The following is a 57,671-nucleotide window of genomic DNA, read 5'->3' on the forward strand; positions in this document are numbered from 1 at the left end:
GGTTACAACAACCCCGATGCTGACGGATACATCGAGCGATTCTTCCGGTCGCTGAAGGAGGAGGAGGTCTGGCTGCAAGAATACAGCAGCTTTACCGAGGCGAAAGCGGCGATCGAGTCATACATTCACTTTTACAACACGGACCGACCTCATTCCGCACTAGGTTATCGGTCACCGTCGGAATTCAGAAACTGGAAAATGCAACAGAACGCAGCGTGAGACGGTTTTTATCTGAATTGTAAATCTATCATCTCTTTCTTAAAAGCCATCCCATCTGTCTTGACAATGTGGGGTTCAATACGCTGGCCGTGCGGTCCTCCACTCCAGTCGTGGCCTCCAAGCGGTCTCCGTGTCCCTTCCCGACGCAAGCGGTTGGCGATTGCCGCGATAACCGGCTGACCAACGGCCGGCCGGTTGCACCCGTTCCTCCAACCACCGACACTCTCCTCAGAACGCAGCGTGAGACGTTTTTATCTGAATTGAAAGTCTATTATCTCTCTCTTAAAAGCCATCCCATCTGTCTTGACAAAGTCGGGCTCAATACGCCGTGTACCAACGCCAGCGGTGGACTGGCGTAACAACGACACTCCGCAAACACCCCGTGGTGGATACTCTCCACTGATGCCAGTGTAGCAGGATATGTCGCCTAGCGAGTCCGGTCTCTTTCCGGTGATTTTCCGGTTGCTGGATACGACCAGCGTGCTATAGTATGGATAGTCATCCTGGTTGTTTAGTTTCATAAAACGATTCCCATAATGGTGATTAAAAAGTGTGATGTAGCTACATTTTTATAAAACGAAGGGAGTCTATTCGGGATGTCCAAAATCACGCCGTTTTTAATGTTTGATGGTAAGGCTGAAGAAGCCATGAATTTTTACGTCTCTTTATTTGACCAATCAGAAATAAATAGTGTTTTTCATCATGAAGATGGAACAGTGCTTCATGCTACATTCAAATTAAAGGGCGTTTATGTGCATAGATAGTAGAGTTAAGCATGAGTTTGCATTTACTCCTTCGATCTCGCTATTTGTAACGTGCGACACGGAGACAGAAATTGATGAACTCTTTGATAAGTTATCTCAAGATGGACAAGTTCTCATGCCATTAGCTTCTTCTCCAGTTAGTAAAAAATTTGGGTGGGTCACAGATAGATACGGTGTTTCTTGGCAACTGAACCTTGCAAACAATCAATTAAAATAGCTGTAACAACCAAGGCATGGTGATGCATTGTTACAGGCGGCTGCCATACCCTGGCCGCATGGCCGTTTCACTGTCGAACAGCACCATACCTTCGTCGATTACGATGAACAGGTGTGGGAACTGCGGCGGGGTTGACGGTTTAGCTTAGCTTCGCGAATCTGGTTCAACCGTTCCCACATGACTGCTTTCGCTTCTTCCAGCTCCTGTTCTGCCTGTTCCAGTGTGTACTTAACGTCAGACCCGTAACGGAGTTATAGCGTGTATGTAAACTGACTTCTATCCTCTGAACAAGACAGAAAACCAACAAACCTTGTGGTTACGGCATATTTGGAACCCTGACTTAATCCCGTTCCAAATTTACGTAAATTCCACGACGGGGTGCCCATGGGACAAACAGGAACCACGATATACCCCATTGGGGTACCACTGTCAAATACAACGAAAAACCGCACCATCATGGACATGTCGTCAACATGATGATGCGGTGAATCAAAAGGGTATGTACCTTGCAGGGAAGCAAGCCTGTAAGCCGAGTTCTGTACTCCGCGTGCTGCAAACGGCAGACTGACGCCCGTATCCAGAATGGACGCGGCGCCCCGCTGCCTCGCACGCATATGGAGTGGCAACCATCTATCTAGGCCGACTGTTGCCAGCCGGCTCAAGCGACCAACCCGAGCGCGTGGCGGGCCACCACATGTGCGCTCCTATCCGGTCTTGCTCCAGGTGGGGTTTACCTAGCCAGCCTGTCTCCAGGCTGCTGGTGCGCTCTTACCGCACCGTTGCATCCTTGCCTGTGACGCGCGACCGCAGCCGCAGCCGCACAATCCATCGGCGGTCTCCATTTCTGTGGCACTTTCCCTAGGATTGCTCCCGCCGGACGTTATCCGGCACCCTGCCCTGTGGAGCTCGGACTTTCCTCCCGTGCGGCCTTTCGGCACTGCACCGGCGGTTGCCCAGCTTACTCCCCTGTTCAAGTCAGCAAGTATGAGTATATCGCATCCGCGAATGAATGTTCAAGTGCAAATGTCTGGAAAACGTATGCATACGCAGACAAACGGCGGAACGCATCTGGCTGGGCCCTTGTGCACGGCTCATAACCAACGAAACGGATCTTCTTCCACATCCGCAATGTGAACCTGCACCGCTGCACCGAACGCTTCATTGAACCACGTTTGGACCGCCTGCAGCACGGGACGCTCCATCGCAGCATGGGTGGCGTCAATCATGGCGAGTCCATCGTCCCAGGCATCCGCGACCACGTGGTGGCTACAATCAGCGGTCACGAGGACATCGGCCCCTTTGGCCAATGCCTTGGCCGCCCAACCACCGCCGGATCCACCGAGCACGGCGACACGCTGGACGGGCATACCGGGATCTCCGGAAAATCGAATATGCGCGAGTCCAAGTCGGGTTCGAACCTGTTCGGAGAACGCGGACAACGGCATCGGCTCGGCCAGCGTACCGATGCGGCCAATACCGAATGATTTCCCTGGAAGTTCTAGAGGATACAGGTCGTACGCCACTTCCTCGTAGGGGTGCGCGGCCAACATCGCGCGGACCACCGACGGGACCAGAGGTTCCGGAACCACCGTCTCCAGCCGCACTTCCGCCACGCGTTCCAACCGCCCGACCTCGCCGATGAATGGTTGTGCGCCCGCCTGCGGAAGAAACGTTCCCTGTCCCTCGACGCTGAACGTACAGTGGCTGTACTGTCCGATGTGGCCCGCCCCCGCCGCGCACACGGCCTGCAACACCTGTTCGTGATGCGTTTCCGGAACAAAAACCACCAGCTTCTGCAATCGTTCGCGGCGCAAGGGGTCGAGCACCTCCACCTGCTGTAATCCCAACAGATTGGCCAGAACATCGTTGACGCCGCCTTCCGCCACATCGAGGTTGGTGTGCGCATTGCAGATGGCGAGGTCCGCGGCCAGTGCCGCCTGCAGGGCGCGGCCGCGCGCCGTACTGGTGTCAATGACCTTTAGCGGTCGATAGATCAACGCATGATGTGTGAACAATAGATCCGACTGTGCCGAGATGGCGGCGTGGATGGCGGAGGGAGACGGATCGAGCGCCAAACAGATCCGACGCACGGGCTTGTCCAGACGCCCCACCTGCAGACCTATCACGTCACCGTCCATCGCCAGTTCCGGTGGTGCATGACGGTGAACCACGTCCATCACGTCGCGGACGGTTACCTTGCTCACGAGCAAACCTCCTATCCTACTGGATGCCACCGAGCGATGAATGCCATGTGGGCTTCCAGATCTTCGGCGCGCCGCAGGGCGGACGCCGAGGTACCCTGGCGTACTTGCTGCAGCTGTTCCCGCAGTTTCTTCCAAAGTTGCTGGAAATACGCGCGCGTCACCGCATCGTCCGCAGTCAACAGAAACGGACCGTAGTGCACCGCGAAGCGCATTTCCTCGGGATGACCGCGATATCTTTCGTACGCGGCATCGGGAGCAGTTCCCCGCTCGGCAGACAAGACTTCGTAAAAGCGTCCCTCTTCTGTTACGACGGCTTCTTCCTTCAACGTGAAGCCAGCGTCCAGCAGCCATTGTCGCACGGCGCCGGACGCGTTCATGGGTTGTATCAACACGCGCCCGAGGGTATCGACCACCTCTGGGCATGCTCGCAGGATCTCGCTGGCAGTGGCGCCGCCCATGCCCGCAATCACCACGGTGTCGACTTCGCCGGGCCGAATGGTCGCCAGGCCGTTGCCCTGGCGCACGGAAATGACCCGCCGGAGACCATACCGCTGCACATTCTCCGCCGCGCTGCGGCAGGGCCCGGCCGCCACGTCCGACGCAATGGCCGAGGTGCAACGCCCCGACTGAATGAGGTAAATGGGCAACAGGGCGTGGTCGGTTCCGATATCGGCCACCGAGGGCCCATGCACTCGATCCGCGAGCCACTGTAACCGATGAGACAGTACGATGGTCAAGTGATTCTTCCTTTCCGAACCCACACGGCTTTTCCCCGGAGAACGTACAACACCCGCGCCAGCACTTCGCGCCGAGCGACGCGAAGGTCGCGCATGTTCGACCACGCCGCATAGCCGGATGCGTCCATTCCGAGCACTTTGGCGACGGCCAGTGCGCGCGGCAGATGGTAGTCGCTGGTCACAATCACGGCGGATTTCAAGCCATGCTCCTGCATGACGCGCAGGCTGTTTCCGAGATTTTCCCACGTATCCGTGGAGTGCCGGTCTTCGAGAATCGCGTGCGGAGGGACTCCGTTCATCATCAGAAACCGTTTCATCGAACGAGATTCGCTGACGGTTTCATCTTCTCCTCGTCCGCCACTCACAATAAAATACGACACATACCCCAGACGATACAAATGGAGCCCCGCTCGCAGTCGATTTCTCAAGGTTGCGCTGGGGCGGTACCCATTCGTGTACGCCCCCAAGATCACGGCACAGTGCGCGGGCCGCGGCTTCTCCCGCCGGCCCCGCCGCCGCACATCGATGGCCATCCAAGTCCATATGGCCCACATCCCTGCCAGCCACACCAAACCGACCAGAATTCCTCTGAAGCTCCATCGAAAGACCACCATGACACCCCTTTGCCGCACACCCGCCCCTGAGCCCGACCCGTCCTTGACGGTAAAGTATATGGTGGTCGTCCTTGAAATTAGAAGGGACCGGCCCGGCGGATGTCGCCCGCCTTCCGGTCCCGTGCCCCCATCCGCAGCTCGTCAGCATCCCAACTGTCGGGCAATCACCAAACGTTGAATTTCTGAAGTGCCTTCGCCAATCTCAATCAACTTGGCGTCCCGCAAGTTCCGCTCCACAGGGTACTCTTTCATGTAACCGTTTCCACCCAGAATCTGAATCGCTTGAGTGCACGTCTCCGTGCATATCTCCGACGCGAACAGCTTCGCGTAGGACGCTTCGAGCGTGTACGGCAAGCCCTGGTCCTTGCGCCAGGCCGCTTTGAGCACGGCGGTGCGGGCGAGGTCAATGTGCATCGCCATATCGGCCAGCTTGTGCTGAATGGCCTGAAACTTGGAGATGGACTGCCCGAATTGTGTGCGCTGTTTCGCATAGGAGAGCGCTGTCTCGAACGCCGATTGGGCAATGCCGACCGCGAGCGCCGCAATGGCCACGCGCCCTCCGTCGAGCGTCGACAGAAACTGCTTGAACCCCGCGTTCAACGGGCCCAGCAAGTTTTCCTCCGGAATCCGTACGTTTTCAAGGATGAGCTCCACCGTGTTCGATGCGCGCATCCCCATCTTTTCATAGGGTTTTGACGTCGAGAAGCCCGGTGTGTCTGTGGGCACGATGAACGCGCTGATGCCGCGCGTCGCCGGATCGGTGACTGCGGTCAACACCACCGTTTTCGCGTAGCCGCCATTGGTGATGAAAATCTTGTTCCCGTTGATCACCCAGGAATCTCCGTCAAGCACGGCGGTGGTGCGCGTTCCACCCGCATCCGATCCCGCTCCGGGCTCGGTCAACCCAAACGATCCGATGCCTTCGCCGGACGCGAGAGGTACGAGATACTTCTGCTTCTGTTCCTCCGTGCCGTAGAGCAACAATGGAACGCAGGCGAGTGAAACATGGGCTTCGTAGCTGAGCCCGGTGCCCGCACAGGCTCTGCCGATTTCTTCGAGCGCGAGGCAATAGCTGATCATATCTGCTCCCGCTCCGCCGTACGCCTCCGGAATGGGCAACCCCATCAGCCCTAGTTTTCCCATTTTATCAAAGATTTCGATAGGGAACCGAGCGTTCCGGTCCAGTTCCGCCGCCTTCGGTGCGATTTCCGCTTCCGCAAACTCACGAACCATGTTACGAATCATCTGTTGTTCCGAACTAAATTCGAAATTCATGTCCGCCATCCCTCCCCGTGACGCATCCATTATACCCGTAACCCCGCCCGAAAAGAAAGCGCTTGCACAAGCGTACACAGACAGGACCGTCGCATTTGCGGCGGTCCCGTCTTCTCCGTTTTCACGCAACTGTACCGGTTCACTCGAGGAAATCCTTCAGCCGCTTGCTGCGGCTCGGATGGCGAAGTTTCCGCAAAGCCTTCGCCTCAATCTGGCGAATCCGTTCACGGGTTACGCCAAAGACCTTGCCGACTTCCTCCAGCGTGCGCGTCCGGCCGTCGTCCAGCCCAAACCGGAGACGGAGCACGTTTTCTTCGCGCTCGGTCAGGGTGTCAAGCACGTCTTCGAGCTGCTCTTTGAGCAATTCGTACGCGGCCGCGTCGGCAGGCGCCAGCGCATCGTCGTCCGGAATGAAGTCTCCCAGGTGCGAATCGTCCTCTTCGCCAATCGGAGTTTCCAGAGAGACCGGTTCCTGGGCAATTTTCTGGATTTCCCGCACTTTTTCGGGACTCAGGTCCATTTCCGCAGCGATTTCCTCCGCAGTCGGTTCACGGCCGAGTTCCTGCAGCAGCTGCCGCGAAATCCGGATCAACTTGTTGATGGTTTCAACCATGTGCACCGGAATTCGAATCGTCCGCGCCTGATCCGCAATGGCGCGCGTGATGGCCTGGCGAATCCACCACGTGGCGTACGTACTGAATTTATATCCTTTGCGGTAGTCAAACTTCTCCACGGCCTTGATCAAGCCGAGATTCCCTTCCTGAATCAGGTCAAGAAACAGCATGCCGCGCCCCACATAGCGCTTCGCAATGCTCACGACCAAGCGAAGGTTGGCCTCTGCCAGGCGACGCTTGGCTTCTTCGTCGCCTTCCTCGATGCGCTTTGCGAGCTCGATTTCCTCTGTGGCGGACAGCAGCGGCACACGCCCGATTTCCTTCAGATACATGCGAACCGGATCACTGATTTTGACTCCGGGCGGCATCGTCAAGTCGTTTAGGTCGATGCGCTCCTCGTCCAAATCTTCGCCGTCTGCCGGCTCAGTCGCCTCGTCGTCGGCGTCGTCCAAGTCTTCCAAATCGTCGTCTTCATCGTCGTCGCGGCCGTTCACCACGTCGATGCCAAGCTCGGACAAATGCTCGAAGAATTCGTCCATCGCGTCGGGATCGACATCGAACGGAGCGAGTCGGTTCGCGATTTCGTGGTACGTGAGCGTCCCACGCTTTTTGCCAAGCGCGACCAGGGCATCCTTGGTTTGTTGAAGGGTGAGTCCACGTTCTCCATCGCGGGCTTCTTCTCTGTTGTCTTTCATTTCATTCCCGCCTCCTTTACCCTGTGACCATGCTGCCGGCAAGTTGCTGTCGCAACGCAGCACACGTTTCCTGGAGTTCCTCCACTGTGTGCTTGAGCGCCGTCACATTGTCACAGCCATCGACCTGTGCCTGAACCAATTCCTTCATGGCTTCGCGAAGTTTCCGCTCCGCTCGGTGCAGTTTGAAAATCCGCAGACAGTCGTCAATGACCGCCTCTGAACACTCCGGTGGATCCTCCATAAGTAATGATGAAGCCAATCGAATTAAGAGAGGATCCTCGAGAGAGTCCAAAAACGCGCTGGGACTGCCGTCCTGATGCACGCTGCGAAAATGATACAATCTGGCCAACAGCGCGGTCTGTTCCACCGTGGCCAATTCATCCACGCCGCGGGACAATAACCATTCATACGCCCGCGGCTCCACCAACAAGGCCTGCAGTATCCGCTGACTGGCGGAGACATCCTTTTCCTGCACCGGCACAGACGCACGATGCACTTCTTCAGGTGCCGCCATCCGAGACTGTCGGTTCCGCTTGGGGCGTCGCTTTGCGACCATCGCCAGCTCTTGGCGCAACGCCTCCGGAGATACCTGAAATTCACTGCTCAGGCGCCGCAATTCGGCATCCTGTTCAATGGGGCTCGCCCGTTCCGCCAAAAGGGCGAGCGCCCGGCGCAGAAAGTCGGTCCGGCCCGCCATGCTGTCCAAGGCGGCCTCTGACCGCAGGTCCTCCAGCAGAAACTCCAGTTCTGTCACCGCCAAATTGTGCACCTGTCGCTGAAAGGCTGCGGCACCGCGTTCACGGACGAACTCGTCCGGATCCATCTCATCTGGAAACAGAGCGACCCGCACCGTGAGCCCGTAATTCGCGGCAATCTCCAGCGCGCGCTTGGTGGCCTTGCGACCGGCTGCATCGCCATCGTAGGCAATGACCAGCACGTCGGCATACCGTTTCAGCCGCCGTGCATGCTCTTCGGTCAACGCGGTGCCCATGGTCGCCACCGCATGCCGGACGCCCGCCTGCCACGCTGAAATCACGTCCATGTATCCTTCAAATAGGACGGCGGTTCGCGATTTCCGAACGTTCTTGCGCGCTGCGTGGAAATGGAACAGAACTTCGCTCTTGTGGAACAGCTCCGTTTCGGGAGAGTTCAGGTACTTCGGCTTCGCGTCGGCGGTCAACGCGCGTCCGCCGAACGAAATCACCCGCCCCTCTGCATCTCGGATGGGCACCATGACTCGGTTTCGAAACCGATCCACAACCTTGGCGCCCATCGCAACCCCGAGCCCTGACTCCACAATCAGCGACGGGGAATATCCGCGTTTTCGCAGAAATCGAACCAGGGCGTCGGGTGCGTCCGGTGCAGCGCCCAATTCAAAATCCATAATGGTTTGCCGCGAAATTCCTCTGCCTTCCAAATACGTTAGGGCTTGCACACCTGCGGCGGTATTCATTAGAATGTAGTTGTAGTATTTCGCGGCCAGTTGGTGTGCGTCCAGCATCTGCTGGCGGCGGCTGTCCTGCGGCGGTGTCTCGCCCTGTCGGTGAAAGCCCGCTGGCAATTGCAAATCTACCCGATGCGCCAATTTCTCAACCGCTTCGGGAAACGTAAGGCCTTCTATATCCATGACGAAACGAATCACTGTACCGCCCGCGCCGCAACCGAAGCAGTGAAACAATTGTCGATCCGGGGATACCGAAAACGACGGCGACTTCTCGTTGTGAAACGGACAGAGACCAACGAAGGAGCGACCCGCACGACGTAACGGAACATACTCGGAAACGACATCCACGATGTCCACGCGCTGGCGCAATTCCTCGACCCATTCGTCGGGAACTTTTGTCACCCCATCACCTTCTTTGGGATACACGGGGCGAAAGCAAAACGAGTGCCGATGCCTTCTGCCGAATGCATCCATTCACTGTGTTGCTTTTCACTGTAATGTGTTTTATTCTACAACAAAACGTCTATTTCCTCCCTTTGTACAAAAAATCATGTGACGTTTTTCGCCGCCAATCGACATCGCCAAAGGGCGAACGACGGCGGGACATACGTCGCCTGGTGAAACAACCTCTAGTATCGACGCACACAGTTAAATTTATCCTCATCCACGTTCCTGCATTCAAGTCTATGGCGCATTTAAACAGGTTATGTTCGCGACCTGCACAGAAAAGTCAAGCCCACCGCACGGGCTGCTTGACCAACGGTGCGCCTGGGCATCTGGGGATTATTTACGGCGGGCGGCGTATTCCAAGATGATGGCCGCCGTTTCCTCGACCGCCTTGTCACTGACATCAATCACGCGACACCCCAATTGGGCCAGAATCCCGTTCGCGTATTCCAATTCTTGCGCGATGCGTTCTGGACTGGCGTAACTCGCGTCCGGTGTCAAACCGAGACTCTTCAGCCGCTCCTGGCGGATGAGATTCAACTTGTCCGGGCGAATGGTCAGCCCGACAATTTTCCGGCGTTCCAGTTGAAACAGTTCATCCGGTGGCGCGACTTCCGGAACCAGCGGAACATTCGCCACCCGCAGCCGCCGGTGCGCCAGATACATGCTGAGCGGCGTTTTCGAAGTCCGGGAGACTCCCACGAGCACGATATCGGCGCGTTCGAGTCCGCGCGGATCCCGGCCATCATCATATTTTACCGCAAACTCAATCGCCTCGACGCGGCGAAAGTATTCGTCATCCAGTTGATGCACCAACCCGGCCTTGTGATGGGGTCGTTCACCGAGCACCTGTTCAAACGCTGCCAACATGGGCCCCATGATGTCCACCAACGGTACATCGGCGGCCGCCGCGGCGGTGGCGAGGTGTTCGCGCAGTTCCGGAACCACCACGGTGTACGCGATGATGGCACTCTCCTCCCGGGCGCTCGCCACCACTTCGTCCAGCACGGACACGTCATTCACGTGCGAAACCCGGCGCAGGTCGACGTTCCCGCCGTCAAACTGGCTGGCCGCCGCCCGCACCACAAACTCCGCCGTTTCTCCTACGGAATCGGAGACGATGTAGACAATCGGTGTTTTCGAAGGCATCATTGTTCCCCCCAAGGTATCCACTACACCTCGCGATACTGTCCGAGTTCCACGAACGCGCGTGTAATCGTCGTTTTGGAGACACGTCCCACGACTTCCAAACCGCTTGACTCCGGATGCGGACGCACCACGGGCAAGGAATCCACTTCGTGGCGAACCATCAGGCTCGCTGCTTCGTACAGGGACTCCTCAATATCCACGGTCACCACATGCGGCATCCTCGTCATGGCCATATTGATGGGAAATTGCCGAATGTCTCCGCCACCGATGGCCACCTTCAGCAGATCCTTGCGGGATACCACCCCTTGCAACAGGCTGTCGCGAACCACAATCAACGTTCCGACATCCTCCATGAACATGGTCACTATCCCGTCATACACGGACGCTTTTTCACCGATAACCACGGGAACGGACTTGTAGTCCTTCACCTTCAGTTTCCGCAATGCCTCACCGTATATATCGCCGTTCCGTTTGCCACTGTAATAATAGCCAACGCGCGGACGCGCTTCGAGGTAGCCAGCCATCGTGAGAATGGACAGGTCCGGACGCAGTGTGGCCCTGGTCAACGACAACAACTCGGCGATCCGCTCCCCGGTGATGGGTCCCTGCCGCTTCACAATCTCCAATATCTGTTGCTGACGCTTTGTCAGGTCGATAATCGCACCCCCCGCTCCTGCTGGCAGGCAGCACAGACCGTTACGCTGTCCCTGCGTGGGTTATCCCTAGTATATCGGACCGGCCCTGAGGATGCACAACCGTCTATCCGTCGCTCTCCGGTCCTTCCTCTTCCGTCGATGGAAACACCGCATCAATGCTTTCCAACATCGCTCGAGATTTGGGAGACAAACCAGCAAAATCTCGCAACTGCACCTCGAGGATTCGCCGAACCGTCCGGTGAGTTGCAGGCCGCAGTTGAACCGACCCGAGCTTCGTCCAAGGTACGCTTTCAAAACTCTTCAAGATTCTCGGAACCACGGCGGGCACTGTCCACATCGTATCAGCCGCCGTGCCGGGAATCAGACAGCGCCGACAGACAAAGCCACCCTCACCGGGCAGATATGCCACCGGCGCCGGTCCCTCCCCGAGTGGCTGACCGCATCGCACGCATGTGGTCCAGTCGGGACTCGCCCCTGCCATACGCAGAATTTTGGTTTCCCAAACGCGGGCCATCAGCGGTGGTTGCGCCGCTGCCTCGAGCTTATCAAGCGCCCTCACCAGCAGACGGTACAGCGTTTCACTGCCATGCGGCGCCTCTTCGGCAACCGCCGTCGCCAACTCACAAAAATAGGCGGCATACGCCGCCCGTTGCAGGTCTTCCCGCAAGTGCCGCCTTGCGTTGACAATTTCCACTTGGGACAGGGTGCCCATTCCCGACCTCCGGTATAGTGTGAACACGCCCTGAACACACAGTTGGACTCCGGCCGCGTACCGGCTCTGCGGTTTTTTGGCACCCTTGGCCAGAACGGCGAGTCGACCGGAAGGCGTCAACAGCGTGACGATGGCATCCGATTCACCGTACGCAATATTCCGTACCACGATGGCTTCTGTGTTGTAAAGCAACCGACGTTCCCACTCCCGTAAGGATTGGACAACCCTGGACTCAATCCATGGATGGCTCTCCGGCGGCCGCCGGTTCTTCGTGCCCGTCCGCTGAATCTTCCACCAGTTCCTGATGTCTTTTGTACAGCAAATAGGCGTCGATGTCACCCGTCAATGTGAAGTATCTCCATGAAAACTCCCGCAACCAAACCATCCCCTTTTAGAATGTTCCTTCAGCTGCGTGGTGTCTCAGGGTGCCTCACACTTAGAGTGCCGCGGCCCAACATCAATATACTATGAACAAACTGCCAGCCCGGTCCATCACACGTCGTCAAACCCGAATCGGCGGAGCATGCTCGGCTCGTTGCGCCAATCCTTTTTCACCTTCACCCAAAGTTCGAGGTACACTTTGTTTCCAAACAGCGCCTCCAACTCCTGGCGCGCCAATTGGCCGACCTTGCGGAGCATCGCCCCTCGTTTGCCAATCAGGATGCCCTTTTGGCTGTCGCGCTCCGTGTAGATCACCGCGTGAATGTAAAGGACGTCGCTCGCCTCCCGTCGTTCGAGCTGTTCAATCCCGACAGCGACCGAATGAGGGACTTCCTCGCGCGTGAGGTGCAGCACCTTTTCACGGATGATCTCAGAGATGATGAACTGCTCCGGATGATCCGTCACCATATCCGCCGGGTAAAACTGCGGTCCTTCCGGCAACACGCGTGCAAGCGCCGCAGTGAGCACATCCAATTGCTCCTGATGCTTCGCGGACACCGGAATGATTTCCGCGAACGAATGCTTGTCTCGATACGTCGCAATCATCTCGAGAATCTTCGGCTTCTCCACCGCGTCCACCTTGTTCAACACGAGGAACACCGGCGTTTGAACGTTTTTCAGCTTCTCCAAAACATGATCGTCCCCAGGGTGATTCGGTTGGGTCACGTCACACACAAACAGAATGACATCGACCTCGCGGAACGTGGCCTCGGCCGCTTCCACCATGTATTCCCCCAACCGGTGATGCGGTTTGTGAATCCCCGGCGTATCGATGAACACAATCTGCATCTCCGGCGTGGTCAACACCCCGCGAATTCGGTTCCGCGTGGTCTGCGGCCGGTTCGACATGATGGCGACCTTCTGACCCACCAACGCGTTGAGCAGCGTCGATTTCCCCACATTCGGGCGTCCCACCAAAGCAGCGAACCCGGACCTGTACTGTGCTTCCGATGTCTTCGTCATCATTTCACCTCCTGCTTCCCGTCCTGGCAGCCGCGCCAATATCGAACGCACAGACCCCAGATCCACAACATGACGAGCCCGACCAGCGCCAACACGGCCGAGCCCATATGTACCTCCGACAAGCCGCGCCAATGCCACGGCCAGGTTTCCGCCATGGCGAAACCTCCGACGGCAATCGCTCCCGCACTGACCATCAACGCCGCACCGGCCGCCGTATCCTTCGCCGCTTTTGCGATGGCGCTGTGCTTGCCTTCAGAGGCCAAATCGACTACCCGTTCCACCGCCGTGTTCACCAATTCGGCAGCCATGACCAAGCACGAAACCACCACCAGGGTGGTGGTTACCGCCAACGGCGGTCGCACACACAGCGCCCAGACCAACACGACGTTCGCAGCGGTGTAGTGAATCTTCATATTCCGCTCGGCGACCAACGCGTGACACATGCCGGCGAACGCCGCTGCAAACGACCTCGGCAATGATTGCCTCGGCCGACCGAACGTCTTGCCAATCACGATGAAAAGGGGCCCCTCGTCAGGCCCAGCGACTGCAGAACCTCTTCCTGCAGCCCGAACATTTCCCGTTCCGCAGTCTCGTCCTGGTGGTCATAGCCAATCAAATGCAGAAAACCGTGCACCAGCAGAAAGCCCACTTCCCGGGCCATGCTGTGACCGTATTCCAACGCTTGCTCCTCAGCGCGCGGAATACTGATGACAATGTCGCCCAACCACTCCGGTTCCCCCGGGCCGACCGGCATCTCGTCTCCTTCCCGCAACGCGAAGGAGAGGACATCCGTGGGCCTGTCCACCCCTCGATAGTCGCGATTCAAGGCGTGGATCTCGTCATCGTCGACGAACGATACAGACACCTCGCCTGAGGTTTGGACGCGTTCACCTGCCGCCTGCAGCACGCGTTGCACAAATGACTCGTCCAGGGCGGGATACGCAGACATATCCACCCGAACGTCCAAATGACTCTGCACCACAACGCTCACCTGGATACTTCCTTTCGGATTTTTTCCGGATCTGGATATTCAATTCTCGAATGATAGATTCCCTTCAACGTCTTCATGAATGCGCCGACCATCACGTCCAAATCCTGCAGCGTCAAGTCGCACTCGTCCAATTGGCCGTCCTGCAGACGGTCTCGAATAATTTTTCGAATCACGCCCTCTACGCGGTTCGGCGTCGGACGCTGCATGCTTCGGACCGCAGCTTCCACCGCATCGCAGATCATGACAATCGCGCACTCGCGCGTCTTCGGTTTCGGGCCTGGATAGCGGTAGTCGTCCACATGCACGGTACCGTTCTTGTCAGCTTCCCGAGCCTTGTTGTAGAAATACCACAAAATGGTCGTTCCGTGGTGCGTGGCGCAGATGTCGCGAATGGGCTTCGGCAATCCCGCCTTCTCCAACATCTCCAGGCCATCCGCCACGTGTGACGTGATGATGAGGTGACTTAGGCTCGGTGCAATGCGATCGTGCGGATTGTCCTTCGTCATCTGATTCTCAACGAAGAACAGCGGTCGTTTGGTCTTGCCGACATCGTGATAATAGGCGCCGACTCTGCAGATGAGCGGATCTGCACCCACAATCTCCGCCGCCGCTTCCGCCAGGTTTCCCACAATCAAACTGTGATGATACGTGCCCGGTGCTTCCATCAACAGTTTCTTCAACAGCGGGTTGTTTGGATTGGACAGTTCCAACAACCGAATCGACGTCAGCAGGCCGAAGGCCGTCTCAAAAAACGGCAAAATCCCAATGGTCAGGACGGCGCTGATCACCCCGTTCAGAATGCCCAATCCGACATGGAGCGAGAACGTGTGAAAATCCATTCGGTTGTCCGACTGCATCAGATACATGGCGGTGATGGCCAGCACGTTCACACCCGCCACCAAAAAGCCCGCGCGCATGAATGTGCCGCGGTGCGTGACCTTGGCGACGCTGTACGCTCCGACCAGACAGCCGAGAAACGCGATGCACGCATACCAAAAATCCGCGCCAAGGGCGGCCCCGAACAACAGAGAGACATAAAATGAGACCACCACCGCCAGCGACGCGTCCGCCAAGACCGTCACCAGCATGGCTCCCACCGAGAGGGGGACCGCGTAGGCCACCGACGTGGGACCACCACTGTTCAGAATGCCCTTGGTGCAGGCGATGAGTATGGACATCAACAGCAGCACCAGACCGAGGATGATGAGCATCAGGTTGTCCATGCGCCGCCGCGACGATCTCCGCTCAATATAGGTTGCCACCAAGCCGATGGACAACGCGATGAACAGGGCAAAGCCGAGAAAAATTTTGTAATTCGGCTGATTGCTGTACAGACCCACGTCACGAAGCCGACTTTGCACACTCTGGGTGATGATCCCGTTCTTCGAGACGATAACGTCCCCCTGGTGAATGTACACGTCGGGCACTGCCTTCGCGGCGGCTTCCCGCGCCGCTTTGGTCGCGTCCGGCTTGTACACCATATTCGGCTTCAACACGCTCTGCACCACGTCCTGTACAATCAGGCGCGACACGCGGTCCAGGTCAAACGTCTGCATCTGACGTTCCACGAGCAAGCCCGCCTGCTGTACGGAATCCTCGTAGAATGGTGCGCCGAGCAAATCTTGAACGATTCGTACCGAAACGCTCTCCAGCACGCCCAGCTCGTGTGAATTCATGGCCAGCATGGCCTGCAATGTCGAGGAAGAAACTTTCTGCGGCGCCACCGCCGTCAACTCCTGCAAGCGCTCCGCAGGCGACAGCGATTTGTCCGAATTCACCTGCGCGGCCGTGCTGAACACCTTTTGAACGGTGTTCACGGCGTCTTCCTCGACGGCGGTGGACTGTTCGTACTGCTTCGGAACCTTGTCCATCGCCTCCTGCTTGGCCTGTTGCGTCGCCAGGGTGTCCACCGCCGTGATGGGCGCTCGTATGGTCACAGGGCTCGTCTGCCCCACCTGGAAATGGTAGCGCGGCGGCAGAATGCTCCCAATCAGGACCAAGTACAGAACCAGCCCCATGACCAAATATATGATCACGCGAAGCCGGCGACTTTCTCGAAATGTCGGGTCATCCAGGAACTTTTGTACCGTGTGGTTCCAGTTCGACCATTTCAATGGAATTTCCCCTTACCAGACGCGTCTTCGCTCGTGCTGTGTGAAGCGGGCAGCGCCGCCGTTGCCCACCGTCAATCGGCAGCCGCAGTGCTGTTGCCTTCGTACGCCTCGATGATCTTCTGCACCAGGTGGTGTCTGACGACGTCCTGACCGCTGAAGTGGTGAAACGCGATGCCAGGAATGTTGGTCAACAGGCGGCTCGCCTCCACCAGGCCGGACAGCCGTCCGCGCGGCAGGTCGATTTGCGTGACATCGCCGGTGATGACCATTTTCGATCCGAATCCCAACCGGGTCAAAAACATCTTCATCTGCTCTGAAGTCGTGTTCTGTGCCTCGTCGAGAATCACAAAAGAATCGTCCAACGTGCGTCCGCGCATGTACGCCAGCGGCGCCACTTCGATATTGCCTCGTTCAAAGGCCCGCTGCACCTGTTCGACGCCGTAGACATCGTACAGCGCATCGTAAATCGGGCGCAGGTACGGATCGACCTTCTCCTGCAGGTCACCGGGCAAGAAACCGAGGTTTTCTCCCGCTTCCACAGCGGGACGCGTGAGTACGAGCCGTTTCACATCTCCACGCTTGAGGGCCATGACCGCCAATGCCACCGCCAGGTACGTCTTGCCCGTCCCGGCCGGACCCACGCCGAACACGATGTCGTTTTTCCGAATGGCGTCCACATACCGGCGCTGACCCAGCGTCTTCACGCGGATGACCTTGCCGCGGTACGTGGTGGCCACCTCCGCCGTGTAGAGCGGGACCAGTTCGTCAATCTCGCCCTCTTTCGCCAACTCAATGGCATACCTGTAGTCGCCCTCAGACAAATGTACGCCCAACTGCGCCAATTGCGTCACTGCGCGCAGCACGGCGTACATCGACTCCACCGCAGATTCTGCCCCGGTCAGGCTGACCTCGGTTCCCCGCGTGGTCACCCTGGCCTCCGCATAGGCGTCGTCCAACAATTGCAGCAATGCATCGTTCGGCCCCAACACGGATACGGCCTCGTCGTTGTTTGCGAACGCCCATTTGCGAACGATGATTTCTTGCGCCAACAGGCACCCCACTCCTTTATCACAGTTGCCCATGCGGCCGATGTCGCCTCAGGATGAGGGCGATGCAGCTGACCCCGGCGCATGATTTGCGGGCTGTTGCAGCGAGGAGACAACCCCGATGTCTTCTTCCGTCTTGGTCACAATCGTTTCATATAGCTTACCATGCTCGACTTCGCGATGTAAAACGGTCTGCCCGAGAACCACTCCGTCTCCGTGCATCTGCGCCTGAACATCCTGGGCCGCCAAGCGCAGTGCCGCCGCCTCCGCCTGCTGCTCCGATTGCTGCAATGGCGTGGCCGACACCTCAAACAGCGTCCGTGTTGTCCACTGCACGGGAAGCCGCCAGCCGCCGAGTTTCCAGTCGGTCTCCACCTCTCGCTCAAACCCCGGCGTAAAGTCGGGCTGTTCAAATCCCCACAGGCGGATTCGAAATGATCCCAAGGTCAGATATCCGCGCTCCACACGCCGACCGGTGAGCGCCGCCTGCTCGACCTGCAGGGGCACGCTGATACGGGAATTATACCAGACCTCGGCGAACACCTGACCATCGGCGGGCACCCGTTTGATCCCATTTCCCAGATTCCCTGAAATCACAACCTGCCCTGGATGGACCACCTGACCGGGCTGGACGAGGACCGTGCCCCGATTGGCGTACACTTTGCGAATCACCCCCGGCTTCCCCGCCAGGATGTCATGCGGAGCGCTCGGTGGAGGAGCCACATCGGGAACCTTTGGAACGACTTCGATGGTCACCCGGCTGCCGTCAATCTGTACGCCGGCCCACATCAGGGACGGGAGCTTCTGGAGGAGTCGACTTTGAATCTCGTCATTGGCCGGCAAACGGTTGGACCACGCTCCGCGGTGTACTCCCATTTCTCGCACCGTCTGCAGGACCATCTGCTGGGTATCCTCCTCCGCGCCGACCACGGTGACCTGCCATACCACGTGGCTCAGTCCGTAGAGAACGGCGAAAAACGCCACAAACCCCAACAGGAAAACTTTACGGCGCCACAGCTTTCGACGCCAGAACGGAAACCCCGCCTTTGCCACGAAGCGAAGCTTTACGCCGTGACGCCGACAGACCTCGTAAACTTCAGGAAAATCCCGCAGTCCGACGGTTACAGTACCGGAATCCCCGTGCAGGCGAACATCAAACAGGGGCACGCCGCGGTGCTGCAGATCTTTCAGCCAAAGCGCCGAATTCTTGCCCCGAATTTCAAGCAACAGGCTTCCCAACAGGAGGTGTTCCAGGTGGGGACGTCTCACTGCGCGTCCTCCTTCGTCCGCAGGTATGTCAACGATTCAACCGTTCCTTGCACATGTACCTCTTTCTCCGTGACCAGCGTGACCACGAACTGATGTCCGGTCAGCCGCAGCCTGGAATCTCCGAGGTTGATGTCCACGACCGTGTCCGACACATGCAAGAGGGAACGGATGTTTTCAACAATCACTTCCCGGCCATCCAGACACGTCAGGCGGGAGATGTCCAGCAGCGCATCAGGCGGCAAGGACAACCAATTCGTCGCAGCACGGCGTACTTTTTGTTTCCAGGTGCGCATGATTGTCCCTCCTTCTCAGTTCATCGTATGAAGGACGCCCCGGGGCTAGTACTGCCGCCTGAACACCTGCGCCCATGCGGATAGCATAAAAAACCCGCCGAAGTTCGGCGGGTTTCCCAGAACAATCGCTGCCAGCGCACAACCACGCCGCAGCGATCTGTGTATGAAGATTTGTTCCCTTAGGACAAGGAAGCTTTTAGGAGAGCAATGACTGGACCACTGCTTGCACCTGACGTCCGTCCGCTCTACCCCTCACCTTCGGCATAACCGCGGACATCACTTTCCCCATGTCAGACTTTCCAGATGCACCAAGTTCCGCTATGACACCTTGAACGATTTCTCTCAGTTCATCTTCCGTGAATGGCTTGGGAAGATACGACATCAAGACATCGATTTCTCCCTGAACTTCTTCCATCAGGTCGACACGTCCGGCACTCTCGAACGCCTGGAGGGAGTCGCGGCGTTGCTTGAGTTCCTTCTGGATGACTGCGAGGATGTCATCGTCCGAGAGGGGCGATCCGGATTCGATTTCCCGGTTTTTCACAGCGGCCTTGACCATCCTGACCACGGACAAGCGGACTTTGTCTTTGGCTTTCATCGCCTGCTTCAAGTCTTCGGAGAGTTGTTCGGTCAAGCTCACTGGAAATCCCCCTGTTCACCGGAATCAATAAGACCGCCGTTTCTTGCGTGCGGCTTCGGACTTCTTTTTGCGAGCAACACTCGGCTTCTCGTAGTGTTTACGCTTGCGAACTTCGGCAAGGATACCGTCGCGCGCGGTCGCTTTCTTGAAACGGCGTAACGCACTGTCCAAAGATTCGTTCTTGCGAACCTTGATTTCGGACATCTCTCTCCCTCCCTCCAAGCAACACGAATCGTTAATCAGACGTATTATAGTACAGCGAAAAAAGTAGTGTCAAACACACCGGCCCGGGCGCCGCCTTCACAGATTGGCATGGACCTCCCCATCACCGCATAGCAATCTCACAGGTGAGGTGTTGTCCATGTGGATTCACTTGCTGATGGCAGGACTGTCCCTGTTTACATTTCTTGGAGGCCTGCGAGTCATGCGACAGGGCCTGGAAGGGCTCGGAGAAGGTCGATTGCCCCTCCTGTTGCAACGGTTCGCGCGGACGCCGACCCGCGGCATTCTCACAGGAACCATTGTGACTGCCCTAATGCAGAGCAGCGCCGCCGTCACCGCCATCTCGGTCGGGCTGGTGGCCAGCGGCAGCCTGTTATTTCGAGATGCCCTCGGCATTGTCCTGGGCGCCAACGTGGGATCCACTGTTACCCCCCAAATGCTGACCTTTGACCTCTGGCTCGCAGTGATCCCATGCCTCGGCCTCGGTTTCATCGGAATTGCCAGCCGTCGCCCACGGTTGTACTTCCCGAGCGTCGCGCTGCTCGGTTTCAGCGCCCTCGTCATCGGCCTCGAAATGTTGACCACGGCCCTTCAACCGTTGGCCGCATCCGCTTGGTTTCACCACTTGCTGCAAACCGCCGGAATGAATCCACTGCTCGCTGCGGGCGCGGGATGTCTGCTGAGCGCCGCCATCCAATCGAGCACGGCCACCACCGTGATCACCATGGCATTGGCGACGCAGGCCCTGATTCCCATGTCCGGTGCCATCTCCATCGTCCTCGGAGCCAATGTGGGCACATGCCTCACGTCTGTCCTGGCCGCCGTCGGCCAAACGCGCCCCGCACAGCAGGTGGCGCTGGCTCACGTTCTTCTCAACATCGGAGGTGTCGCACTCTTCCTGCCGTGCATCGCCCCGTTCACAGAATGGATGACCCATTTGGCCACGTCGCCCGCCCAGCAGATTGCCAACGCCCACACGCTGTTCAACATCGTCTGCACGCTGCTCGTATGGCCAGTGACCGGATGGTTCGCCAGGTTGGTGGAACGCTTACTGCCGGACCAGGCTCGGGCCTGAGCTGGTGCCGATGCGCGTGGCGCCAAACCGGAGAAAGTTCAGGGCTTCTTGTTGCGCGCGGACGCCGCCCGCAGCCTTGACACCCAGTTTTCCCTCTGTGGCCACGGCCATTGCCGCCACGTCGGCAATCTGCGCACCGGTGGCCGCAAATCCCGTCGACGTCTTGACAAAATCCGCTCCCGCGGCCGCCGAGAGCAGCGATGCCATCACAACCTGAGCCATGGTGAGAAAGTGCGTTTCGAATATCACCTTCAACCGCGCACCGTGCGCATGCGCGGCGGTGGCCGCCGCGGCGATGTGGCGGTGAACCGTCCAGATATCGTCTTCCCGCATCGATCCGACCGGCAGCACCATATCCACTTCCACTGCGCCATCCTCCGCGACCGCGGCCACCTCAGCAGCCAGCGCCGAAGGCTGCGCAGCCCCGAGCGGAAACCCAGCCACGGTACATGGGATGACCGAACTGCCGCGGAGTTTCTCGGCAGCCAGCGCCACGTGCTGCGGATTGATGCAGACCGCCCGCAGGTGATGATCAAGGGCCGCCCGGCAGACGGATTCCACATCCACAGCGCTCGCTTCCGGTTTGAGCAACGTGTGCTCAATCGCATCCCGCAGCGATGCCAGAGGATTCGCGATGGTGCGCGGCAGCACGACTTCCTCTCCTGACTCTGACAGCACGTCTGAGAGCGCCGCTGCAATGTCCGGCGCCACAACGGTCAGTTCGCGGCGAACGGCGCGCACCATCTCCGAAAGCAGCGGCTGCACGGAACGCCACGTCTGTTCCAACGTGTCCGCGTCGGTCGACGCCGCCAATTGGCGCCACTTCTTATCCCACTGCGCCACGTGCCAGCGCCACAGAACGTCCGCTTTCTCGAAGACCCAGCGCCAATTCGCATAGCCGTTGGCATCGTGTTTGTCTCTGGCCTCATCCCACGGCAGAAAGTACGCGGCCCGCACTTCCTCCAACTGCGGAGACGGCGTCTCTGTTTCGTCAATTTCCTCGAGCAAGAACAGGCGCACCTGTTTGCGTATGGTCTCTCCATCCCGTTCCACACGGTATTCCACCCGGCCCAGCGGAGCCAGAATCCGCGCCTCCACTCCAGTCTCCTCGCGAATTTCGCGGATTGCCGCCAGTTCCCACGTCTCTCCTGGCTCCAGATGGCCCTTCGGAAATGTGACGTGCCCATAGCTGTCATCAATCAACAACACTTCCGGCCCGGCTGGTGTCCTGCGAACCACCAGGCCTCCCGCCGCACGTTCAATTCGCACTACGCATGCACCTCCGTTGTACAAGTCCACTCGTCAACCACGGTCGCATCGACTTCGGCCGTGGTGACCTGATCTTCAAATCGTCCAATTTGCAGTTTCCCCCCAGGCTCATCCAGCGCCACACGGCAGACCTCACCGATGAGCGACTCCGGCTTTATCCCGGAGGGCACGGGAAACGCGAACTTCAGATAGTTGTCCGCGTGGCCGGTGAGCCAATATCCCGGTTGGTTGGCGGGCCCTTGGCCAGGTGGTGTTTTTCGCACCTCGTCGTGATACGGTTCCTCCACCACCACTTCGAACAAAGACCCTCGCTGTGCTGCGGCGTACGCCGTGGTGAGCGCTTCCGACAGTTCAATCAACCGATGCACTCGCGCTTCTTTCACAGGTTCCGGAACCTGGTCCGGGAACTTGGCCGCCGGAGTACCTTTGCGCGGAGAGTACGGAAATACGTGCAGCTGGGCGAACCGCTGACTCCGGATGAACGCCTCGGTGGCCTCGAAGTATTCGTCCGTCTCCCCGGGAAACCCGACAATCACGTCGCTGGTGATGGCCACATCCGGCAGCGCACGACGTAATTTGTCCAATTTGTCGGCGTAGTCCTCCACCGTGTAATGGCGATTCATGCGGCGAAGCACCTGGTTGTGGCCTGCCTGCAACGGAATGTGTAGATGTTTGCAGACCTTTGTGGACTGCCCCAGGACATGGATGAGCTCGTCGTCGACCTCGCTCGCTTCGATGGAACTGATGCGCACCCGATACAGTTCCGGAATGCCTTCCAGATCGCGAAGCAGATGCGCCAATCGGTATCCCTGAAGGTCCGCGCCATATCCTCCGGTATGAATTCCGGTGAGCACGATTTCACGGTAACCCGCCTTCGCCAATTTGCGAGCCTGTTGCAGAATATTCTCCGGCTTCCGGCTGCGGATCAGTCCTCGGGCGTACGGAATGATGCAAAACGTGCAGAAATTGTTGCATCCGTCCTGAATTTTCAAGTTGGCGCGCGCGCGATCTTCGAAAAACGGCACGTCCATTTCTTCGAATTCTTTGGTCTTCAGGATATTGCCCACGGACTGATAAGGATGCTGCTCTCGCTGCACCTGTTCCACCAACTGGACAATCTGCGATTTTCGATCGTTCCCGACCACCAAATCCACGCCGTGGATGGCCGCCACTTCCTCCGGCGCGATTTGCGCGTAACATCCGGTCACCACCACTGTGGCATCAGCGTTGGTCCGGACTGCCCGCCGAATCATTTGCCGCGACTTTTTGTCGCCTGTATTCGTAACCGTGCAGGTGTTGATCACATACACGTCCGCTTTTTCTTCAAACGGCACCTGCTCATAGCCGCTCGCCTTAAACATCCGCCAGATGGCTTCGGTGTCGTAAAAGTTGACCTTGCAACCCAAGGTGTGAAACGCCACCGTCGGCATCTCCGCTCATCCTCCCAACTGTCGATAATGGTGCAGCACGGCGGCCGTTGCCGCCAGTCCCGCCGTCTCTGTCCGCAGGGTACGGAGACCGAGGCTGGTGCGAATGGCGGCACAGCCGCGCATCCACAGATCCCGCTCCTCGTCCGTCCAGCCGCCCTCCGGACCCACCACCACCACGAGCGCGACACCCTCCGTCCGCTGCGCCGCGTCCGTGCAACGGTCCACGGCCGTCGCCAATCCGATGGTGCCATCGCTCGATTCGTCCAGAAACAGTACACAAAGAGGATGCCGCTCACGCACCCAGTCCAACGCGGCAGCCACATCGGCCGCAAACTCAACCGGCGGGACGACATCTCGTTGCGATTGGCTCGCCGCCTCCTGCACCACCTTGCTCCACCGTTCCAGTTTTGATGCTCGTTTCTTATCATCCAATCGAACAATGGAGCGACTCGTCGGCAGGAGCAGAAAGCCTGCCGCTCCAACCTCTGTGTTGTGCTGCAGAATGAAATCTATTTTATCACCTTTCGCGAGCGCTTGAACCAGGTACACGCGAACCTCCGGTTCGTGGGATGGAAGTTCGGCTTCCACTGCGATGGAGAGGCGCCCCTGTTTGGCGTCGACGGCGGTGACGGTGCCAAGGTAGCCCCTGCCGCCGCTGGCCACCGCCATGGGCTCCCCCACCTCCACGCGCAACACCCTTGCAAAATGGTGTCCATCCTCGCCGGATACCTCCATGGTCATGCCGACGGACACCGGATGGCTCACAAACACCCGTGGATTCATGGCGTCCGCCGCCCCACCAGCGCCACCCAATCCTCACGAACCAACCGGTCCTCCACGATGAACCCGTGCTGACGCAGGCTTTCGCGAATCGGCGTCTCCTGGCTCGTCACAATGCCGGACAACACAATGCGACCTCCGGGTGCCACCTTCTGCGCAGCTTGCGGCATCATGCGCAACAGAATGTCGCGAAGAATGTTGGCGATGAGGAGATCACACTGCCCGGCGGCCGCCGGCGACAACAGATCCCCGGTCTCCACCTGCACCACATCGGCGACGTTGTTGTCTGCGACGTTACCCCGCGCCGCCGCCGTCGCAACCGGATCGATGTCAATGGCGAGCACGCGGGCAGCGCCCAGTTTGGCGGCCGCTATGGCGAGCACGGCCGTGCCGCAGCCCACGTCAATCACAGACGCTCCGTTGAGCGGCACCCGCTGCAACGCTTCTAGACACAGCTGCGTCGTCGCATGCGTGCCTGTTCCAAAGGCCATGCCAGGTTCAAGAATGACCGGGATTCGCCCGTTGAGCTGCACCTCGTCTTCCCACCATTTGGGCACCACCATCAACCGCTCCCCGATGGGCATCGGTTGAAAGCCATCCTTCCAGGCGTTCTCCCAACTCGATTCGTCCAGCAATTCGAGGCACAGCGTCTCCCTGGCGGCGCCCAGGTCCAGTCCTGCGGACGCCACCTGATTGAACGCGGCGCCCAGGCGCTCGCGCAACTCAGTCTCGGGCATGGATTCCGGTACGTAGATGCTCATCTCGGTGGTTTCGGAGTCGCTCAACTGCTCGTCCATCCATTCGCCGAATTCCGGATTCTTGACTGCTTCCCGCGGCCCTCCTTCCATCGCAACGCCCTGGATTTCCGGCCATTCCTGCAACACGCCGGCCAGCGCTTCGGCCGACTGCCACGGAACCGTCCACCGGACCTGCCACCACTGCATACACATCCTCCTCATATTTCGAAAGCGGCCCACGCGGGCCGCTTTCGCTTCGTTCTTGTGGCCAGTCGCCACCCATCAGTCGTCACCCAAGATGGCACTCTTCATCCGTTCAATAAATGTTTTCGCCTGTTCCTGTGGCGCCTCGCCCAATTCCTTGCCGAGTTCCCGAAACAGTTCCTTCTGTCGATCCGTCAGGTGCGTGGGTGTGATGACGTGGACCCGCACGTGCTGATCCCCTCGCTGATTGGTTCCCAGCCGCACAATGCCTTTGCCCTTGAGCCGGAACGATGTCCCCGTCTGCGTTCCTTCTGGGATCCGCAGTTTCACAGGACCGTCGAGGGTGGGCACTTCCACCTCATCACCCAGTGCCGCCTGCACAAAGGTGAGCGGATAGTCTACATAGACGTTTGTTCCGTCACGCGTGAACGTGTCGTCGGGCCGAACGTGGATGACAATGTGCAGGTCGCCCGGCTGACCGCCGTTTGGACTGGCCTCTCCGGCGCCGGGAATCCGCAAACGCGTCCCCGTATCCACACCCGCAGGCACGCGCACACTCACCGTCCGCCGCACGCGGCGTCGCCCCTGACCGTGGCAATCCGGGCAGGGTGTCCCTATCTGCACGCCCCGGCCGCGACACGCGGAACACACTTTTCGATTGACCATGCGGCCAAACGGCGTGTTCACCACCGTCTGCTGTTCGCCGGTACCGTGACAGACCGGACACTTTTCCACTTTGGTTCCAGGTTTGGCTCCGGAACCTTCACAGGTGGAACAGGTTTCCGTCCGCGGAATCTGGATCTGCTGCTCCACGCCAAACGCCGCGTCGCGGAACGAAATTTCCAATTCATATTCGAGGTCATGGCCCCGCTGCGGTCCGCGCTGTCCCCGTCCGCCGAAAAACATATCGAAGATGTCGCCAAAACCGCCAAAGTCCCCGAATCCTTCGAACCCGGCGCCGCCGCCCATGCCGCCCATGCCCTGAGACGGATCGGCATGACCAAACTGGTCGTAGTTCGCCCGCTTGCTGCTATCCGACAGCACTTCGTAGGCCTCTGTGACTTCCTTGAATTTTTCGGCCGCGTCGGGGTCGTTCTTATTGACGTCCGGGTGATATTTCCGCGCCAACTTCCGGTAAGCCTTCTTTATCTCATCCGGGCTCGCCGAGCGACTGACACCAAGAACCTCATAGTAGTCGCGCTTGCTCACAGGATGTGACCCCCTCCTACCCGTCCAACCGATTGTAGCACAGACCTTCACTTCCCCGTACATGCGCAGGCGTGGCAGGGACTGCTCCCTGCCACGCGTACTCAGTTGCGGTCACAGCATCGCGCCGCGTGATTCGCTTGGCTGGCGCCCACGCGCCGGCTGAAGTGGGGCGTCTGCCACATGTGGCTGCCCCGACCAGGCCCATTATTTCTTGTCGTCATCCACCACTTTGTAGTCCGCGTCCACCACGTTTTCGTCCGCCTTACCGGCATCCGCAGCGCCGGTTTGTCCGGCTTGACCGGCTTGCGCCTGCTCATACAGTTTGGTGGTCAACTTGTGCACCACTTCCGTCAGCGCCTGCGAAGCAGTCTTGACGGCTTCCATATCCGTACCGGCCAGTGCGTCGCGCAGCGCCTTCTGCTTGTCTTCCGCTTCCTTCTTGAGGTCCGCGTCCACCTTGTCGCCGAGGTCCTTCAAGGTCTTCTCGGTCTGGTACAGCAGCTGATCCGCCTGGTTGCGCACTTCAATCTCTTCGCGGCGCTTCCGGTCTTCTTCCGCGTGCAACTCCGCTTCCTTCATCATGCGGTCAATCTCTTCCTTGGACAGACCGCTGGAGGCGGTGATGGTGATGCGCTGGCTCTTGCCGGTGCCGAGATCCTTGGCGGACACATTGACAATCCCGTTGGCATCGATGTCAAATGTGACCTCAATTTGCGGAACGCCGCGCGGTGCCGGCGGGATGTCGCTCAGGGTAAAGCGACCCAACGTCTTGTTGTCGCGCGCCATCTCGCGTTCACCCTGGAGCACGTGAATCTCCACGGACGTCTGGTTGTCTGCCGCCGTCGAGAAGATCTGGCTCTTCGACGTCGGAATGGTGGTGTTTCGTTCAATCAAACGCGTGAACACCCCGCCCAGTGTCTCAATCCCGAGCGACAGCGGCGTGACGTCCAGCAACACGACGTCCTTGACCTCGCCCGTCAGCACGCCGGCCTGAATCGCCGCCCCAATGGCCACCACTTCGTCCGGGTTGACACCTTTGGAGGGCTCTTTGCCTATCAGCCGTTTGATGGCTTCCTGAACGGCGGGAATTCGCGTGGAACCGCCGACGAGAATGACCCGGTCAATGTCGTTCACGGTCAATCCCGCATCCTGCAGCGCCTGGCGCGTCGGCCCCAAGGTCGCTTCGACCAAATCGGCGGTCATTTCTTCAAACTTCGCCCGAGTCAGGTTCACTTCGAGATGCTTCGGCCCGGTTGCGTCCGCCGAGATGAACGGCAGCGAAATGGTGGTCGTCAGCGTCGAAGACAGTTCCTTCTTCGCCTTTTCTGCCGCATCTTTCAAGCGCTGCACAGCCATTTTGTCATTGCGCAGATCAATGCCGGTGTCGCGCCGGAACGTCTCCACCAAGTAATCAATGATTTTCTGGTCGAAATCGTCACCACCCAGGTGGTTGTTCCCGCTGGTCGCCTTGACTTCGAACACGCCATCGCCGAGTTCGAGAATCGAGACGTCGAAGGTCCCGCCACCCAGGTCGTAGACGAGAATGGTCTGTTCGCCCTCTTTGTCCAAGCCGTACGCCAAGGCCGCCGCCGTCGGTTCGTTGACAATCCGCAGCACTTCCAGGCCGGCGATTTTCCCAGCGTCCTTCGTGGCCTGCCGCTGGCTGTCGCTGAAATACGCGGGTACGGTAATGACCGCCTGCGTCACCGGTTCACCGAGGAACGCCTCCGCGTCCGCCTTCAGCTTGCGCAGGATCATTGCGGAAATCTCCTGCGGCGTGTACGCCTGTCCGTCCACGTGAACCTTGTGATCCGTGCCCATGTGTCGCTTGATGGAAATGATGGTCCTGTCCGGATTGGTGATGGCCTGGCGCTTGGCCACGTCCCCAATCAGCCGCTCACCGTCCTTGCTGAATGCCACCACGGACGGCGTGGTCCGACCGCCTTCGGCGTTCGGGATGACAACGGCTTCTCCGCCCTCCATCACGGCGACGCAGGAGTTCGTTGTACCCAAGTCAATCCCAATTACTTTTCCCATATGTATCTCCCTCCACGTTCTTCGGATCTGCATGCTTCGCCCGTCTCGGCGACTCCAGCGTTCACACGGTCACCTTCACCATCGCCGGACGCAGCACCTTTCCGTTCAACATGTAGCCTTTCTGCAATTCCTCAACCACCGTGCCCGGTGTTTGTCCTTCCTCCGCGGGCGCCTGCATGACGGCTTCGTGCAAGGTGGGGTCAAACGACGCCCCGACCGTGTTCATCGCCTGTACACCGTGCTTTTCCAGCACACTAACCAGTTGGCGGTACACCATTTCGATGCCCTTGCGCAATTCGGCCACCGCCTCGTCTTCAGGCACGGATGCGAGCGCACGTTCGAGGTTATCCACAACCCCCAGCACGTCGGAGACCACTGCCTTGGTGGCGAACCGCTGCAGGTCTTCCTTTTCCTGCCGCGTGCGCCGCCGGAAATTGTCAAAATCTGCGTGCACCCGCAGCAGCTGCCCCTTCACTTCCTCGAGCTCCCGCTCCAAGGCCGACACCGCCGCTTCGGGCGCATCGCCATCTCCACCTTCGGCGGCTTCCGTGTCAGCCGCCGACGCCTCCAGCGTGGATTTGGCCGAGGTCTCCCCCGACGCGTCCGCAGCGGGTGTCTCTTCCGCCTGCGCGTCCACGGACTGCTCCTCCGCCTGCTTGGTTTCGTTCACGTCATGGTCTGCGGTCACAATTGGTTGCCTCCTCTGTCACTGCGTCCACGGCCATTTCACCAGCTGCCGCCGGACAGCCGTTCCGTAATCACGTTGGACAACGCACTCGCCACGTAGTCCAGGATGTGCATCACCCTGCGGTAGTTCATGCGGGTCGGTCCAATGACGCCGATGTTGCCCACTGGCACGCCACCGATGGAATAGGTTGCCGAAACCACCGAGCAATCCCGCAGCGGCTCCACCTCATTCTCCTGGCCAATGCGGACTTGCAGTTTGCTCCCAGCCACTGGAAGGGCGTGCTCCGCAGTGTACCAGTCCGCCTGTTCCAGCCATTCCAGCAGCGGCCGAACCTTGTCCACATCGCGAAACTCCGGCTGAGTCAGCATGTTCGCTGCACCGCCGACATACACCTTCCCCGGATTGCGATCCGTGACGGTGGCCAGCTCATCCAGCACCGCAATGGCGTCCTCGAAGTATTCCAACGTGTTCGCCATCTCGGTTGCCACCTCGCGATACAGGTGCGAGCGCAGATTTGCCAACGGCGTACCTTGCAGTTTGCTGTTCAGCAGGTTGACCATGCGCGCCACGGCGTCCGACGAAATATCCTCGGACAGATGCACCTGCCGATTCTCCACGTGACCGGCGTCCGTGACCAAAATCGCCACCGCCGTCCCGTGGGAAAGTGGAATCAGTTGAATGTGTTTGATCTTTTCCTGGTGAATCTTCGGACCGAGCACCAGCGTCGTATACTGTGTTAACTGCGAAATCACCGTCGTTGTCTGCTGAATCACGCGTTCCACTTCGCTCATCTGTTCCTGGAACAGCGCGCGCAGGGCCACGATGGTCTCCGGATCGACCTCACTGTCGGTGGCCAGGTGATCTACGTAGAACCGATATCCTTTTTGCGACGGGATGCGTCCTGCCGATGTATGCGGTTGATCCAGATAGCCCAAGTCCTCCAAATCGGCCATTTCGTTGCGGATGGTCGCAGGACTGATTTGGAAGCCACGATGCTTGGAGAGCGTACGTGAGCCGACTGGTTCCGCGTATCTGACGTAGTCCTCGACAATCGCGGCGAGGATCATTTTCTGCCTTTGCGTCAACATGTGGCAACCCTCCCGTCGTGCAACGCACCCAATGTCCTGCACATCGCCGGATTCTCCAAAATTCAGCGGGTTCATAACACACCCTGTTTCACGCGCGACCGCTTGTTAGCACTCCAACACTTCGAGTGCTAAGATACACCAAGAACATAGCAACATCGCGGCAAAAAGTCAATCTGCAAGCGCCCCGATAAATGCTTCAAACACCAGGTTCGCCACAGGCCACGCCCGATCCGTTAACACCAGTCGTTCGCCGCGCCATTCCACCAGTTGCTTGGCCGCCAAGTCCGCAACCTCCGCGCCAAACACATCGTTCAGGTCAACGCCGTGGCGTTGCGCAAACCGGCGTCTGTCCACGCCTTCCGCCAAGCGCAGGCCGAGCATCATGGTATTCTCCATGGATTCCGCCACCGACACGGAGTGCCGCGCCGTGACCGGGCGCACACCTGCGCTCACGTGGCGGGCGTACTCCGTCAGCGAGTGCGTGTTTTCGTAGCGCTCGCCACCCACGTAGCCGTGCGCCCCCACACCGACGGCCAGGTACGGTTCGTTGTGCCAGTACACCAGGTTGTGGGCCGCTTCGTGTCCGTGGACCGCGAAGTTGCTCACCTCGTACCGCTTCAATCCCCGCTCCGACAGCGCGGACTGGATGGCATCATACATCTCCGCTTCCGCGTCCTCGCCGGGCAGCGGTAGAGCGCCCTTCGCCTGCCAATCGGCGAACGGCGTCCCGGTTTCCACCTTCAGCCAATAAGCGGACACGTGACAAATGTCGAGCGCAGCCAACGCGTCCACCGCTTCCTGCACATCCGCGAGCGTTTGCTCCGGCAGTCCGAACATCAAATCCACGTTGATCCGCTCAAACCCTGCCTGCTTCGCCAGGCGCACACTCTCCCGCACTGTATCGGCGTCGTGCAGTCGGCCGATGGCGAGCAGCAAGCGGTCGTTGAACGATTGCGCACCGAAGCTGATGCGATTCACGCCCGCTTCCCGCAGAACGGCCAATTTCTCCGCCTGCACACTGCCCGGATTCGCCTCGACCGTGATTTCGGCGTCCGGAGATACGGGAAACGCCTGGCGCAGTCCGGTCATCAGCCGACGCCACTGCGCCGAAGACAGGACGGTCGGGGTACCGCCGCCGAAGAAGATGGTCTTCAAAGGATTGGCGGCCATCGGAGCCAGCAACGCGAACTCCTGCAGCAGATGATCCACATAGGCGTTGATCACCTGCGCCGGTGCGACGTACGTGGTGAAGTCGCAATAGAAACACCGACTTTTACAAAATGGAATATGCACATACAACGACGTTGGCGATACGCTATGCAGGACATCTCTCGCGTTGTCCAATTCCGGTCGCTGCATCATGCTCACTCCATCTTCAGGACGGCCATGAATGCTTCCTGGGGAACTTCCACACTCCCGACCTGTTTCATCCGCTTCTTGCCTTCCTTTTGCTTCTCCAACAACTTGCGTTTGCGCGTGATGTCGCCGCCGTAGCACTTGGCCAGAACATTTTTGCGCATCGCTCGAATCGTCTCCCGCGCAATTACCCGATTTCCAATGGCGGCTTGAATGGGGACCTCAAACATCTGCCTTGGAATGAGTTCTTTCAGCTTTTCACACAGCACGCGCCCGCGTTGGTACGCTTTGTCTCGGTGCACGATGAACGACAACGCGTCCACCACCTCACCGTTGAGGAGAATGTCCATCTTCACCAAATTCGATGGCTGGTACCCGATGAGCTCATAGTCGAACGAGGCATAGCCGCGCGTGGACGACTTCAGGCGATCGAAGAAGTCGTACACAATCTCGGACAGCGGCACCTCGTATGTCACCGTCACGCGCGTCTCATCGAGGTACTGCATGTTTTTGAACAGGCCGCGCTTCTCTTGGCACAACTCCATCACGGCGCCGACGAAGTCGGACGGAACGATGATGGAGGCTTTCACGTACGGTTCTTCCACACGCTCAATCCGGTCGGCGGACGGCATCTCGCTCGGATTGTCAATCTCCAGTCGCTCGCCGTTGGTGAGGTACACGTGATACACCACGCTCGGGGCCGTGGTGATGAGCGTCAGGTTGTACTCCCGCTCCAGCCGCTCCTGCACAATTTCCATGTGCAGCAAGCCGAGGAAGCCGCAGCGGAAGCCGAATCCGAGCGCGCTCGACGTCTCCGGTTCAAACGTCAGCGCCGCATCGTTGAGTTCGAGCTTTTCCAGCGCCTCCCGCAGATCCTGATAGTCGCTGCTATCGACCGGGTACAACCCGCAGAACACCATCGGATTGATCTTCCGATACCCGGGCAACGGTTCCGAAGCGGGCCGCTCGGCACTGGTCACCGTATCGCCCACGCGCGTGTCCCGCACATTCTTGATGCTGGCCGCAAAATAGCCCACCTCGCCGGCGGACAGCTGCTCCACCGGACGCATGTCCGGCGTGAATACGCCCACCTCCACCACTTCGAACTCCGCTTTCGTCGCCATCATGCGGATCTTCATGCCGGGGCGAATTTCGCCATTGACCACCCGAATGTAGACGATGACCCCGCGGTACGGATCGTAGTGAGAATCGAACACGAGCGCCTGCAGCGGCGCCGCTGCATCGCCCTGCGGCGGCGGCACCTTCTGCACAATCTGTTCGAGGATTTCCTCAATGCCGATGCCGGCTTTGGCCGAAGCGAGAACGGCGTCGCTCGCATCCAAGCCAATGATGTCTTCAATTTCCTGCTTGACCCGTTCCGGTTCGGCACTCGGCAAGTCAATCTTGTTGATGACCGGGAGGATCTCGAGGTCATTGTCAAGCGCCAGATACACATTCGCCAGCGTCTGCGCCTCAATCCCCTGTGCCGCGTCCACAACCAGCAAAGCGCCTTCGCACGCCGCCAGACTCCGCGACACCTCATACGTGAAGTCCACGTGCCCCGGCGTATCAATTAGATTCAATTCGTACTCGACGCCGTCCTTCGCGGTATAGTACAGGCGCACCGCCTGCAGTTTGATGGTGATACCGCGCTCCCGCTCCAGATCCATCTTGTCGAGCAGTTGATCCTGCATCTCCCGCTCCGACACCGTCCCGGTGAATTCGAGAATGCGGTCCGCCAGCGTCGATTTTCCATGATCAATATGGGCGATGATTGAAAAGTTCCGAATCCGCTCCTGTCGCGTCTGTTGGTGCACGAACATCCTCCTCCATGCAACGCCCGGTGGTCACTTGACCACGAATCCCACGCCAACCAAGATAATCAGCACGCCCATCCAGCGCATCAACGACACGTGTTCGCGGAACACCGCAATGGCCACGATGACCGCCACCACGTACGTCAAAGCCTGCAATGGATACACCAGACTGAGCGGCAGCTTCGACAACAGGTACACCGAGATCACGGTCGCCACCACGTACAGCAGAATGCCGCCGATGATCCATGGCGAGAACATGGCCATGAGCAGATCTGCCACGCCGTGCACGGCCCCGTGTCGACCGATGCCTATTTTCCACAGCGTCTGTCCCGTCACCAACAGACAGACGTTCACCAACAGCAACAATCCACTGACCCAATTCATACGTTTTCCACCCGGTTCAACAGCACCTGAAAGGTTTCCTTGTGCTGCTTGGCAATGGTGTCCAGAATGAATCCGCAAGTCAGCGACATCATCGAGAGCATCACCAATCCGACCGCCAACACGGCCGACGGCAGCTTGGTGATGTAGTGCGTCGCCAGATATTCCCCAATCACGGGCAGCCCCACCACGAGCCCTAGCAGCAGGAAGATCAGCGCAAAGAAGCTGAAGAACGACAGCGGCCGATAGTCTTTGAAAATGCGGAACACGGTCCGCAGCACCCGCAGTCCGTCGCTGATGGTGTTCAGCTTCGAATAGCTGCCTTCTGGCCGGTCGCGGTAGTCAATGGGAACTTCCACAATGGTCAATTTCTTATCGAGCGCATGGAGCGTCATCTCCGTCTCAATCTCAAACCCTTCGCTGGTCACCGGCATGGTTTTGACGAAGCGGCGATTGAACACTCTGTAACCCGTCATAATATCCCGCAAGTCAGACTTGAACAGGCGGTTGATGAGTCCCTTCACCAAATGGTTGCCCATGTTGTGAAACGGGCGTTTGTTCTCCTTTTCATAAGATCCGTTGGAGTGCCGGTCCCCAATCGCCATGTCGGCCTCTCCGGCCATCACGGGGGCGAGGAGGTCATGCACGAATTCGGCGGGGTAGGTGTCGTCTCCGTCAATCATCACGTAATAATCGGCATCGATATCCCGAAACATGGAGCGCACCACATTGCCCTTGCCCTGCCGCCGCTCAAATCTCACCACGGCGCCCGCCTGACGTGCCAGTTCCGCGGTATTGTCCCGCGAGTTGTTGTCATACACATAAATGGTCGCGTCGGGCAACTGCGCCCGAAAATCAGAAACGACCTTCTGAATGGTCATTGCTTCATTGTAACAAGGAATCAATACTGCAATTCTCACGCAACGCGCGCCTCCAGCATTCGACATTTCGTTCACAAGCATAGCATAAGCGGTTTGCCGTGCAAACCGCCATCCACCATCCCTCGGACGGTCCCATATCAGTCCAAGAGAGCCCGTTTGTACGCCAACACCTGCGACAATTGCTGCAAGAGCAGCCCCACCCCCACAAAAATCCCCGGCATGACCGGCAACACATAGCGCGGGAGCGGAATGAAAGGTAATTGCAGACCGACCAATACGACGAGCAGCACCGCGAACCAACGTGCTCCAACCCGGCGCACGGCAGCCCACGCCAGCCCTATCACGCCGAGGCACACCCACAGCCCGTGCAGGTGCACCCACCACAGCAACGCCCCCGACTCTCCGTACCAGGGGGAACTGAACATCAGCCAGAGCTTGTCGATGGTGTACCACTTCAAATAGCCGAGCGGATGGTCGTGGAAACCCTGCTCAATATTGCGGATGGCCTGGGCTTCCTGCTGTTGGGCCGTGAATCCGGAGGTCGGCGTGGGGTAATGCGCCCAACTGGGCACGCTGCCGAACAGAAGCGGATTGCCGGCGTCGTCACTGGTCAAAATCAGGCGGTGCAACGTGACCAAGTTGCGGATCCACCATGGAACCAGACACAGCACAAGCGCACCGAGCGCTGCGCCAAAATGCCGGATGGCGTCCATCCAACGCCACCGTCCCACGCGTACCTGCAGGACCATGTACAGCGCCAATCCGGCCATCACCGGCAACGGCGTTGGCCGCACCAAGACGCTCAATCCCAGCAGCAAACCGCTGACGGCCCACCGCCACATCGTGGGCCGTTCCACCGCGCGCCATACCGCCAGCACAAAGCACCAGAACAACAGGATGTACAACGTCTCGGTCAGCACCATGGTGGATGCCACCACCTGCGGCAAATAGAGCGTCCAGACCAATGTCGCGATGCCCGCGAAGAGCGGCCTGCAGAGTCGACGCGCCACCCGATACAAAACGAGACTGGTGCATACGGATATGACACACTGGACGAGAACGGTAAAGCGCAGGCCCGGAAGGCCATACTCGCCGTACCTCGGATACACGTGTCCCGCGAACCATTTGCACAGTGCCACGAACAGCGGATATCCGGGCATCACCTGCGCAGCTGGCGCGGTCGACCAGTAAGTTAGCACGTGTTTTTGCAAGAGTAGATTGGCCGCATGATTGTAATACACCATGTCACCGGTCAAAGGGACGTAGGGGCTGCGCCGATACACCCACATCTGGGCTGCACAGGCCACCACCACCACCGCCAACAACCACCAGAAATCTGGCCGCCGCGCGACCCATCGTGGCATGAGACGTTGTATCATCCGTCGGTCTCTCCCATCGTGCACATCAAGCATGAATCCATCCGCTAGTGTACCGACACCGACTGGGAAAGACAAGCATGGCGGAGACCTAGTGCACGTGAGCCTCGCCCGTGTACGCAACTGTCACCGATTCCAAGCCTTCGCGCAACACGAAGTACACAATGCCGAGCGCGGCCACCGCATCCATCCACCACCAGCCGAACAGCCACTGTGCAGCCAAGCTCACAAACAGAATCCACGACATGTATGCGCAGGTCATGCTGCAGGCCGCATCGGCCAACAGCGCATGGCTGTGGAGCGCCGTACCGAGCCGGCGCTTCCACCGTGCCAGCCAGGGGGTGAGCAGACTCGACGCGGCCGCCACAGCGCTGCCCGCCGGACTCATCACTACTTCTGCACCACTGGCCAATTGACGGCCGGACTCCCATGAGATGTACGCGGCCAGCAGCAGCAGCGCGAAACCGCAGACGGCGGCCGCCACACGTTCAACGGCCGCCGCGACCTGGTCGCGGCCTCGCACCACTTCCGTCACTAGGCGAACCAGCAGCACAGCGCCCGAGACCCACTCCACCCCGCTGTCCAAACTGAACACGGAAAGTGCCAAACTCCCTGCAATCCATGCGGCCGCACCCCCGACAGCGACTTCCACCATAATCCAGGCCAGCGACAGCACCTCCGCGACCACCGCCTGTCTGAGCGCGCCCTCCCGCGACAACACCGCAGCCCGGCTGTTCACGGCTGGCCACTCCCCTCCGCCGTCCCAGGCAACTGTTCTACGAACAGGGTCTGCAGAACCCCGGCCAGCACTTGTCCAAACGACTGCTGCACCTGGTCTCCCAGCAATACGCCTCCTTCATCCAACGCGTGCTGAACCGGACTGTACATTCTGTCCATCCGCTCGTTCAGCACATCGATGGCCGAAGCGGCCGTTGCGACGGATGCTCCTCCCAGTCCGCCCCCGCCCCCTTGGTCCCCTCCCGACGCCGCTGCCCCGCCGGCCAGCCCGCCCGTACCCTCGCTTCCCATCAACACGGACGTGGTCCGACCCGTCGTCGACGCATCTGAGTGCTGCACGCTCACGGGCACGGAGCCCGTCCATCCGGAGAGCGCGCGCATGGCCTCCGCGAACATGGAAAATGCCGCCGAACAGCCGCCAATCATCAAGGCGATAAACAGCGCCGCGGCCGCCCCGGTTTTCGCTCGTCGAGCCCACTCGGACATCGCAGTCATTCCCACCATCTCCCGATTATCGTGCTCTGGTTTCGAGAGATGTATATGTGCAAACGTCCGAACTTATCACCCCGGTTCATAGCGTCGCACATCTTTGCTAGACTTGAACGCGGAATTTTCCGCCCGTTGGCAGGAATTTGCCTCGTGCAGCGAGAATGGTGTGGTAGATCAAGATAGAATGAAGAAAGGTGGATGTCTGCCATGGCAGAGATGCCACTCGTATCCGGCGTTCTCGGCGGCATTCCGAGTGCGTCCACACCAACCCAGGTGCCATTGACAGCCAGCGGTCAGAGTTCTGACGCGACCGCCGAGGCCTCATTTGATACATGGTTGCAGTCGGCCATCGCACAATGGCTTTTGGAGGTAGAGAGTTCGCTCCCCGTCCCGGGCGCGACCGATTCGCTTTCTGATATGGACAATAACCTGCTCGGGTCGGCGGATAGTGGGGAAACGGGTGGGCTTGCGAATCTGTCCACACTCGAGATTTTGCAATCCCTCGCCGCGCTGTCATCGGCCACGAGCATGCAGACGTCGGCAGCGGAGGCATCCGGTTTCCCGGCAGCGGCGAAGGATTCCTCCGACGCGGCGACTTCTTCGGCCATTGAATCGGCCATCCAGACGGCCTCGGACCGCTACGGAATCCCCACTTCCATCATCCGCAGCGTGATTGAGCAGGAGTCTGGCATGAACCCAACCGCGACAAGCCCCGCAGGGGCCATCGGATTGATGCAATTGATGCCGGACACCGCCGCTGCCCTTGGGGTGAATCCCTGGGATCCGGCGCAGAATATCGACGGCGGAACGCGCTATTTGGCTCAGTTGCTGTCGCAGTTCCACGGCGATATGCGCTCGGCGCTGGCTGCGTACAACGCGGGTCCCGGTGCCGTACAGGCGTATGGAGGGGTTCCGCCCTATCCGGAAACACAAAACTACGTGCAGCAGGTCCTCAGCCGTGCCAACGCACTGGCCGACGTCTGATGCGGCCGCAAGGAGGGACCGAATGAAACCATCTCGAAAATCCAGCCCCTCCTTCCACGGATGGGGCTTTCATCTGTCTGGAACCCATCTGCTCGCCGTCGCAATTGTCCTCGTCGCATGCGCTGTGCGGGCACTCACGCTCTGGCACTACGGCTTGGGACTGTCCCTGCACAGCGACGACACAGGCTACACGGACAGTGCCATTCGCCTGCTTGAGACGGGCATGCTCACATACCATGAGCCAAATCTGCCCACTGTGCACATGATGCCCGGCATCTCTCTGTTGTTGGCCGCCGTGTTCGCGTGCTTCGGATGGCACGCCGTTGGGCTCTACGCAGCCAAGAGTGTCATGATTCTGGTGGGCTCGGCAGGCGTATGCGCAGCGTATCTGCTGGGCCGAGAGATCTGGGGGCCGTGGGCTGGCCTTGTCGGCGCTGGACTGTCCGCCATCTATCCGTCTCTGGTGTTGACCGACACGCTGCTGTTGACGGAACCTCCGTTTGAAGCCAGCTTTCTATTTTTGCTTTTCTTTTCGGTTCGCCATGCGCGAACCCGCAGCTGGTCGGCGTTTTGGGGCATGGTGGCAAGCTACCTGGTGGCGTTGATGTTTCGCCCCACCGTGGCCCTGTTTCCCATCGTGATTCTCCTCTATCATGGAGTGAAACGGGTGCCGCTGCGAATGCTGGCGACCCGCGCGGCGCTGTTCGGAATGATTGTCGTGGTCGTCCTCTCTCCCTGGTGGATTCGCAACGGTTTGGACTTTCACCGGTTCATTCCTTTAACGGAAGGCTCGGGCGATCCGCTCCTGCTCGGAACATACCAGGGGCACGGGTTCCCGCAACGTCCGACGTACGATGAGGTCATTCACCAGTTGAAGGTCGAGCACCCGGACTGGAACTCTCACACGCTTCCCATCTACGAAGAAGCGGTTGCAAAGGAACGGCTGTCCGAATGGTGGAGGACGAATCCCACGTCGCTGCTGGTGAGCTATCTCTGGCAAAAACCCATCCGCCTCTGGCAGGACACATTCTATTGGATCACCATTTGGAAAATCCCAAAATCCCTTCTGCAGACCTGGCAACCGCGACTGCTGATTGGCGGGCTGGCGGGCCTGCTCGGAGGGCTTATCGTCGGGATATCCAGACGTTGGGAACTGGGCTTTATCCTCGCCACTTTGGCGTACTACACCGTGCTGTACAGCATCTACTTTGCGTTTGGCCGCTACAGCGAGCCGTTGTTGCCCATTGTCTTCGTCGGCGTGGGCATCGCGCTGAGCTGGGCTGGTTCTGCCTTGGCCTTTCTGCTGCGCCTTCGCCGGACCAAGCTCCGATGGGATTGAGGCCGTCCACCTCGCCGCAGTGCCAATCGACCGTACGTGGCCCGCGACCGGTGTGTGGTCAGTGGGCCACGGGCGGATCGGCCTCCGCCATGGCGGGATGCAGCGCGAGGTTCAGGCCCCGGGCAATCACATCCGCCACATCGTCCACGAAGTCGTCCACCTCTTTGGGCGTGACCATCAAGTTGTTTCCCATTGGCTCCAGCACTTCTCGAATCATCTGCCATTTTTCACGGCCGTTGAACTGGTCGAACAACGGTGTGGCCGTGTTGTTCGGCACAGAGCGGCGAAGCGTATCCAACACCAGTTCCATGGCGTCATTGGCAATGGTGGCTGCATCCACCACGGTCGGAACGCCGATGGCGTACACCTGGCAGCCCAGCGTCTCCTCGTCCAGTGCCTGGCGCTTGTTGCCAATGCCGGAACCCGGTGAAATGCCTGTGTCCGCAATCTGAATGGTGGAATTCACACGGGACAGTGAGAGCGACGCGAGCGCGTCGATGGCAATCACCACGTCCGGTTTCACGTGTTCGACCACGCCTTTGACCACTTCGCTGGTCTCAATACCGGTCACGCCGAGCACACCGGGCGCAATCGCCGCCACGGTCCGGTACCCCTGCTGCTTGAGCTGGGGCATGAACCCGAACAGGTGCCTCGTGACGAACAACCGCTCCACGACCTTCGGCCCCAGAGCGTCCGGCGTGACATTGGCATTGCCGAGGCCAACAATCAGAATCTTGGCGTGTTTGCGCAGCCGGAACAACCGGCCAAACTCCACCTCCAGTTGATCCACCACCCGGTCCTGCAGCGCCGGGTTCTTGTGCCTGAGGCCCGGAATGTCCAACGTGATGTAGCTCCCTCGCTTCTTGCCAATCGCCTGCTCACCCGCTTCGCTCGTCACCTTCACGCGCGAAATGGTGATGTCCTCCAGTTCCTCATGTTCCTCCGTCACCCCTGGGACGGACGGCTGCCTGCGCTTGGCCAGCGCATGCGCCTCCAGTGCCAGGTCGGTGCGCGGACTGTACCCTGTGCCCGCCCACCCGTCGTCCGTCGGCCGGTTTGGATATCGTGCCTGCCAGTGATTTCGCATTGCGTATCCTCCAAACTGTTTCGAACACTCGCAGTGTCCATGGATTCTGGAAATAGCCTGCGCGGAAGCGCGAACACTATACCTGAAACGTATTGCAGTCCTGAGCCCACCTGTGATACACTCTCTTTTGTCTGTAATTGCTGGGGATGTTCGAGGAGGTGAGACTGTGCCAAACATTAAGTCCGCAGAGAAGCGGGTTCGTGTGAGCGCCAAGCGCACGTTGCGCAACGCGTCGCTGAAGTCGGCACTGCGAACCACGCTCAAGAAATTTGAAACCACATTGGCGCAGAACGATCTGGAACAGGCGCGCGTCGCGCTCAGCATCGCGACCCGTGCGTTGGATAAAGCGGCGACGAAGGGCATCATTCACCGGAATGCGGCCAGCCGCAAGAAGTCCCGCCTGACCAAGCGGTTCAACAAGATTGCAGCCAACCAGTGAGCATTTCAGAACACCGGCGTTTTGCAATCCGCGTGACAAAAAACGACCCGTTGCGGGTCGTTTTTTGTGTTCCCAAAACCGGGTCATCGAATCCGGCGAGGTGATTCATCCTGCGCAGGCGCTGACGGATTCGCCAATTCCTGCTCCGCCAGCGCAATCAGGCGCTGAATCATGGACCCGCCGAGCACACCGCCGATTTTACCGGCATCCCGCGCACGCAGGTTTCCGTTATCACCAGCATGGAACGGGATGCCCGCCGCCTTGGCAACCTGTGCCGCCGGGGATGATGCGGCGCGCTCGCGGGAAGGCGTTTGCAGCGCCGAGTTCCCATCCGGTCGCGCAGCGCGCGGCAGCGTTCGCGGTTCAACTTGGACAACCTCTGTCGCCACGCGCTGTTTCAAGTCATCCAGTGCACTTTCGGCTCCGGGTACCAATGGCGTTCGTCTGCGACGCCCCATGCGCATCCCCCCCCCCCCGCCATTAACGTGCCCGAACCGCGCGTTCGGAAACCGTCTCAGCCGTGCACGCCATGACCACCATATCCAGGGTGTGTTCGGGTGTACGCCGCCCGGATTTTACGGCAAATTCCGCATCCGCGAGAATGGTGAGCAGCCGTTCCAGCCGTCCTGTGGAAACGCCCTTCGCCTGTTCCGTCGCCACCTTGACCGCGTAAGGATGGGCGCCGGCCTTGGCCGCAATCTGCTGCTGGCTGTAACCGCGGCCCTGCAACACTTTCGCGTACCACATCAAGCGCAGTTGCCTCGCAATCAACGCGTACAGAGCAAACGAGTCGTAGCCGGCCCTCTGAACGTCCGCCAGAACGCCGAACGCCCTCGCCGCATCGCCTTTGACCACACTGTCAATCCACCCAAATACATTGTCCTCCACCGGCGGGGTCACCAATGCACCGACATCCTCCATGCGGATCTCGGCACCGTCGGTGTACGCCGCCAACTTGTGCAGTTCCGGCACCGCCTGGGTCAGACTCTGCGTCCGTCGCCACACTTCCGCCAAAGCGCCCTTTGCAATCCCAATGCCATTCGAGGCGCAGTACGACTGCAGTCGCTTCAACGCGGAAGCATCCTTCGGCGGATTGCAATCCACCACAATGTGTTTGCGGGCCAGTTTGGACAACTTCTTGCGCTCATCCACTTTATCTCCGCGGACTGTGATGACCAGGGTCTTTCCCGGCACGGGGTCCTGCAGGTATTGCTCCAAGTCCGAGACGTCCACTTTGCCTCGCTGGGATGCCAGGAATGCCGTGCAATGGTCCAGGATCACCACCCCCGCGGCGGAGAACAACGACACCGTTTGACATGCCTGTACCGCCGCGGAACATCCCTGCTCCTCAAATCGATACTTGCTCACGTCCACGGGCATTCCGTTCGCCGCGGACAGCCTGGTCAACAGAGCGTCCGTGTACCAGCGCATGAGCACATCGTCCGTGCCGACCAATACGTGAACCGGTGCGTCGGCTCCTCCTTGGCCAAGCACCGCCATCGCTTCGTCCCAATCCTGCATCAAAAAACTCCTCCTGCCACCAGTATACCGTTTCGACTGGTGTCAAGAGGAGTGACTTGCAGATTATCCGTTCACTGCCGTCGCCGTCAGATGTGCACAATGTCCGTGGTCTTGTCTGCAGTCAACCGTGCACCGCCGAGCTGCCAGAGGTACTTCACCTTCGAACCCTCTTTGAACATTGCAGCCAGCACGCCACGGACGGGCAGACCGCCCACTTGACCAACGCCAACCTCGCGGCCGAGAGAAGCCAGCGTCCCCATGTTGTGGAAGTGGAACGGCTTCATCGGCTGCCCGTAGATGGCTGCGGACACATTGTCCGCGAGGACCGGCCCCATCTGCATCGCGGCCTGTGCGGTCGGCGGGATGGGCCGTCCATCCACTTCGAACCACGCGCAGTCGCCGCCAATGAAGACGTGCGGATCGTCCACGGATTGGAGGAATTCGTTCACCTTGGCGCGACCACGGCGATCCACCGTGAAGCCGGCCTTCTCCAACAACGGGTTGGCGCGAACACCGCCTGTCCACACGATGGTCCCCGCTTCGACCGCTTCTCCGCCTTCGAGATGGACGACGCCCGGATCCACCTTGACGAGCTTGGTGTTGGTCCGCAGACGCGCGCCGCGCTCGGTCAACGTCTTTGCGGCCACGTCCCGCAACGCTTCGGACACCATCGGCAGGATGGTGGGCATCGCCTCGATATTCTGCAGATCCACATCGTTGCGATCGATGCCGTATTTCAAGCACAGTTCCGGCAGCCAGTCGACCAATTCCCCGACCAATTCGATGCCGGTCAAGCCCGCGCCGCCAATCACGATGGTCAGATGCCGCTTGTCCCCGTCTTCCTTATACTTCTTAAATTCTTCCTCAATGTGATTGCGGATGTTGAGTGCAGAATTCACGTCCATGATGGAAAGGCTGTTCTCCGCCATCCCCGGAATTCCGAAGTACTCCGAAATCCAGCCCAGCGTGATGACCAGGTAGTCGTAGTCATACGATCCGTTCTTGCCCTGAACCTGCTTCTTCTCCCTGTCGATGCCCGTGATCTCGTCTTCGACAATGGTCGACGTCGGCTTCCGCAGCACATCGCGGATGGGCACGGTGTAATTCATCGCATCCCCGCGTCCGCCCGCGGCTTCGTGAAGCAATGTGGCCATGTAATGATACGGGTGTTTGTTCACCAGCGTGAACGGCTCAGAAATCTTCTCCAGCCCCACAGCCGTGGTCATTCCCGCATAGCCAGCCCCAAGAATGAGAATTTTGCTCATGGCTTCTCCCTCTTCCGTGAATTCCTTGGTGAAGCTGTGTCATGGTTGGGTGTACATACTTCTACCATGCACGAATCCCCGTATGTACATTCTGACAGAACTCACCAGCCCTTGGCCTCGACGGCCGATAGACGAATACCGTCGAATATTATATCACAACCTGACAGAACGCTTGGCAGGTCTTCGGGAGAAATGATGCCACCAATGCCATGCCCGCATCATCCACCGTCGTTCGCACGCGAGAAAGAGACACAGCCATGCGCCCCAAAACCAGATGGTGGCATGCATGTTCATCCTGGACCAAGGCAATCCGGCAATGCCGCGCACAATGCCGGTAAAGGCGACGAGCGTCTGATGGACGCCCCACCCCAGAGGACACAGCCAACCGACGCACACCCAGCCCAGTCGAACCGCACTGCACATCACCCAATACAGCGCCGCGGCGGGCAGAAGGACGGCCAGCAGCGGATCGGCGCACACGTTGGCAAGGACGGCGTACGGAGTATATTGCTGAAAAACCCCCACCACCAATGGCTGCAGCCACAATTCCACGCGCAGCGTCGTCAATGCCAACTGCCACACGTGCGTGCCAAGCGTTCTCCAAAAACGGGTGTCGTGACGCGGTCGGTGCGACGTTTGCATCGCTCTCTCCACCGCCGCAGTCGCCAACCAAGACAGCGCCGCTCCGACTGTGCACAGGGTCCTTGGCTGAATCGAAGCGAGGGCCACCGCTGACCAGAACAATCCGGCCCACGGCGCGGTGTTCCGCCCGAGTGCACGCGCGGTCCAACGATGGGTGGTCATCATCGCTGCGCGTATCATGGACACTTGAAACAGACAGGCTGCCGCATACAGCCAGGCGAAACCCATCTGCACGATGGCAAAAGCGCCTTCCGACCACCGCAGGCGTCGCCACCAAGGCGCCACACACCACAGCAGGCAGCGTTCCAGAATCAGCAGGTTGGCCCCGCTGGCGGCGAGCACGTGCAACAGGCCCGCCGACAGAAATGCCTGCTGCCATTGCGCGGCGAGGGCGTTGTCGTCCCCGAACACAAGGCTTTGCAACAATCGGACGTCGTCTGTTGTCAACGGCCCTTGCACTTGCCAGACGCCGCGTTCAAACTGTTGCAGTCGTTGGCTCCAGTCCAGGGGCTGAGCCGCCACGGGGGTGGCGCGGCCCAACACTTCCATGCGGCTTGTCGCAGACGCATTGTTGGTGGAGGACCACAGCGTGAGCGTCCCGGCAACCTGGACGGCATCCCCCACGGCGAGGTGCTCACGACTGGACACCCGGATCCAGACACGGCCCTGCCCGCGAATGATTGGCCTGTCCTCCGTCTGCGCTGTCACTTCGACCTCGCAAGTCGTGATACGCCCACCTGGGTACACGCGGACAATGGTGCCGATTCCGGTCACGCGATGTCCGAGTGCGTCTTCGAGTGTATGTACCGCGCCGCCGCGCCAGCTGCCGAACAGCAACCCTAACAGCACCAACCCCAGGGTGACCAACCGCGTGCTGCGATAGAAGACGCCTGCCCCGGCCGCCACCCATCCAGCACCGAGCATCGTCCACACCGCCACGGGTGTGGACAGCCGCAAGGGCCCCTCGGTTCGCAGCAGGAATCCCGCCACGACCGACAGGCTCCAAATACAGGCGAGAGCCCGCACCGTGCGGGCCCTCATGCATTTTCCGTCCCCTCAATCCGAATTCGTTGCTGCACGATGTGCGTTGCCGCAAACCCGGGTGGATTGAACCAGGCATCCTGCTCAGCGCCCCAGGTGGTATCAATGTTCAACCACTGCGCATGCTGGCGGTCCCAAACTCGGTTCCACGCGTGCGGTCCTGCTTCCACCGCGGTGCCGCCGATGCCTTCATCAATCTCCACGGTCAAACCGCTGGCATGCGCCAGGTCCGCATACAGCAGCGCGTAGTCCGCACACACTCCTTTGCCGGTGTGGAGCGTATCGAGCGGAGATTGGGCATCCCATTGATGAAGGTTGACATAGTCGTTGTACTTCTTCCAGTCGTACTGTACATGGTGGATTTCCCATTCGTAGAGCGCGTACGCTTTGGCTCGGTCCGTGGTCTGTCCGGCCGTGATCCGCTTCGACAATTGGGCAATTTCATTGGGTACGACCAGCATCCCCGTCTCCGATCCGGGGCCCGTAGGCACGGCGAACAGCGAGATGTTCTTGGCCAGAGGCGCCAGCGCATTCTCGGACAACACCGGCAGCGCCCTGCCCACCAAGGGTCTCAGCCACGGTTGAAACAGCGCGTCGCTCATCGTCTGGTAAGGCGCGGAACCACTGGCCAACCGCTGCAGCGATGGAATCGAGAATAACTGCAGCAAAACAAACACCACGGCCCCCACAGTCAACGCGGACAGCGCCCCGGCCGCCGTCCCGAGCAGCGCGCCGAACAGGCGACTGTTCCCCAGTCTCCGCGGGATGACTCGCATCATCCACGCCGGGAGCGGGCGTATCCAGGCCTTCAGGATGGTGGAAAGAATGAGATACAACAGAATCAGCAGGGTCAATTGAACCATACCCGGCGACTGGCGCCAGGTGGACAGCCACGGCGCCATCCACTGCGGCACCTGCGCCGCTGGGACGTGCAGCACCCAGCGCGCCAACCATTCGCTGCCCTGCCAAGCGATGGCCAGTGCCAACACCGCAGCCGCCAGATGGACGAGCTGCGCCGTCAGATACCCCGCTTCCGGAGCAAAGCGGCGCACGGCGCCGCGCCAGACCGACCACAGGATGAGTGCCAAGAACGCAACCGTCATTCCATTCACGGACAGTTCTCCTCCCTGATCACGAGATGCAAATCGCCGTATGCCCACCACGACTGCCACGGTGTGCGGCGGCGAACGGTCCGCGCCATAACCTGCGACCTGCGCCTTCGGTTTGTGTCGGTCGCCGCCGCGCCAGATTCAGGTAGGTTGCACCACCACGTAGGGCTGCAGCCGAGCCGCCGTCGCGGCTCCGATACCCGGCACCTGCAGCAGGTCCTCCAGTTGATGAAACGCCCCGTGCGCCTGCCGGTACCGCACAATCGCCGCCGCTTTGGCCGGACCAATGCCCGGGAGCGTCTCCAGCGTCTCCTCCGTGGCGGTGTTCAGGTCAATCTTTCCGCCGACAGGCCCATCCGTGCTCGCCGACGCTGGCACGGATGTCGACGCCGTCCCCGAATCAAGGGTGGTGTCCGGAGAATTTGCAGCGTCCCGATGATCCGTCGCCGCGTCGGCGGCGTTGGGAATCACCAACTCCCCGCCGTCGTCCAACACCGCCGCCTCGTTGACCAGTTCCGCGTCTTCCGCATGGCGGTAACCCCCGGCGGCAGACACCGCGTCCTTCACCCGGGCGTTGACCGTCAATCGATACACGCCGGGTCGCCGCACGTCACCATGCACGTCCACCAAGATCCCGTTGTCCGCCGGCGACGCGTTGGCTCCGGTCGTCTGGTTCGACACCGGGGCCGTTGGAGCCGTTCCTGAGCCGCCCTCCATCCAGTGTAAACCCATTCCCGCTGCGAACGCTGCCGCGGTCAGACAGAACACCGCCAACATGCCGCGCACACGGCCGGACCAGGAACGCTGGTCCAGCGGCTCACCCGTCCATTCGTAGGCGTGCTCCGGTGTCTCCGCTTCTTTCTCCGACCAGCCAGTCACCGCCGACGCCTCTGCGTTGACATCCTCCACTGCGGACGCAGCCTCGTTCATATATCGTCACCCCTCCCGCTTGGTACCACACTAATTCGGAGGCGGGCGGCCATCCCCTGTTTTCCCGACACTCCTTGATTGCATATCTTGTATCAGACCCGGAAAAATTCGGGCTGTTCGTCCCTGTGGCATTGTCAATGCGGATAAGGTAAGATGAAGGCAAGCAAATTCGGGGGTTGTTCGATTGTTAACACCAAGCATGGAAGACTATTTGGAAAAAATTTATGAGTTGATGAAGGAGAAGGGGTATGCTCGCGTGTCGGACATCGCCTCGTCTCTGGATGTGCAACCCTCGTCTGTGACGAAGATGCTTCAGAAACTGGACGAGAATCAGTATGTCACATACGAGAAATATCGGGGCATTGTGCTCACCGCACGTGGTCACAAACTCGGCAAGCTGATGAAGGAACGCCATCACATGCTGGAGGACTTTTTGCGCATGCTCGGCGTTCAGGAGGACATTATCCAGCGGGACGTGGAGGGAATTGAACACCACGTGAGTCCGGATACGTTGAGCTCACTGCAGGCCCTCGTTCTGTTTTTCGCGGAGCGGCCGGATTACCTCTCTCACTTTCAGACGTATCTGGCCAAGGTTCAGGAAGAAGCGGCTGACTAGCGTACCGCGTCACAGACCGGTACGCCGGCTCAACACGCAGACTCTGTCTGCGTGCGCCACCTCGTTCGCGCCGAAATCACCGACACATTCCACCACTTCAAACCCTTCGCGCTCCAGCACATCGCGCAGCTGCGGCCACGGTATGGCCCGCTGCCGGTGGATCTCCGTCGCACGTTCGTATCGGCGGCCGGAGACCTGCGTGAACAATTCCACTTCGTAAGTGATGATGCCCTCTTCATTGATGTCTGTATCGACCACCACCACCGCTTCTTCCCGGACATCGTGCCAACCGCCCGCCTGAAGCGCCGCCAGTCTCGCCGGACCGAGAATGTCGAAGCAGAACCAGCCGCCTGTCCGGAGCGCGCGAGCCACGCTTTGCACCGCAGCTTCCAGGTCGCCTTCATTCACAAGGTAGTTCAGCACATCGCACGAGGCGACCACCACATCGACCGGAGTCGGCAATCGCAGCGACTGCGCCGGCTGGCAGAGCCACTGCACGCGGACGTTCGCCGCCATCGCGGCAGCCGCAGCTTGGGACAACATGTCCTCCGAAATATCGATCCCGTAAATCTGACGGCAGTGAGGTGCCAACCGAACCGTGAGTTGTCCGGTTCCACACCCCACGTCCGCCACGTCCAGCTGCTTCAGATGACCAAACCGCTCGAGCAGCCACCGAGCCCATGTTTTCTGCGGCCCATCCTGCATGAACGCATCGTAGACCCCCGCCAGGATACGGTACGGTTTCAACGCGCTTCACGCGCCTCGTCGAACGGAATTTGCCGCGCGTCGCCCCACAGCCGTTCCAAGTGGTAAAACTCGCGCTCTTCCGGACGGAACACGTGCACAACCACGTCGCCGAAGTCCATGAGCACCCAGCGCCCCTCCTCGAGCCCCTCTGTCCCCTTGCAACGCATCCCCAGTTCTTCCAGCCGATCCCGCACCGCTCGCGCCACAGCCTCCAGCTGTGTGCTGGAGTTGGCCGAACAGATCACGAAGTAATCCGCCATCGGCGTCAATTCGTGGATATCCAATACCACAATGTCCTTCGCTTTCTTGTCCGCGGCCGCAGCAGCAGCCTGCAGTGCCAGTTGATCGGTTGTACGTTGCATTCGCTTTCCTCCAGTCATCTTTGATCTGAAGCCGAAAGGGCTCCTCCGTCGCCCGACGGAGATGAGGAACGGTGTACCCTACACCTAGCGCGCCTGGGGCGCCTGTGTCAAGCGTTCCCACAACTCGTTGCGCGCCATCACCGTCAATGGAAATATCGGTTGATGCGTCAGAATCAGATACTGCAGTGTATTGTCGAAGGAAGCCGCCACCGCCTGATCCAGGTCGGACTCCGCCAGTGTCCGAATGTGATCCACGCCGGGGTACACCCGCCCGCGTTCAATCCCATCCGCCAAGTACAGGATTTTCTCCAGCATGGACATGCCCGGGCGTCCGGTGGTGTGATACCGGATGGCGTTGAGCACGTCTTCATTGTCGATGCCGAACCAGCGCGCCGCGAAATGAGCCGCCACCGGGCCGTGCAGCAGCGCCGGAATGGAGGCAAAACCGCTCGGCAAATCAATTTCCTCGGCAATTTGGGTCAGACGCTCCAGCGGCCACTCCCGAGCCAAGTCGTGCATCCAGGCCGCGCAGCGCGCATCCGCCACATTGACGCCAAAACGCCGCGCCAACGCGTCCGCCATCTCCACCACGCCCACCACATGGTCATAGCGGGCTTCGGACATTTCCGCCCGAACTTTATCCATCCACAGCTGTTCGTCAAGTACCCGTTCATCCACAGCTTTCGTTCCCCCATCCAAACACGCCGTCACGCGCCGGGACTCGCTGTTCGTCCGCAGGTCCCCTCCCCCGCAGCGGTCGTGTATCGCCGCCACAGTTCCAACACCGCCTCAGGTACCCAGCCGCACGTGGGCAATCCGTGATTGAGTCGATCCCGCAAAAATGTCGAAGACACATCCGACAGCGGCATCTCCACCACGCGGACCTCCATGGCGGGCAGCTGCCGCTTGGCGTCGGACAACACGTCGGTCAGCGAATGTCCGGTGCGCGCGGCCACCAGAATGGTGGCCATATGCACCAACTCATCGGCCCGGTACCACCCCGGCAGCGTCGCCAAACTGTCCGCGCCAAGCAGAAACTGAAAGCGATAATCCGGGTACCGGCGTCGCAGGGCCCGCAGCGTATCCACAGTATACGAAGGCACCGGCAGTTCCCGTTCAATGTCACACACCGACATTCCCGGCATCCCCGCGATCAATGCTTCCACCATCTGTACTCGCAGCTCAAATGGTTCCTGCACCTGCTGTTTGTGGGGCGGCACCAGCGCCGGCAGGAACCAGACCGCATCGGCGCCAGTCTGCTCGAGCGCCAACTGCGACATCATCAAGTGACCGACATGCGGCGGATTGAACGTGCCGCCAAACAGAATGACGTTCATCACTGCGGCAGCACAATCTGTGGGTTCTCCGCCGATGGCCGGTACAGGACAATCGTGCGTCCTAACGACTGCACCCACTCCGCGCCCGTTTCTTCCACGAGAATTTCCGCCACTTCGTCGCGGGTCAGCGGACTCGTCTCGAGAACCGTAATTTTCAACAATTCATGCGCTTCCAGGTCCTGCTCCACCTGTTCCAGCACACCGGATGTGACTCCGCCTTTGCCAATCTGCATGGCCGCCGACAGGTGATGAGCCTGCGCGCGCAAATACCGCTTTTGTTTCCCGGTCAACACTATCCAACGCCCCGTTTCATTCGCCGCGCCACGTCGTGGCGCGGATTATCCCAATTGCAAAGCCGTGTACGCGGCCCGCTGCATCGCGTCCACCGGAGCGTCCATCCCCGTCCACCAGTGGAACGCGGCAGCGCCCTGCCCCACCAGCATCGGCAACCCGTCCTGAACGATGCAGCCCCGTTCTGCGGCCATGGCCAACAGCCGGGTGGGCGAGGGCCGGTAAATCAAATCCTGCACAAACTGGCCCGGATGCAGGCAGCCCGCATCCGCCAGGGGACACGCCGACACATTCGGAGACATGCCGATGGGGGTGGAATTCACCACCCACTCGGCCCGGTTCACGGCTTCATGCCGCTCCTCCCACGACGCCACGTCGGTATGCAGAGAATCTGCAAATTCTTTGGCCAGCGCCAGCGCCTGCTCTGGGTTTCTGGCGACCAGAAGCAACCGGGTCTCCGGGTGGTTCAGAGCGAGAGCGGTGACCACAGCTCGCGCCGCGCCACCTGCCCCAAGCAGGGTCACCTGCTTCGGCGGCACCTTCCCCACCATCGGCGCCACGGCTGACCACCAGCCGAGGACATCCGTATTATGTCCGGAAATGCCGCCGTCGCTCCGGAACGCAAGGCAGTTGACCGCCTTCGCCAACGTGGCCTCCGCCGTCGCATCCGTCGTCAACGCATACACACTCTGCTTGTGTGGAATCGTCACATTCACGCCCACCGCGCCCAGCGCCTGCAAGCCGCGAACCGCATCGGCGATGCGATCCGGATGCACCGCGAAAGGCAGGTAGACACCGTCCATCTCTGCAGCAGCGAAGGCCGCCATCATCATCGGCGGCGATACGCTGTGGCCCACAGGCCATCCAAGCAAACCGTACAGCGCGGTTGCCATCGCCGCTCCCTCCTCCGTCAGACAGGCCCTCGAAACGGCTTAACTATAGCATAAGTTGGATCGCTTTGCATGCCACGGCCGATGCTCGTCACAAAAAAGCCGCGAAGGCAGCTAGCCTTCGCGTACGGTCAGGATTGGAAATGAAGTACCGCAGTCAGTTGGCCGCCCTCAAGGCGCAGGGATACGTCGTACAAACCGCATTCAGCCCATTCCGGATGGCACATCCGCGTTTCGGCGACCAGCTGCTGCAAACGCCCCAACAATCCATCCACGGTCAGATCACACCCAGCGTTCTCCGGTGATACCGGCACCGGCGCCTGCTGTCTGACGACTTCGGACACACCTTCACCACCCACACGCGCGCCAGGAACGCCACCGCAAAGGTGGCGACTGCGCTGTCTTACTCTAGGTGTATTGCGGGTGGCGTTCGGTTAGCACCGATTTGCTGTCACGTCCGCCCCGCTCGGCTCAATTGGCCGAGCAGCCGCGGCCGCTGGCTGACGCGAACGCCCGGCGGCGCGTACAGCACGGCGCGAATGTTGTGTCCTTGGAGCGAAATCCACCCCAGCCCCGACAACACCACGTCGCATCCCGCCGCGGGGATTTCAATCGCCCTATCGGTTTCGCCGTGCAACGGTTTTTGTCGGACGGCGCGAAGGGTCCAGGGAACCAATTTGCCAAGCGAACGCCGGCATTCCGGACACGGGACCTTCAAGATGTCGTCCGAGTGTTCGGCATAGATGGCCTCCGCCCGCTCCACCTTCGTCCGATGAACCACCAGGCGGTTGCTGACGTGAACCACCACTGGCTGATGCGGACCCGACAGGAAGTCAAAGCGCGCGAAACCACCGAGCCACAGGGTCTGGCCGGGATCGAGCTGATACACTCGCTGCCGCAGCGGATCCTGTGGAATGGTTTGCTTCAGGCAATCGCCGCACAGTTTGTCAATCACCCGATCCCCGTTCAGCAGACCGGGAGTGTCCGACACCACCTTCACGCGCCCGTGCTCTGTGGTCAGGCGCGTGCTGACCATACCGATGGTCGTCCCCGGGACCCTCGAGGCGGTAAACTGCGCATCTTGTTGCAGACGACGCATCAATCCGTTCAAAATGGTGGACTTCCCAACGTTCGCCATACCGACCGCGTAGACGATGTCCTCTCGCGCGGCCTCCACATTTGCCAACAGGCGATCCATGCCAAATCCGGTGCTGCCGCTGACAAACACCACGTCCGCCAGCTCCACGCCCGACTTCCGCAGTTCCCTGCGAATCCACGACGCCAGTGCTTCGACGCGAACCTCCCGAGGCAGCAGGTCCACTTTGTTGACCACCGCAATCACTCGGCTGCCACCGATGAGCCCCGCCAAATCCGGTATGACGGAACCAGGCAAATCGAATACATCGACCACGTACAGGACGAGCCCCGGATGTGCGGCAATCGCGGAAACTTCCCTGCGATACTGGTCGTATGGGATGACGATGCGGGAAAACTCTCCGTAATGACGGATGCGGAAACAGCGTCGGCAGACGGGCTGACTCCGCGCCAGGGCGCTGGCAGGCGCATAGCCTGGAGCGTCGGGAAAATCCGATTGCAGAACGATGCCGCAGCCGGCGCAGTGGCGTTCGCTCTCCGTCGACAGTTCTCGCTCACTCATTGCCTTTCACCTTTCTTTGCGGAATCACCAAGCCTTTTCGGACCAGTCTGCGAAGGACGATGCGTTCCAGGCGCCGAACCAACCGCGTCCCCCACCATTCCCGTTCTGCGATGGGCAGAACCAGAATGGTATACAGTCCGCAGCGGTTGCCGCCCTGGATGTCTGTGAACAGTTGATCCCCGACCATCACGGCGGCTTCAGGCGGCACGCCAAACTGCGCCAGCGCGCGCCGAAACGCTTCCTGTTTTGGTTTTCGGGCTGCCGCGATGTAATCGACCCCCGCCTTGGCGGCGAACGCGTTCACCCGTGGCCCGGCGTTGTTCGACAGAATGCACACCGAAAATCCGCGCTGTCGTACCGCCCGCAGCCAGTCGACCAACGCATCCGGCAGCTCTGGATGGTTCCAGGGGACCAGCGTATTATCCAAATCCGTGAGGATTAATCGATAGCCGTTGGCACGCAGCTTGTCCAGATCAATCTGCTGGATGTCCGCTACGTATTCGTCCGGCCAAAGTCGTTCCAACCAGTGCATGCACAGCCTCCATGCAGCTGCCGGACCCTCCCCGGGTCCAGCATCGACTGCGAATTTGGTACTGTTCACTGTACCACACACGCGGAAAGCCCGGCAACGCGCGACGGACGGAGATCATCCGCGTTCATCGACCAGCGCTTGGTCGGATTCGCCTGCTTCCATCTGCGCCCCCCGACCCGCTTTCAGGGAATTGTACAACTTGGTCAGCGCTTTGCGTTCAATCCGCGACACGTAGGAACGCGAAATGCCGAGTTCCACCGCAATCTCGCGCTGCGTGCGCTCCTCACCATCGGGAATCCCGAATCGCTTGCAGAGCACCTCGCGCTCTCTCGCGGCCAACTTCGGCAAGTGTTCAAACATTTTTTGTTTCTCCCAGGAGAAGTCCACCTGTTCGACAATCTCGTCCGCACTGGTTCCCAACAGATCGGCGAGCGTCATCTCGTTGCCATCCTTGTCCGTCCCGATGGGATCGTGGAGGGAGGTGTCGCGCTTGTGTTTGCGGTTGCTCCGCAGGTACATGAGGATCTCGTTGTGGATGCACCGGGCCGCAAACGTGGCCAACTTCGTGCCGCGGTCAGGGTGATAGCTTTCGACGGCTTTGATCAGGCCGATGGTTCCAATCGATATCAGGTCGTCCGGGTCTTCACCGGATCCTTCGTATTTCTTCGCCAGGTGCGCAACCAGTCGCAGGTTGTGCTCAATCAACTTGTTTCGGGCGGTGGTGTCCCCTTCGGCCATCCGCGCCAGCCAATGCGCTTCCTCCTCTGCGCTGAGCGGTTGGGGGAAGGCGTTGTTCTTGACGTAAGAGACAAAGACGGACACATCTTTCAGCACGAGCGTCAACAAGGTTAAAATCCCAGGCATGGTCCCACCTCCATCAGGCCCGCTGTGTCTAGCCTATGTCAGGGGTCCCGTAAAACTGCCTGTACGTCTCGAGGACAGCCCGCGCGACCGACTGTGTCAGGTGGTGAGCCTCTGCTGAAGGCACCTTTCCCACATACACCGCAAACGCAATCCGGGGATGGGCATACGGTGCATAGCCCGCCATCCAGCCATTGACGAGACCGCCCCGCGCCAATTCCGCCGTGCCGGTTTTCACCGCAGCCGGAACGGGCGCACGGGCCAAACTGTGGGCGGTCCCCGTCGGGGAGGTGACCGCATGACGCATCCCCGCGCCAAGCCAATGCGCGGTCTGCCTGGACATGGCCTGGCCCCACGACGGCACCGGAAACGCGCGCAGCACGCATCCTCCGAGCTCCAGATCCAACACCAGTCGCACCGGCGCCATCCGTCCACCGGCGGCGACGGTCCGAGCCAGGTTCGCAACCTGCAATGGACTCAGCCGCACGTCCTGCTGACCGATGGCCGTATTCGCCAACAGCCCATCATCCCTCCCGGCGCGACGGAATACCACGCCTGAGCGCGCTTCCCGGACGACGGTTCGTCCATCCACGGTCTGCAACTGCGTTTCGGCCAGATGGAGGCGATGCGTTTCGGCTGTCAGGCCCGCCCGGCCCATCGCCATGCCCAGCTCTGCAAACGCGGTATCACAGGATTCCGCCAGGGCCTCCGTGAAGGACAGGCGCCCGTGCACCCGCCAACAGTGCATCCGCACCAACGGGGTGCGAATCCCCCCAAGGCACAGAAATACGCTGTCCGGGCGGGCTCGGTACGCGTCCAACGCAGCCGCGCCGGTCACCAATTTGAAGATGGATCCCGGCGTGAACGGGGTCACCGCCACCGTCGCATCTGGGTGACCCGCTCGGACGCCCGCGGCGGCGAGCATCTGATTGGTGGCCACATCCAGCACCACGACGGCACCATCCCGCACCCTGTGGTCGGCAAGCCAGGCCTCGGCCCGCCGCTGCCACCCCACGTCCAGCGTGGTTCGTACGTCCGCTCCCGGCAGGGCATGGGCCACGTAGAGGGTGTCGGAGGACACGCGGCCCTCGGGCGTTCTCAGGCGGGCCACCAGGCTGGGGCGACGGGATTGCAGCGCGGCGTCAAACGTCAACTCCATGCCGCTCCGCCCCTGCTCCGCCACCGCGCGATGGGGATTGGGCCACACATCCGGCTTGCCCACGCGCCCGGCCAGCGTATCGACAGCTCCTGGCAACTCGGAATGGATTCGCCAGCGGTGGCCGGCCCATTCGGTGACGACCGCACCATCCCAGAGGGCCAGTCCATTGCGATAGCGAATGCGCCCTCTGCCGTCGTCCACCTGCAGCACCTGAAAATGCTGCAAGTCGGCGCGCCCGGCCAACGTATCCTGCCACCGCCTCGACGCGCCCTCGCTCCCCTCCGCCGCAGCGGTGGCTCCGAACACGCGAACCAACAGCGCAAACAGAGCCATCAATGTCAAGCCGTTGAGCCAAACCAATCGCCTACGCACCACGGGCTACACTCCAACATTCGCATTGGCGCCGCCGTGCACGGAGACATCACTTCGCGTGCGTTCGAAGGTTCTCTGCGCTCCGCGCCTCATTCTTCAACTGCTCTGCGTACGTCACTGCGAAGTAGTGTTCCCCGCTTCCGTCATTTTTTACCACGTAATAGAGATAGTTTGTCTTTGCCGGATGCAGCACCGCCTTGATGGAAGCCAGTCCCGGATTCGCAATGGGCCCCGGCGGCAGCCCCTGGTGCAAATAGGTGTTGTACGGATCATTCACTCGTGTATCCTGTATGGTCACGACATCCCGATGGCCGAGGATATACTCGAGCGTGGCGTCAATCTGCAGTTTCATGCCCTTGTGCAGGCGGTTTTGAATCACGCTGGCAATCACCGGCCGCTCGGCGCTGACCCGCGCCTCGCGCTCCACCAGCGAAGCCTCGGTGATCACTTGCGACAAACTGAGCCCGCTGTGTTGAATTTGCGCGCCGAGCGGATGGACGACCTGTTCCTCGAAGGTGTCAAGCATCTCCTGCACCACGTCGTGGGCCGATTCATTGACTGAGAATTGATACGTGTCGGGAAACAGATACCCTTCCAGCCGATACTTCACGTGCGCGGACGCGGGCAGAGATTGTAGAAACGAGTTGCTGAAAGTGCCCGTCTGCACCTCTTTCACAAACGCCGTTGCGCTGCACACGTTCGACGCCTGCAGACGCGCGGCGATTTGCGCGACGGTGTAGCCTTCGGGGATGGTCACGTTGACCACATTCCCCGCGCTGCCGCCGCGCTCCAGCACGTGAACCAATTCCGAGACACCGCTTCCTACGGGAATTTGATAGTCTCCCGCCTGGAACTGTACATTTCCATATCGCCAGCGCACGTAGGTTTCAAAGACCCACGCGTTGCGGATGAGCCCTTGCTTCTGCAACTGCCGGCTGATATCCGTCAACGTCCATCCGGTCGGAATGCTGAATCGCACCGATTTCCCCGTCGCCGCCGGCGGCGTCAACGCCTGATACCCCCCCCCGCCAGCCAGCGCAGCGACGCACAGCAAACCAATCAACAAAACAAAGCCTCGCCGCAGTCCCTTGCGGTGAAAGGCCTTTCTCCATATGATCCAAAACCTTGTCAACGGATATCTCTCTCCCATGCAGACGTCGTGTCACACCGCCCTGCGCCTCGCCTCCGCTCCCCAGCGTGCACTATGTC

The 57,671-nt window shown here is 59.8% G+C and carries 59 protein-coding genes, 1 other RNA gene and 1 pseudogene; 7 read left to right on the forward strand and 54 right to left on the reverse strand.

From position 1 onward, the window contains the following. Positions 1–219: integrase core domain-containing protein (locus G463_RS0108780; protein ID WP_026974871.1), on the forward strand; the 219-nt coding region annotated here is incomplete at its 5' end. Positions 220–815: 596 nt separating this feature from the next. Further along, positions 816–1,200, forward strand: a pseudogene (locus tag G463_RS22270) (VOC family protein). A gap of 509 nt (positions 1,201–1,709) precedes the next feature. Here G463_RS22270 and rnpB read toward each other — a convergent pair. The 20 genes from rnpB to rpsU form a co-directional block, all read right to left on the reverse strand. Beyond that, positions 1,710–2,165, reverse strand: an RNA gene (gene rnpB, locus G463_RS21715) — RNase P RNA component class A. 126 nt (positions 2,166–2,291) lie between these two features. Beyond that, complete coding sequence (locus tag G463_RS0108785; RefSeq protein WP_026974872.1) at positions 2,292–3,404, reverse strand: Nif3-like dinuclear metal center hexameric protein; 1,113 nt, start codon at positions 3,402–3,404, stop codon at positions 2,292–2,294. 11 nt (positions 3,405–3,415) lie between these two features. Beyond that, entirely contained in the window at positions 3,416–4,141 is a 726-nt protein-coding gene (locus G463_RS19560; protein WP_051322116.1) for a tRNA (adenine(22)-N(1))-methyltransferase, read from the reverse strand. After that, a complete protein-coding gene (locus G463_RS19565) occupies positions 4,138–4,755 on the reverse strand; it encodes a YdcF family protein (RefSeq protein WP_051322117.1) in 618 nt (205 codons plus the stop codon). Before G463_RS19565 ends, G463_RS19560 begins: the two co-directional genes overlap by 4 nt. Before the next feature lie 141 nt (positions 4,756–4,896). After that, a complete protein-coding gene (locus tag G463_RS0108800) occupies positions 4,897–6,030 on the reverse strand; it encodes an acyl-CoA dehydrogenase (protein WP_026974873.1) in 1,134 nt (377 codons plus the stop codon). A 139-nt stretch (positions 6,031–6,169) separates the two neighbouring features. Next, positions 6,170–7,339: an RNA polymerase sigma factor RpoD gene (rpoD, locus tag G463_RS0108805; RefSeq protein WP_026974874.1), complete on the reverse strand. Its 1,170-nt coding sequence runs from the start codon at positions 7,337–7,339 to the stop codon at positions 6,170–6,172. A gap of 16 nt (positions 7,340–7,355) precedes the next feature. Then, positions 7,356–9,185 (reverse strand): DNA primase, encoded by a 1,830-nt coding sequence (dnaG, locus tag G463_RS0108810; protein WP_026974875.1) that lies wholly within the window; start codon positions 9,183–9,185, stop codon positions 7,356–7,358. Positions 9,186–9,566: 381 nt separating this feature from the next. Further along, complete coding sequence (locus G463_RS0108815) at positions 9,567–10,379, reverse strand: pyruvate, water dikinase regulatory protein (protein WP_051322131.1); 813 nt, start codon at positions 10,377–10,379, stop codon at positions 9,567–9,569. A 23-nt stretch (positions 10,380–10,402) separates the two neighbouring features. Next, positions 10,403–11,029: a transcriptional regulator CcpN gene (gene ccpN, locus G463_RS0108820; protein WP_211227399.1), complete on the reverse strand. Its 627-nt coding sequence runs from the start codon at positions 11,027–11,029 to the stop codon at positions 10,403–10,405. A 109-nt stretch (positions 11,030–11,138) separates the two neighbouring features. Continuing rightward, positions 11,139–11,939 (reverse strand): DNA repair protein RecO, encoded by an 801-nt coding sequence (gene recO, locus G463_RS0108825; protein ID WP_026974878.1) that lies wholly within the window; start codon positions 11,937–11,939, stop codon positions 11,139–11,141. Between the two features lie 40 nt (positions 11,940–11,979). Next, complete coding sequence (locus tag G463_RS22275) at positions 11,980–12,123, reverse strand: YqzL family protein (protein WP_169725455.1); 144 nt, start codon at positions 12,121–12,123, stop codon at positions 11,980–11,982. 116 nt (positions 12,124–12,239) lie between these two features. After that, positions 12,240–13,151, reverse strand: coding sequence for a GTPase Era (era, locus tag G463_RS0108835; RefSeq protein WP_026974879.1), 912 nt, complete (start codon positions 13,149–13,151; stop codon positions 12,240–12,242). Further along, entirely contained in the window at positions 13,151–13,663 is a 513-nt protein-coding gene (locus G463_RS19570) for a diacylglycerol kinase family protein (protein WP_051322118.1), read from the reverse strand. The genes era and G463_RS19570 overlap by 1 nt, the downstream gene beginning before the upstream one ends. Then, on the reverse strand, positions 13,660–14,100 hold the full coding sequence (gene ybeY, locus G463_RS0108845; RefSeq protein WP_035486488.1) for an rRNA maturation RNase YbeY: 441 nt from the start codon (positions 14,098–14,100) through the stop codon (positions 13,660–13,662). The genes G463_RS19570 and ybeY overlap by 4 nt, the downstream gene beginning before the upstream one ends. Positions 14,101–14,138: 38 nt before the next feature. Further along, entirely contained in the window at positions 14,139–16,256 is a 2,118-nt protein-coding gene (locus tag G463_RS0108850; protein ID WP_026974881.1) for an HD family phosphohydrolase, read from the reverse strand. 71 nt (positions 16,257–16,327) lie between these two features. Next, complete coding sequence (locus G463_RS0108855) at positions 16,328–17,305, reverse strand: PhoH family protein (protein ID WP_026974882.1); 978 nt, start codon at positions 17,303–17,305, stop codon at positions 16,328–16,330. A gap of 48 nt (positions 17,306–17,353) precedes the next feature. After that, complete coding sequence (gene yqfD, locus G463_RS19575; RefSeq protein ID WP_051322119.1) at positions 17,354–18,571, reverse strand: sporulation protein YqfD; 1,218 nt, start codon at positions 18,569–18,571, stop codon at positions 17,354–17,356. After that, positions 18,568–18,864, reverse strand: coding sequence for a YabP/YqfC family sporulation protein (locus tag G463_RS0108865; RefSeq protein WP_026974883.1), 297 nt, complete (start codon positions 18,862–18,864; stop codon positions 18,568–18,570). The genes yqfD and G463_RS0108865 overlap by 4 nt, the downstream gene beginning before the upstream one ends. Before the next feature lie 196 nt (positions 18,865–19,060). After that, the gene (locus G463_RS0108870; protein WP_026974884.1) at positions 19,061–19,504 is read right to left on the reverse strand and encodes a GatB/YqeY domain-containing protein; all 444 of its coding nucleotides are present in this window, start codon (positions 19,502–19,504) and stop codon (positions 19,061–19,063) included. Between the two features lie 24 nt (positions 19,505–19,528). After that, on the reverse strand, positions 19,529–19,708 hold the full coding sequence (gene rpsU, locus G463_RS0108875; protein ID WP_026974885.1) for a 30S ribosomal protein S21: 180 nt from the start codon (positions 19,706–19,708) through the stop codon (positions 19,529–19,531). Positions 19,709–19,883: 175 nt separating this feature from the next. Here rpsU and G463_RS0108880 point away from each other — a divergent pair, with 175 nt between their 5' ends. Then, a complete protein-coding gene (locus G463_RS0108880) occupies positions 19,884–20,801 on the forward strand; it encodes a Na/Pi cotransporter family protein (RefSeq protein ID WP_281171070.1) in 918 nt (305 codons plus the stop codon). Here G463_RS0108880 and deoC read toward each other — a convergent pair. The 15 genes from deoC to G463_RS0108955 form a co-directional block, all read right to left on the reverse strand. Further along, positions 20,775–22,070, reverse strand: coding sequence for a deoxyribose-phosphate aldolase (deoC, locus tag G463_RS0108885; RefSeq protein ID WP_026974887.1), 1,296 nt, complete (start codon positions 22,068–22,070; stop codon positions 20,775–20,777). The genes G463_RS0108880 and deoC overlap by 27 nt on opposite strands. After that, positions 22,070–23,500: a tRNA (N(6)-L-threonylcarbamoyladenosine(37)-C(2))-methylthiotransferase MtaB gene (mtaB, locus tag G463_RS0108890; RefSeq protein WP_026974888.1), complete on the reverse strand. Its 1,431-nt coding sequence runs from the start codon at positions 23,498–23,500 to the stop codon at positions 22,070–22,072. Before mtaB ends, deoC begins: the two co-directional genes overlap by 1 nt. 6 nt (positions 23,501–23,506) lie before the next feature. Next, the gene (locus G463_RS0108895) at positions 23,507–24,283 is read right to left on the reverse strand and encodes an RsmE family RNA methyltransferase (RefSeq protein ID WP_026974889.1); all 777 of its coding nucleotides are present in this window, start codon (positions 24,281–24,283) and stop codon (positions 23,507–23,509) included. After that, positions 24,280–25,224 carry a 50S ribosomal protein L11 methyltransferase gene (gene prmA / locus G463_RS0108900; protein ID WP_026974890.1) on the reverse strand — a complete coding sequence of 315 codons (945 nt, stop codon included), beginning with the start codon at positions 25,222–25,224 and terminating at the stop codon, positions 24,280–24,282. Before prmA ends, G463_RS0108895 begins: the two co-directional genes overlap by 4 nt. Before the next feature lie 75 nt (positions 25,225–25,299). Beyond that, positions 25,300–26,430 (reverse strand): molecular chaperone DnaJ, encoded by a 1,131-nt coding sequence (gene dnaJ, locus G463_RS0108905; RefSeq protein WP_026974891.1) that lies wholly within the window; start codon positions 26,428–26,430, stop codon positions 25,300–25,302. Between the two features lie 204 nt (positions 26,431–26,634). Continuing rightward, entirely contained in the window at positions 26,635–28,467 is a 1,833-nt protein-coding gene (gene dnaK / locus G463_RS0108910) for a molecular chaperone DnaK (RefSeq protein ID WP_026974892.1), read from the reverse strand. A gap of 61 nt (positions 28,468–28,528) precedes the next feature. After that, entirely contained in the window at positions 28,529–29,155 is a 627-nt protein-coding gene (gene grpE / locus G463_RS0108915; RefSeq protein ID WP_051322120.1) for a nucleotide exchange factor GrpE, read from the reverse strand. 38 nt (positions 29,156–29,193) lie between these two features. Continuing rightward, the gene (gene hrcA / locus G463_RS0108920) at positions 29,194–30,243 is read right to left on the reverse strand and encodes a heat-inducible transcriptional repressor HrcA (RefSeq protein WP_026974894.1); all 1,050 of its coding nucleotides are present in this window, start codon (positions 30,241–30,243) and stop codon (positions 29,194–29,196) included. Between the two features lie 168 nt (positions 30,244–30,411). Beyond that, positions 30,412–31,602 carry a radical SAM family heme chaperone HemW gene (gene hemW / locus G463_RS0108925; protein WP_051322132.1) on the reverse strand — a complete coding sequence of 397 codons (1,191 nt, stop codon included), beginning with the start codon at positions 31,600–31,602 and terminating at the stop codon, positions 30,412–30,414. 5 nt (positions 31,603–31,607) lie between these two features. After that, positions 31,608–33,416 (reverse strand): translation elongation factor 4, encoded by a 1,809-nt coding sequence (gene lepA, locus G463_RS0108930; protein ID WP_026974896.1) that lies wholly within the window; start codon positions 33,414–33,416, stop codon positions 31,608–31,610. Between the two features lie 30 nt (positions 33,417–33,446). Continuing rightward, on the reverse strand, positions 33,447–33,800 hold the full coding sequence (locus G463_RS0108935) for an EamA family transporter (RefSeq protein WP_026974897.1): 354 nt from the start codon (positions 33,798–33,800) through the stop codon (positions 33,447–33,449). Next, complete coding sequence (locus G463_RS0108940) at positions 33,797–34,717, reverse strand: glycosyltransferase family 2 protein (RefSeq protein WP_026974898.1); 921 nt, start codon at positions 34,715–34,717, stop codon at positions 33,797–33,799. Before G463_RS0108940 ends, G463_RS0108935 begins: the two co-directional genes overlap by 4 nt. A gap of 98 nt (positions 34,718–34,815) precedes the next feature. Continuing rightward, the gene (locus tag G463_RS19580; protein WP_169725456.1) at positions 34,816–36,057 is read right to left on the reverse strand and encodes a glycosyltransferase family 39 protein; all 1,242 of its coding nucleotides are present in this window, start codon (positions 36,055–36,057) and stop codon (positions 34,816–34,818) included. A gap of 88 nt (positions 36,058–36,145) precedes the next feature. After that, complete coding sequence (locus G463_RS0108950) at positions 36,146–36,793, reverse strand: cation efflux transmembrane domain-containing protein (protein ID WP_026974899.1); 648 nt, start codon at positions 36,791–36,793, stop codon at positions 36,146–36,148. Further along, positions 36,790–37,287 carry a hypothetical protein gene (locus G463_RS0108955; protein ID WP_026974900.1) on the reverse strand — a complete coding sequence of 166 codons (498 nt, stop codon included), beginning with the start codon at positions 37,285–37,287 and terminating at the stop codon, positions 36,790–36,792. Before G463_RS0108955 ends, G463_RS0108950 begins: the two co-directional genes overlap by 4 nt. 201 nt (positions 37,288–37,488) lie before the next feature. Between G463_RS0108955 and G463_RS19585 the strand changes: the two genes are divergently transcribed. Together G463_RS19585 and G463_RS19590 are read left to right on the forward strand one after the other, a co-directional pair. After that, positions 37,489–38,265, forward strand: a complete 777-nt coding sequence (locus G463_RS19585; RefSeq protein ID WP_051322122.1) for a lytic transglycosylase domain-containing protein — start codon at positions 37,489–37,491, stop codon at positions 38,263–38,265. A gap of 22 nt (positions 38,266–38,287) precedes the next feature. Then, positions 38,288–39,604, forward strand: a complete 1,317-nt coding sequence (locus G463_RS19590; RefSeq protein WP_051322123.1) for an ArnT family glycosyltransferase — start codon at positions 38,288–38,290, stop codon at positions 39,602–39,604. Between the two features lie 58 nt (positions 39,605–39,662). Here the strand turns inward: G463_RS19590 and gpr are convergent, their stop codons facing one another. Then, positions 39,663–40,691, reverse strand: a complete 1,029-nt coding sequence (gpr, locus tag G463_RS19595) for a GPR endopeptidase (protein ID WP_084171452.1) — start codon at positions 40,689–40,691, stop codon at positions 39,663–39,665. A gap of 166 nt (positions 40,692–40,857) precedes the next feature. Between gpr and rpsT the strand changes: the two genes are divergently transcribed. Next, positions 40,858–41,130 carry a 30S ribosomal protein S20 gene (gene rpsT / locus G463_RS0108975; RefSeq protein WP_026974902.1) on the forward strand — a complete coding sequence of 91 codons (273 nt, stop codon included), beginning with the start codon at positions 40,858–40,860 and terminating at the stop codon, positions 41,128–41,130. Positions 41,131–41,213: 83 nt separating this feature from the next. On the opposite strand, the gene G463_RS19600 is transcribed toward rpsT, so the two are convergent. From G463_RS19600 to G463_RS21710, 6 genes are all read right to left on the reverse strand, one after another. Then, positions 41,214–41,588: an alpha/beta-type small acid-soluble spore protein gene (locus G463_RS19600; RefSeq protein WP_051322124.1), complete on the reverse strand. Its 375-nt coding sequence runs from the start codon at positions 41,586–41,588 to the stop codon at positions 41,214–41,216. A 22-nt stretch (positions 41,589–41,610) separates the two neighbouring features. Further along, positions 41,611–42,651, reverse strand: coding sequence for a DNA polymerase III subunit delta (gene holA / locus G463_RS0108985; RefSeq protein WP_026974903.1), 1,041 nt, complete (start codon positions 42,649–42,651; stop codon positions 41,611–41,613). Positions 42,652–42,737: 86 nt separating this feature from the next. Beyond that, on the reverse strand, positions 42,738–43,916 hold the full coding sequence (locus tag G463_RS19605) for an NAD(P)/FAD-dependent oxidoreductase (protein ID WP_035486465.1): 1,179 nt from the start codon (positions 43,914–43,916) through the stop codon (positions 42,738–42,740). Positions 43,917–44,069: 153 nt separating this feature from the next. Beyond that, entirely contained in the window at positions 44,070–45,599 is a 1,530-nt protein-coding gene (locus tag G463_RS0108995; protein ID WP_026974904.1) for a ComEC/Rec2 family competence protein, read from the reverse strand. Next, the gene (locus G463_RS19610) at positions 45,596–46,702 is read right to left on the reverse strand and encodes a transglutaminase domain-containing protein (RefSeq protein ID WP_245575784.1); all 1,107 of its coding nucleotides are present in this window, start codon (positions 46,700–46,702) and stop codon (positions 45,596–45,598) included. The genes G463_RS0108995 and G463_RS19610 overlap by 4 nt, the downstream gene beginning before the upstream one ends. Positions 46,703–46,849: 147 nt before the next feature. Continuing rightward, positions 46,850–47,638, reverse strand: a complete 789-nt coding sequence (locus G463_RS21710) for a ComEA family DNA-binding protein (protein WP_051322126.1) — start codon at positions 47,636–47,638, stop codon at positions 46,850–46,852. 184 nt (positions 47,639–47,822) lie between these two features. Between G463_RS21710 and mntR the strand changes: the two genes are divergently transcribed. Next, positions 47,823–48,254: a transcriptional regulator MntR gene (gene mntR, locus G463_RS0109010; protein WP_026974905.1), complete on the forward strand. Its 432-nt coding sequence runs from the start codon at positions 47,823–47,825 to the stop codon at positions 48,252–48,254. A 9-nt stretch (positions 48,255–48,263) separates the two neighbouring features. On the opposite strand, the gene G463_RS19620 is transcribed toward mntR, so the two are convergent. The 12 genes from G463_RS19620 to mltG all read right to left on the reverse strand — a co-directional run bounded on the left by G463_RS19620 (position 48,264) and on the right by mltG (position 57,594). Next, positions 48,264–49,001: a class I SAM-dependent DNA methyltransferase gene (locus tag G463_RS19620; RefSeq protein WP_051322127.1), complete on the reverse strand. Its 738-nt coding sequence runs from the start codon at positions 48,999–49,001 to the stop codon at positions 48,264–48,266. After that, on the reverse strand, positions 48,998–49,363 hold the full coding sequence (rsfS, locus tag G463_RS0109020; RefSeq protein ID WP_026974906.1) for a ribosome silencing factor: 366 nt from the start codon (positions 49,361–49,363) through the stop codon (positions 48,998–49,000). The genes G463_RS19620 and rsfS overlap by 4 nt, the downstream gene beginning before the upstream one ends. A gap of 84 nt (positions 49,364–49,447) precedes the next feature. After that, a complete protein-coding gene (gene yqeK, locus G463_RS0109025) occupies positions 49,448–50,041 on the reverse strand; it encodes a bis(5'-nucleosyl)-tetraphosphatase (symmetrical) YqeK (RefSeq protein WP_245575778.1) in 594 nt (197 codons plus the stop codon). Positions 50,042–50,070: 29 nt separating this feature from the next. After that, positions 50,071–50,700, reverse strand: coding sequence for a nicotinate (nicotinamide) nucleotide adenylyltransferase (gene nadD / locus G463_RS19625; RefSeq protein ID WP_245575785.1), 630 nt, complete (start codon positions 50,698–50,700; stop codon positions 50,071–50,073). Next, entirely contained in the window at positions 50,700–50,993 is a 294-nt protein-coding gene (yhbY, locus tag G463_RS0109035; protein ID WP_026974908.1) for a ribosome assembly RNA-binding protein YhbY, read from the reverse strand. Before yhbY ends, nadD begins: the two co-directional genes overlap by 1 nt. Before the next feature lie 45 nt (positions 50,994–51,038). Next, a complete protein-coding gene (aroE, locus tag G463_RS0109040) occupies positions 51,039–51,884 on the reverse strand; it encodes a shikimate dehydrogenase (protein WP_026974909.1) in 846 nt (281 codons plus the stop codon). A gap of 128 nt (positions 51,885–52,012) precedes the next feature. Continuing rightward, positions 52,013–52,225: a hypothetical protein gene (locus tag G463_RS0109045; RefSeq protein ID WP_026974910.1), complete on the reverse strand. Its 213-nt coding sequence runs from the start codon at positions 52,223–52,225 to the stop codon at positions 52,013–52,015. Positions 52,226–52,332: 107 nt separating this feature from the next. Next, positions 52,333–53,538, reverse strand: coding sequence for a ribosome biogenesis GTPase YqeH (gene yqeH, locus G463_RS0109050; RefSeq protein ID WP_035486470.1), 1,206 nt, complete (start codon positions 53,536–53,538; stop codon positions 52,333–52,335). Next, positions 53,531–54,070 carry a YqeG family HAD IIIA-type phosphatase gene (locus G463_RS0109055; protein WP_211227398.1) on the reverse strand — a complete coding sequence of 180 codons (540 nt, stop codon included), beginning with the start codon at positions 54,068–54,070 and terminating at the stop codon, positions 53,531–53,533. The genes yqeH and G463_RS0109055 overlap by 8 nt, the downstream gene beginning before the upstream one ends. A gap of 114 nt (positions 54,071–54,184) precedes the next feature. Continuing rightward, positions 54,185–54,934, reverse strand: coding sequence for an RNA polymerase sporulation sigma factor SigK (gene sigK / locus G463_RS19630; RefSeq protein ID WP_051322129.1), 750 nt, complete (start codon positions 54,932–54,934; stop codon positions 54,185–54,187). A 28-nt stretch (positions 54,935–54,962) separates the two neighbouring features. After that, positions 54,963–56,465 (reverse strand): penicillin-binding transpeptidase domain-containing protein, encoded by a 1,503-nt coding sequence (locus G463_RS0109065; protein ID WP_026974913.1) that lies wholly within the window; start codon positions 56,463–56,465, stop codon positions 54,963–54,965. 46 nt (positions 56,466–56,511) lie between these two features. Further along, positions 56,512–57,594: an endolytic transglycosylase MltG gene (gene mltG, locus G463_RS0109070; protein WP_169725458.1), complete on the reverse strand. Its 1,083-nt coding sequence runs from the start codon at positions 57,592–57,594 to the stop codon at positions 56,512–56,514. Between the last annotated feature and the right edge of the window lie 77 nt (positions 57,595–57,671).

This window comes from Alicyclobacillus contaminans DSM 17975 (assembly GCF_000429525.1).
GTDB lineage: Bacteria > Bacillota > Bacilli > Alicyclobacillales > Alicyclobacillaceae > Alicyclobacillus_A > Alicyclobacillus_A contaminans.

What these genes read in the sequence shown, in the direction of transcription:
- sigK (WP_051322129.1), bottom strand. Translation starts at nt 54,934, where the DNA reads ATGCCTGGGATTTTAACCTTGTTGACGCTCGTGCTGAAAGATGTGTCC.
- holA (WP_026974903.1), bottom strand. Translation starts at nt 42,651, where the DNA reads ATGCAGGATTGGGACGAAGCGATGGCGGTGCTTGGCCAAGGAGGAGCC.
- G463_RS0108935 (WP_026974897.1), bottom strand. Translation starts at nt 33,800, where the DNA reads ATGAATTGGGTCAGTGGATTGTTGCTGTTGGTGAACGTCTGTCTGTTG.
- G463_RS19580 (WP_169725456.1), bottom strand. Translation starts at nt 36,057, where the DNA reads ATGATACAACGTCTCATGCCACGATGGGTCGCGCGGCGGCCAGATTTC.
- hrcA (WP_026974894.1), bottom strand. Translation starts at nt 30,243, where the DNA reads ATGTTGACGCAAAGGCAGAAAATGATCCTCGCCGCGATTGTCGAGGAC.
- G463_RS19565 (WP_051322117.1), bottom strand. Translation starts at nt 4,755, where the DNA reads ATGGTGGTCTTTCGATGGAGCTTCAGAGGAATTCTGGTCGGTTTGGTG.
- G463_RS0108880 (WP_281171070.1), top strand. Translation starts at nt 19,884, where the DNA reads ATGGCAGGACTGTCCCTGTTTACATTTCTTGGAGGCCTGCGAGTCATG.
- dnaK (WP_026974892.1), bottom strand. Translation starts at nt 28,467, where the DNA reads ATGGGAAAAGTAATTGGGATTGACTTGGGTACAACGAACTCCTGCGTC.
- era (WP_026974879.1), bottom strand. Translation starts at nt 13,151, where the DNA reads ATGACGAAGACATCGGAAGCACAGTACAGGTCCGGGTTCGCTGCTTTG.
- G463_RS0109055 (WP_211227398.1), bottom strand. Translation starts at nt 54,070, where the DNA reads ATGCACTGGTTGGAACGACTTTGGCCGGACGAATACGTAGCGGACATC.
- G463_RS19590 (WP_051322123.1), top strand. Translation starts at nt 38,288, where the DNA reads ATGAAACCATCTCGAAAATCCAGCCCCTCCTTCCACGGATGGGGCTTT.
- mtaB (WP_026974888.1), bottom strand. Translation starts at nt 23,500, where the DNA reads ATGCCGACGGTGGCGTTTCACACCTTGGGTTGCAAGGTCAACTTTTAC.
- G463_RS0108815 (WP_051322131.1), bottom strand. Translation starts at nt 10,379, where the DNA reads ATGCCTTCGAAAACACCGATTGTCTACATCGTCTCCGATTCCGTAGGA.
- G463_RS0108895 (WP_026974889.1), bottom strand. Translation starts at nt 24,283, where the DNA reads ATGAATCCACGGGTGTTTGTGAGCCATCCGGTGTCCGTCGGCATGACC.
- G463_RS0108865 (WP_026974883.1), bottom strand. Translation starts at nt 18,864, where the DNA reads ATGCGCACCTGGAAACAAAAAGTACGCCGTGCTGCGACGAATTGGTTG.
- rsfS (WP_026974906.1), bottom strand. Translation starts at nt 49,363, where the DNA reads ATGCAACGTACAACCGATCAACTGGCACTGCAGGCTGCTGCTGCGGCC.
- G463_RS19610 (WP_245575784.1), bottom strand. Translation starts at nt 46,702, where the DNA reads ATGACGGTTGCGTTCTTGGCACTCATCCTGTGGTCGGTCTGGCGCGGC.
- yqeH (WP_035486470.1), bottom strand. Translation starts at nt 53,538, where the DNA reads ATGAGTGAGCGAGAACTGTCGACGGAGAGCGAACGCCACTGCGCCGGC.
- hemW (WP_051322132.1), bottom strand. Translation starts at nt 31,602, where the DNA reads ATGCAGCGACCGGAATTGGACAACGCGAGAGATGTCCTGCATAGCGTA.
- G463_RS19605 (WP_035486465.1), bottom strand. Translation starts at nt 43,916, where the DNA reads ATGAGCAAAATTCTCATTCTTGGGGCTGGCTATGCGGGAATGACCACG.
- gpr (WP_084171452.1), bottom strand. Translation starts at nt 40,691, where the DNA reads ATGCGAAATCACTGGCAGGCACGATATCCAAACCGGCCGACGGACGAC.
- G463_RS0108955 (WP_026974900.1), bottom strand. Translation starts at nt 37,287, where the DNA reads ATGACTGCGATGTCCGAGTGGGCTCGACGAGCGAAAACCGGGGCGGCC.
- prmA (WP_026974890.1), bottom strand. Translation starts at nt 25,224, where the DNA reads ATGCAGTGGTGGCAGGTCCGGTGGACGGTTCCGTGGCAGTCGGCCGAA.
- aroE (WP_026974909.1), bottom strand. Translation starts at nt 51,884, where the DNA reads ATGGCAACCGCGCTGTACGGTTTGCTTGGATGGCCTGTGGGCCACAGC.
- G463_RS0108995 (WP_026974904.1), bottom strand. Translation starts at nt 45,599, where the DNA reads ATGAGGGCCCGCACGGTGCGGGCTCTCGCCTGTATTTGGAGCCTGTCG.
- G463_RS0108800 (WP_026974873.1), bottom strand. Translation starts at nt 6,030, where the DNA reads ATGAATTTCGAATTTAGTTCGGAACAACAGATGATTCGTAACATGGTT.
- rpoD (WP_026974874.1), bottom strand. Translation starts at nt 7,339, where the DNA reads ATGAAAGACAACAGAGAAGAAGCCCGCGATGGAGAACGTGGACTCACC.
- G463_RS21710 (WP_051322126.1), bottom strand. Translation starts at nt 47,638, where the DNA reads ATGAACGAGGCTGCGTCCGCAGTGGAGGATGTCAACGCAGAGGCGTCG.
- G463_RS19585 (WP_051322122.1), top strand. Translation starts at nt 37,489, where the DNA reads ATGGCAGAGATGCCACTCGTATCCGGCGTTCTCGGCGGCATTCCGAGT.
- ybeY (WP_035486488.1), bottom strand. Translation starts at nt 14,100, where the DNA reads ATGTCTGCGTATCCCGCCCTGGACGAGTCATTTGTGCAACGCGTGCTG.
- rpsU (WP_026974885.1), bottom strand. Translation starts at nt 19,708, where the DNA reads ATGTCCGAAATCAAGGTTCGCAAGAACGAATCTTTGGACAGTGCGTTA.
- nadD (WP_245575785.1), bottom strand. Translation starts at nt 50,700, where the DNA reads ATGAACGTCATTCTGTTTGGCGGCACGTTCAATCCGCCGCATGTCGGT.
- G463_RS19600 (WP_051322124.1), bottom strand. Translation starts at nt 41,588, where the DNA reads ATGGGGCGTCGCAGACGAACGCCATTGGTACCCGGAGCCGAAAGTGCA.